Below are 53,465 nucleotides of genomic sequence, written 5' to 3' on the forward strand. Positions count from 1 at the left end.
GCAATATTATACGCCACGCATAAAGGCAGTAATCGCTGGGCCTGCGGTTCCGTTACATAGCGCGGCACAATATGGGTATGCAGCGATGGCGCCTGATTACACCATGTTTCGTAATTAATGCGCGCAGCCCCTGTCACCTCAAGCAAGGCATCCCCCACCCGCACGACATCCTGCAGGTAGTCCAGCCGCTGCTGGCCTTGCAGGTCATTCACACTGGGCACGGCGGGGTCTGCCAGCAAAATGCAGTATCCTTCCACCGGCTGCGTATCAGCCACCACCAGCCAGCCGGATGCCATACGGCCGATAACCTTGGGGTAGGCCCCTTTGCGTGCAAGCTCCACGCGCTGCTGTATGACATTCTGGGTCATTACTTTGCCTCTACGGTGTTGGTGTGGGTTAGTGTAATGTTAACAATTATATCTTATCCGAAAAATGGCACATAAATACCAATAATGACTGCATTTTCTTGACAGTAAAAGCATGTTCACGTCCTAATGCCACAACCATGCGCTACCGTCCCCTCCAGCGCGCCATACCTGCTCTGCTTCTGCCTCTGGCGGGCTGTAAGGTTGCGGGCGCCCCGTCTTTTCCACTGGCTGGGGCCTACTTCCCCAGCTGGATGCTCTGCGGCCTGCTGGGCATTCTGGTGGCAGTGGGTTTGCGCGTGCTGTTCCTTGCCACGGATATTGACGCCCTGCTCCGCCTGCGGCTGTTCACCTATGTCTCGCTTGGCACCATAACGGGCCTGCTGTTCTGGCTTTTGGCATTTGGGCCGTAACGCATGAAAAAAATATCCCTTTCCAACCGCAACCCTATTGGCCTTGCTGTAGCTGTGCTCTGCATTGCGGCGGCCTCTGCGCTTGGCTACTACGTTCTGGGGCAGGATGAATCCTACCCTTCCACCGATAGCGGAACGGTAGATGCCGAGCTGGTGCATATTGCCTCCACTGTTGGTGGGCGGTTGCAGGCTTTGAATGTGCATGTCAACCAGTCGGTCAAGAAGGGGGATGTGCTTTATCAGCTGGACCCCGAACCCTATAATCTGGCGGTGCAGCAGGCCACAGCCGGGCTGGCGCTGACACAGGCAGGGGTAGAGCAGCAGCAGCGTCTGGTGGCCGTAGAAGCCGCCAATGCCGACATTGCCAAGAATCAGGCCGCCCGGGCCAAAACCAACCATGACCTTGCCGCCCGCACCGTGGAGCGCCTGCGCCCACTGGCCAGCAAATCCTATATTCCGTGGCAGCAATATGATCAGGCTCAGGTTGCCCTGCATGATTCGGGCATTACTCTGGACCAGAGCCACCTGCAGGCCACAGCAGCACAGGTTGCTGTTGGGGACCTGAACAGCTCCATTGCCGCCCGGCAAGTAGCCGAGGCTACGCTGGCCCAAGCCCGGTATGCCCTGCGCCAGACCACCGTTACGGCCCCTGCTGATGGTTATGTGACCAGCCTGCGGGTTATTCCGGGGGAAGTGCTTATTCCCTCGCAGGTTCTGTTTACGCTCATCGCCAATGACGGCTGGTTTGTTACCGCCAACATGCGTGAAGGCACGCTCCATGCCATTCACCCGGGCGACTGCGCCACGGTTTACTCCATGATTAACAGGAACACCCCCATACGCGGCCATGTGGAAAGCATTGGCTGGGGAGTATTTTCCGCTGATTCCGCAGGTTTGAGCCGCACTTTGCCTTTTGTCCCGCGGGAGATGGACTGGGTGCATGTGGCCCAGCGTTTTCCTGTTCGGATCAGGCTGGAACAGGCCAACCCGCAACTGCTGCGGCTTGGAGCCACAGCCACAGTGGAAATACGCCATGGCGCCGCCTGCGACTGACACAGGCAAAAGTACTCTGGCCCGGATATGGTGGCTGATCCGCGCGCCCCTGCCGGGCCGTGGCGGCCACAGCCTGCGCATGGCCGCCGCCTGCACCATGGTCGTGCTGATTGGTGAGATCTGGCAGATCCCCGATGTGGCCGTACCTGCCTTGTGCACCATGGCTATCTGGCAAAAAGACCGCACGACCAACATGCTGGCAGGTGTTGCGGTCAACCTTTTGATCGTGGCCATTCTGGCACTACTTTTTGTGCTGATCCACCTGACACTGGACCATCCGTTTGGTCAGGTCGTGGCGATCATGCTGCTGTCCTTCTGCTTCTTTTTTCTGGGCTCAGCCAGCAAGCTCAAGCCTGTTGCCTATCTTCTGGGCTTGATTGTTGTCTTTGCCCTGGTTGTTGCCGACCAGGTCCCGATCGGGGAAATTGCAACCCGCGCCCTGCTTTATGCCGACCTGTTCATTCTGGTTCCCGGCGCGGTAATGATTGTGTGCGGCCCGCTCATATGCCCCTCCCCCGCAACACTGATGATGCGTGAAATTGCCGCACGCCTGCGCCTATGCGCCACATTGCTCGAACAGCCCGACAGCTACCAGTTGGACTACGCCCGCGCCACATTGCGCGAGGGGGCCAGCAGCATGCTCAAACTGCTAAAAATGGCAAAGCTGGAGAAGATTCTGCACAAGGACCCGCTTGCCCATCTGGAGCAGTCCGCCTACTCCAGTGTTGCGGCCCTTGCGTTGGCCCACACGGCCTTCCGGGATGGGGAAGAACAGCCGGAAACTCTAGAATTTTCACAAACCCTGCGCGATATGGCGGAAATTTTTTCGCATAACGGCTACCCGCAGGATATTCCTCGCCTCAACGCACCAGACCATGCGCCCGCACTGGCCCAACTGGCCAATGTGCTGCATGGTTTTACTGAGCCGGTCCTTCCCGCAACACAGAACACACCTGTGCCTGAGCCAAAATCGGGCTTTTTTACCCCAGATGCCTTCAGCAACCCCGAACACGTGCGCTTTGCGGTCAAAGGAACGGTAGCTGTGCTGATCAGCTATTTTATCTTTATCATCCTCAGCTGGCCGGGCATCCACACCTGTATCATCACCTGTTTTATTGTTGCCCTGCCAACCGTGGGGGAAATGACAACAAAGCTGCGGCTGCGTATTAGCGGGGCACTGGTTGGAGGGGCCATTGGCATTGCCTCCATTATTTTTGTTATGCCCCATCTTTATAATATTGCGGCTTTTCTACTGCTGATTTTTGTTGTGTCCCTTTTTGCCTCATGGATCAAAAACGGGGATGAGCGCATAGCCTATGCAGGCTTCCAGATTGGCCTTGCCTTTTTTCTGAGCGACCTTAAAGGCTACGGCCCCACAACAGATATGACCACGGCCCGCGACCGTATTATCGGTATTCTGCTTGGCAATTTTATAACCTACGCCGTTTTTGTCACTTTCTGGCCCTCCAGCGCATACGGCCCCATTGCCCAGCGCTTTAGCAGTTTGCTTGATGCCTTGAAAAAACAGATCACCACCCCCGATCCCGCCGAACATACCCGGCTGGCTGCCACTGTTCAGGAAGACCTGTCCAGCGCGGAGCGTGCTCTGGAACTGGCCGAGGCCGAGCCCCAACACATGCGTGCCCGCATGCCGCTTTTGCCCATTTACGCCACGTTAACACGGCAGGCCGCCATTGCAGCCGAGGATGGGCTACTGCCCTCCCGGCAACAGGCCGTTCAGCAACACATACAGGACATGGAACAGGCCCTGACATGACACACCGCGCCCCGCCCCCGGTCCTGCTTGGCCTTCCCTGCCTTCTGCTTGGCCTTTCAGGCTGTGCCACACAGGCGCTTGAGAGCGCTCCTGCCCGGCCAGACATGCCCTGGCAGCCCAACATTGCCGCCAATGGGGAGCTTCTGCCCGGCAAGGCTGGACGCCGGGGGCTTATGCTCCCCCCCGGCTACGTACTGCCCGCAAACCATGCCCTTGCCCCCCGCCCGGCAGATAGCAACATCAACACCTCGCACATCTATACGCTGCCCGAACTCATTGATATTGCCCAGTCCAACAACCCCAGCACACGCCGGGCCTGGAATGCCGCGCGCGATGCCGCATTGGCCGTAGGCATTGCCCGCACCACCTATGTGCCCCACCTTACGGCCTCCATTGTTGGGGGGTATGGCACCCGGCACAACAACAACTCCTTTAGTGTTGAAAACGGCGGACTGGCTGGCAACATTATCAACAACACCAACACTCCACGCACCCAGAATAACGGGCATGGTGAAGTGCAAACGCTGAACATGGAATGGCTGCTGTTTGACTTTGGCAAGCGCGAAGCCATGATTGATGCCGCATCCCAATTACAACTCGCCAGCAACGTGCTGTTTACCGCTGCCCACCAGAAGGTCATTTACGGTGTTACACTGGCCTTTTATACGCATGCCGCAGCCGTAGCCCGTGCAGGGCTGGTAGAGCAGGCACTGCGCAATGCCCGCAATGTGCAGGCCGCAGCCGAGGCGCGCCTGCATCAGGGCCAAGGGACAATTGTGGATGTCGCCCAGACCCAGCAGATGACCGCACAGGCCGAACTCCGTCTGGTTCAGGCCCAGAACGGGATTGAAAACACGTATCTGGAACTCATGACCTCCATGGGTATTTCCCCCTCCACCCAGCTACGCACGCAGGACGTGGCAGGGCGGCCACTTAACATTAACGACATGCGCATGACGGATGACATGATCCGCACGGCCGTTTCCCAACGGCCGGATGTACTGGCCGCCTATGCTGCGGCCAAGGCGGCACGCAGCAATGTAACGGCAGCAAAAGCCGAGTTTTTGCCAAAAGTTTTTGTTACCGGCAACGTGGCCTATACAACCGGGCATCTGGCACTTTCCTCCGTGCCCGGTGCGGGGTCGGATTCATCACCAACCCTTAACCTGTCCTCCAACAACTTCAGCAGCCTTGTGCTGGGGGGTATTTCGGTCCCCATTTTTGATGGCGGGATGCGTGCTGCCGTGCTGAAGCAGGTTCAGAACCGGGCAGACAGCACACAGGTTACTCTGGAGCAAACGCTGGACGACTCCGCCAAGCAGATTGTCGCAGCAGAAAACGGCCTGCACACAGGGTTGAGCGCTTACCGGGCCGCCACCAAGCTGGAAGCCGCAGCCCAGACCAGTTTTGACGCCGCCTTTACAGCCTACCGCAGTGGAGTTGGATCCATAACACCCGCAACACTCGCCCAAAGCGGGCTGCTGGATGCCCAGCTCGCCCAGTCGGATGCGTATTATGCCGCCCTTATTGCGGCTGCCAGCCTTGGCTTTGCAACCGGCGCCATTGGCAATGTGCCAGATCAGGGGGTGGATGAACCTGCCCGGTAACAAAAACACGTGGCCTCGTGCCCATCCAGCATACCAACCGCCTGCATCCATGCCTGCGCGGTTGTAGGGCCAACAAAGCGGAACCCTTTATGCTTAAGGGCTTTTGCAACGGTTACGGATAAAGGGGAATGTGGCTCCAGCCCGCTCCCGCGCTCATGGGCCTGTGCCGCGCGCACCATGCCCCACACAAACGCGGCAAAATCCTCCCCCCGTTCGTGCATGGCAAGCCATGCCTGCGCATTGGCTACAGTCGCGGCAATTTTGGCGCGGGAGCGGATAATGCCTGCATCCCCCATCAGCCGTGCCTGATCATCCTGTGTAAACGCGGCAACCCTGTGCGGGTCAAACCCACAAAAAGCACGCCGAAAATTCTCACGCTTTTGTAAAACAGTATTCCATGACAACCCGGCCTGAAAGGTTTCCAGCACCAGCGCCTCCCATAAAGCGCGGCTGTCGGTAACGGGTTGGCCCCATTCCTGGTCATGGTATGCGCGGAGCAGAGCATTGGATTCGGCCCACCCACAGCGCACCAGCGCACCAGAACTGCTCATCCCCTGCCCGTATTACGAACGCGGCGCATCTGGCGTGCGGATAAAGGCGAACTGCGCCCCTCCCTCCGCTTCCCGCTGGGCGGTGGTGCGGCGGGACGCGGCATACCGTTCGGATACGGCCCGCAGGGCAGGCAGAGCAGCACGGTCCCCACGAAGCAGCCCGATAAGGGCACGCACACGCAGGGATTCCTCCTCACTGGCAAGGCTGTAATGGATTGTGCGGGATTCGCGCCTTGGCACCACAATTTCTGCCCGCCGCAAAGCCCCGAGTTGCTGGCTGAGCGTAGGCTGGCCAATACCGGTGCAGGATTCCAGCTCCCCCACGGCAAGGGAGCCCTGCTCCAGCAGTGCATCCAGAATCATCAACCGCTGTGGCTGGGCAAACAGCTTCATCCGTTCCACAAGCTGCCGGGCTTCTTCCACCCCCAGAGCACTCATGCCTCGGTATCCTTGCTCATGTTCATGAACCAGTCTGGCCCCGCAGCTATGACATCTTCATGTGTCTGGCCTGTGGGGAGCACCACATCCGCCCCCGGTGTCCAGCCTTCGGGGGTCATGACATCCCCCCGCTCAACCCGTTGCAGGGCACGCAGCACCCGCAGCATTTCCGCCACGGAGCGGCCAACGGTTGCGGGGTACCATGTGATCACGCGCACAATACCGTTGGGGTCTATAAAATACGCGGCGCGCACGGTCGCGCTATTGCGCGCATCCAGATCAAGCATACCGTAGGCACGAGCAATGGCCAGCGAAGGGTCTTCAATAACAGGGAAGGAAACAGTGACGCCAAAACGCACCCGTATGGCTTCCAGCCATGCCAGATGGGCAGGCAGGCTATCCACCGACAGGCCGACCAATGCGCAGTCCATGGCCTCAAACTGGGGAACAGCCCGCGCCATGGCAATAAATTCGCTGGTGCAGACCGGCGTAAAATCCGCTGGGTGCGAAAACAGAATAACCCACCGCCCACGCAAACTGCTGAGCGTAAAATCTCCCTGCGTGGTGCGGGCCGTAAAATCAGGTGCTGCATCCCCGATCTTCAGGGACGAGGAGAGGGGCACCAAAGGGCAGGCATCTGCTATGCGATCGTTCATGGCAGTTTCCTTTACGCGAAATCCTGATCTTGACGCAAGATGGTTTCATATTTAGTGAAATCAAATATACACTGTTACAGTAAATTATAAACAGTTGGAGTCTCCCATGTCGGACACCGCCATCACAACAGCAACGGCCCAGATTCTGATGATGCTCCGCCATCCACAGACCCGCCCTGTGGTGCAGAGTTTTTTTGACCCGGCCACCTTTACCGCAAGCCATGTTGTGCATGACCCGGCAACAAAGGAGGCTGCGGTCATTGACAGCGTTCTGGATTACGACGCCGCATCTGGCCGGACCAATTACACCTCTGCCCAGCAGATTGTGGATTATGTTAAAGCGCAGGGCCTGAACGTGGTCTGGCAGCTTGAAACACACGCCCACGCCGACCACCTTTCTGCCGCGCCGTGGTTGCAGGAGCAGCTTGGCGGCAAGTTGGGCATCGGGGCGGATATTGTGCGGGTGCAGGAGGTATTTGGGAAAATATTCAACGCCGGCACGGAATTTGCGCGCGATGGCTCCCAGTTCAACCACCTGTTCAAGGATGGAGAGCAGTTCAAGCTGGGGAATCTGGACTGTATTGCCCTGCATGTTCCCGGCCACACCCCGGCGGACATGGCCTTTGTTATCGGGGATGCCGCCTTTATCGGGGACACACTGTTCATGCCCGATTACGGCACCGCCCGGGCGGACTTCCCCGGTGGGGATGCCCGCATGCTCTACCGCTCCATCCGCCGCCTGCTAACCCTGCCCCCCCAGACACGCCTGTTTTTGTGCCATGACTACAAAGCCCCCGGACGCGATACCTTTGCGTGGGAAACAACCGTAGGGGCCGAACGCGAACACAACATTCATGTGCATGATGGCGTGGACGAGGAAGCTTTTGTGGCCATGCGCACCACGCGGGATGCCACTCTGGACCTGCCAAACCTGATCATGCCCTCCGTGCAGGTCAATATTCGGGGGGGGCACATGCCCGAGCCGGAAGATAACGGGGTTAGCTATATCAAAATCCCTGTAAACCGCCTGTAAGCACCCCAGCGCCCTGACCACGCACACCCCGGAGTTCCCATGTTAACACCCCACCTTCTACACATCGCGCTGGAAATTGCTTCTGGCGCAACCGTGGGGTTCACCCTTGGGCTGGTCGGGGGGGGCGGGTCCATTCTGGCCGTGCCGCTTATGGTCTATCTGGTTGGGGTGCCCAATGCGCATGTCGCCATTGGCACCAGTGCCCTGTCTGTTTCCATCAATGCACTGGTTGGACTGGCCCAGCATGCGCGCAACAAAACCGTAAAATGGCGATGTGCGGGTATTTTTGCCCTCTGTGGTGTGGGCGGGGCCTTTTTGGGGGCGTCCCTCGGCAAGGCTGTGGATGGCAAGCACCTGCTGCTCCTGTTCGCCCTGCTCATGATCGGGGTTGGTGTGCTCATGATCCGTGGCCGCCATAATACCGGCTGCCCGGGTGCCAGCTGTAACAGGGAGAATGCGCCCAAGGTCATGGGCTGCGGGTTTGGCACGGGCCTGCTTTCAGGCTTTTTTGGTATTGGCGGCGGCTTTCTGATTGTGCCGGGCCTTATGGCTTCCACCAGCATGCCTATTCTTAATGCTGTTGGCACATCGCTGGTGGCTGTGGCGGCATTCGGGTTTAGCACCACCATCAGTTACATGCTCTCCGGTTATGTGGACTGGCAACTGGCAGGGCTGTTTATTCTGGGTGGAGCCATTGGGTGCAGCATTGGCACCAGGGCATCACGCGCGCTGGCAGGCTCTACCGGCAGGCTGACCACAGTTTTTGCCAGCCTGATCTTTGTTGTTGCCGCCTATATGATCTGGCAGAGCATCCGCCAGTTCTAGGGGCGGAGCCGTCTCTTCCTTCCCAAACATTTTGACGGCACTGGCCTGCCTGCACCCGCAGCTGATGCAAAGCGCAACCTATCAGCCTTAGAGCTGGGCCTGTGGCCGGGGTTGCTCCGCCACTGTTTGCTCTGCACTGGCCATGGCCTGATGAAGCTGGGCATAAACATTCCCCTCCCCCAGAGCACTGACAATATGGTGCCGCTCCATGTCCGCCAGTGCATAGGAAGCAACCCGGCCCAAAATAACCCGCACACCTTGCATGTGCAGCCGGAACAGCACATCGCGCACAACACTGGCGGCAGAATAATCAATATCTGTAATCGCGCTGCAATCCACAACAAGGCAGCGCACCGGCGCAGGCGCACTGGCAAGGAGCAGGTCAATATCTTCCGCAAAAAGCGAGCAGTTTGCGTAAAACAGATCCGCACAGAACCGGTAAACCACAAGCCCCGGCGCCGTCTGCTCCCCTGCACTTACGGGAACGGCCTCAAGTGCTTGTGTTGCCGGGTCTGGCTTGAGCACCATGGTATGGGGCCGGTAGCTGTGCCGCACATGCCGGAACAAGGAGAGGGCAATCGCAATAAAAATGCCCTGCTCCACGCCAATGCTCACCACTGTTGCCATGGTCACCAGCGCAAGCCGGAACTCCCCGGGGCTTTCCTTCCGGATATGGTTCAGGGCGGCGGTATCAATCATGCCCACGGCAACACAGAACACAACCGAACCCAGAATACAGCGGGGCAGATACTGGAGTGGCCCGGTAAAAAACAGCAGCACACATAACGTAACGGCGGCAAAAACAAGCTGGGCCTTCTGGCTGGTGCCCCCGGCCTGCACGGCCATGGCAGTCTGGGTTGGACTGCCATTAACCGTAAAGGTGCCACTTAGCCCGGCTGCTGCATTGGCGGCACACAGGCCAACAATATCTGCATTGGCATCAACAGTTTCATGCAACCTGTAAGCAAAGGCGTGCGATGTCGCTGCACTTTGCGCGATAATGACAAAAACGCATGATGCAGAAACCGGCAGAAGTGCCAAAAACTGATGCCAGGACACCACAGGAACCGCAAAGTGCGGCAAGCCACCCTGCATAGGCCCCAGAACCGTTACGCCATACTGCGCCAGCCCCAACAGCCAGCTTAACCCCAGCGCCCCCAGCACCACCACCAATGCCACAGGCCGACCGGGCAAAAAGCGTGTACCACACAGCAAGATCACACAGGCCACGCAGGAAATACCGACCGAGAGCAGGTGCATGTGCGCACTCACCTGCACAAGCCCCACAAACTGGGCCACGGTATTGTGCGAGCTGACATCCAGCCCCACCATGTCATACAGCATGCTCATGCTGACCTGCACACCTACGCCGGCCAGAAACCCCACCAAAACGGTGCGGGACAGAAAATCTGCTAAAAACCCAAGCCTGCACAGGCGGGCCGCCAGCAAAAACCCTGCATTAAGCAAGGCAACAGCGCTGACCAGATGGATATAGGCCGCGCTACCCACCGGCTCCATTTCCGACAGGGCGCTGGAAAAAATGGCTGCTGTGGCGGAATCTGCGGCAACTACCAGATGGCGGGATGAGCCAAAAAGCGCAAACGCCACCAGCGGGAACAGCACCGTGTACAACCCGGTAACCGTAGGCATGCCCGCAATACGCGCATAGCCCAGCACCTGCGGAATGTTCATGGATGCCAAAGACACCCCTGCCCACACATTTTTGCTGACAGAGAATGGTTTTTGCCACCAGCCGGTTAATGTACGCACGCAGTCCCCCTGCCCTACCCTGCGTTCCCTGCTGGCCTGCTCCGGGCTGGGTCGGCCCTTGCCAGCCTTGCAGAACATGCAACAATCACGCCTTTGTAAAAGAGGCATGTAACATGACTGTAACAGTTTACCACAATCCGTCCTGCGGCACGTCCCGCTCCGTGCTGGAACTTGTGCGCAACGCGGGCATAGAACCCGAGGTGGTGCTTTACCTTAAAACACCCCTCAGCCGTGACCAGCTTGAAGAGATTGCACGCCAGGATACACTTGGGGCGCGCGACCTTTTGCGTACAAAAGAAAAACTCTGTGCAGAGCTTGGTCTGGACAAACCCGGAGTCACAGACGCCCAGATTCTGGATGCCATTGCCCAGCACCTCACCCTGCTCAACCGCCCTGTTGTGGTAACACCAAAAGGGGCAAAAGCCTGCCGCCCGGCCAGTGTGGTGGAAGAACTGCTGCCATAACCACGCGCCTGCCCCGGCGTGGAGAGCATAAAAAAGGGGCCTGTCCGGCTTATGATAAAACCGGACAGGCCCCTTACTGCCTAACACATACAGTTAGTGCGTTGTGGCACCTGCACCTTCTGGCAGGGCGTAGGCGATAATATAATCCCCTACATCTGGTGAGTGACTGGCCCCGCCTGCAGAAATAACCACATATTCCCGCCCGGTTTTAGGGGAGCGGTAAATAAGGGGTGCGGCCACAGCCCCCACCGGCAGGCGCTGCTTCCACACTTCCTGCCCAGTCCGGGAGTTCAGGGCACGCAGGTAGTAGTCCTGTGTTCCGGCAAAAAAGACCAGACCAGAGGCAGTGGAGGTAGGCCCACCCAGCGTAGGCATGCCAATTGGCACCGGCAGATGGGTTTTAATGCCCAGCGGTCCAAGGTCTTCCACCGTACCCATAGGCACCTGCCAGACAATTTTTTTGGTGTGCAGGTCTATGGCTGTCATGGTGCCAAACGGCGGCGTGTTGCACGGCACAGCCAGCGGAGACTGCAGAACGTCAATTTTAACCCCGCCATACGGTCCGGCCAGCTGAGGGCGGATAGTGCCCATGAACCCCGGCACCTCATCTGTGGAGACCTTGAACTTGCGGGCATTCTCCCGCGTAACCAAGGACATCCGCAGCGGCATGCGCATGTCATTTACAAACATGAGCCCGCTGTTTTCATCCACCGAGATACCGCCCCAGTTCATGCCACCCAGCAGGCTGGGCCATTCGATGTACGGTTTTTCGCCCGGTGGGGTAAACGGCCCGGTATAAACCGAACTTTTGAACATGATCCGACAATAAAGCTGGTCAAACGTGCTCACCCCCCACATGGCGCTCTCGCTCAGCGGGTCCGCACCAATGGTGGGCATGCCAACAGAAAACGGCTGGGTGGGGGAAAGATGTTCGCCCTGCGCCGCGGGAGCTGTGGCAACCGGTGTTTCCACCACTTCGGTCACAGGCTTGCCTGTGCGCCGGTCGAGCACAAAAATATGCCCGGTCTTTGTCGTCTGGATCAGGGAGGGGATTTTCTCACCCTGTGCATTGGTCACATCATACAGCACCGGCTGTGAGGGCAGGTCATAATCCCACACATCATGGTGTATCAGCTGCGAGACCCAGCGGGTCTTCCCTGTAGCAGCATCCACGGCCACAACCGCAGCCCCGAAGCGGCCATTAGCAGCATTCCGGTCCCCACCCCAGTAATCAGGGGGGCCGTTGCCGGTTGGCAGGTAAACAAGGTTGAGTTCCTTGTCGTATGTCGGCACCGTCCAGACATTGGGGGTGGAGAGCGTGTAGGTCTGATCGGGGGCGGGAGCCTGCGTGTTATCGGGGTTCCCCACATCCCACGCCCAGGCAAGGGAGCCATCACGCACATCAAACGCTCGCACAACGCCTGAGGGTTCGCCGGGCATGATGTCACGCACCCAGCCGCCAACAACCGCCAGATGCCCCATAACCACGGGGGCGGCTGTAGGGTGGTAGCGTTTGCTGTTTTCGGTTGGACCCATCTGTTTTTTAAGGTCCACAAACCCTGCATTGCCAAAGCCCGCACACACTGCACCGCTATGGGCATCCAGTGCAAACAGGCGTGCATCAATGGAGGATACCAGAATACGCTGGCGGCAGTCTGGTGCGGTGTAGCTAGCCTTCTGCTCCTGCGTCAGGCTGGTATCTGCATCCATGTCATAATACCCAACGCCGCGGCAGCTTACATGCTCGGCCGTGACAGCATTGGGGTTGAACTTCCAGATTTTTTGCCCTGTATCGGCATCTATGGCGGTAATCAGGTTTTCTGGCGTGCAGGAATACAGCACGTTCCCGATCTGCTGGGGCGTGTTCTCATCCGTGCCAAAAGCCCCCCCGCTTATGCGACGGCCGGTGCGGTACACCCACGCAACCTTAAGCTGGTTCACATTGGCGGGGGTAATCTGGCTATATGGCGCAAAGCGTGTGCCGCCAGCGCTCCGGCCATAGAACTCCCAGTCCTGCGGGGCATCTGGCGCACCAGCCTGCACCACCTTGGCGGCATCACTCAGCGCGTCAGGGTTGCTCAGTGTTCCATGCGGGAAAAACGCCAGAACCAGCGTACCCACCAAACCCGCCATAACGGCCAGACCGCCCCATGCACTCCACCGCCGTGCATCCGCCCGAACGGTGGGGAAGAGGGCTGCGAGCCACAGACCAAGGGTCAGCAGTATGGCAGGCACAACCAGACGGGGTAGCAGCTCCCAGTAGCCAATCTGCGGGGCATCGTAAAAAGCCCACAGGCAGGTTGCCGCAAACACGGCAATGGAGGCTGGCAGCGCACTGCGCTTACGCAGGAAAAACAGGGCCGCCAGCCCCACATAAGCCAGCCCCGCCAGCAGGTAGTACGCCGAGCCACCAAGGACCAGCAATTGCCCGCCACCATAAGCCAGAACAAGCCCCACCCCTGCACTCAGCAATGCAAAGAGAACCCGGTATATATCGGCCCCTGTTATCCGGCGCTCAGTTTTGAATGGTTCATCCATTCCTTATTCTCCCAATTCCCTAAGTTCCCAAAGACCACATGACTGCAGGCCAGCTAGCGCCGCCTTAAGCTGCCCACACCCTGCCGTTCCTGAGCAAAGACGGTGGTCTGTGTTCCATGACCTTGGATGCTGTCAATAATAATTCCGTATTTTACAAATCACGACTTGCCACGCACAAGAATATGACCCGGTTTTTCATACGAATTATACTGTATAAATCCGCCCTGTATCACGTTGAGGTGAGACACAGAGCACCCCGCGCGGTGCGTAAAGCCCGCTCATTCCCATGGTCTGCCCCGCTGTGGTCCTTACATGTTTTGCAAACCTTTGAATTATCAGACTTACTTGCATACTCCCACGTTAAAATGCCTCCATATTGCCCCCAAGCCATACTGGAAACATATGGGTTATAACAGCTTCATATATTGGACATTCCCACGGCATCGCGCGTTTAAATGATGCAACACCCCTGCGCGCAGGACCATTTTTTAAGGAATTTGCATCTACCATGACCTATACAGTTGGAATGTATCTGGCCGACCGTCTGGCTCAGATTGGCCTGAAACATCATTTTGCGGTCGCCGGGGATTACAATCTGGTCCTGCTTGACCAGCTCCTGCTCAACAAGGACATGCAGCAGATCTACTGCTGTAACGAACTGAACTGTGGCTTTAGCGCAGAAGGCTACGCCCGCGCGCACGGGGCTGCCGCAGCCGTGGTAACCTTTAGCGTTGGTGCCATTTCCGCCATGAACGCCATTGGCGGTGCCTATGCGGAAAACCTGCCCGTTATCCTGATCTCCGGCTCCCCCAACAGCAATGACTACGGCAGCGGCCACGTGCTGCACCACACACTGGGCAACACGGATTACGGCTACCAGCTTGAAATGGTGCGCCACGTAACCTGCGCGGCCGAAAGCATTACAGACGCCGCCTCCGCCCCGGCCAAGATCGACCATGTCATCCGCACCGCGCTGCGTGAGCGTAAACCGGCGTATCTGGAGATCGCCTGCAACGTCTCCTCCGCGGAATGCGCACGCCCCGGCCCGGTTACGTCCCTGCTGGCAGAACTGACCCCTGACACCACAAGCCTGAACGCCGCCGTGGATGCCGCAGTCGCCCTGCTGGAAAAATCCGAACGGGCCGTCATGCTCGTTGGCACCAAGGCCCGCTCTGCCCATGCACTGAGCGAAACAGAAGCACTGGCAGACCGTATTGGCTGCGCCGTGACCATTATGGCCGCCGCCAAAGGGCTGTTCCCCGAAGATCACGCCAGCTTCCGTGGCCTGTACTGGGGCGAAGTCTCTGCCCCCGGTGCGCAGGAACTGGTGGAAAAAGCCGATGCCGTGCTGTGCATTGCCCCCGTGTTCAATGACTACTCCACCGTTGGCTGGACCGCATGGCCCAAGGGTGAGAACGTGCTGGTGGCCGACCCCAACCGCGTAACCGTTGGCGGGCAGACCTTTGAAGGCTTTACCCTGCGTGAATTCCTGACCGCTCTGGCCAAAAAAGCTCCCCATCGCCCTGCCAGCGCGCGTGACACCAAATACACGCCCACCAAAATTGCGCCCGCCGCCCCGGATGCACGCCTGACAAATGACGAAATGACCCGTCAGATCAACGGCATGCTCACATCCAAAACCACGCTGGTGGCGGAAACGGGGGATTCCTGGTTCAACGCCATGCGCATGCATCTGCCACGCCATGCCCGTGTGGAAACAGAAATGCAGTGGGGCCATATTGGCTGGTCCGTGCCCTCCTCCTTTGGCAACGCCATGGGATCGCAGGAACGCGAACACATTGTTATGGTGGGGGATGGCTCCTTCCAGCTCACCGCGCAGGAAGTCGCCCAGATGGTGCGTTACGAACTGCCGGTTATTATCTTCCTTGTGAACAACCGTGGCTACGTCATTGAAATTGCCATTCATGACGGCCCTTACAACTACATCAAGAACTGGGATTACGCCGGCCTGATGAACGTGTTCAACGCTGGCGAAGGCCATGGCCTTGGCATGACGGTTACAACCGGCGCAGAACTGGCAGAAGCCATTAAAAAGGCACAGGCCAACCACCGTGGCCCAACCATTATTGAATGCCAGATCGAACGCACGGACTGCACGGATATGCTGGTCCAGTGGGGCAAGCGCGTTGCGTCCGCCAATGCCCGCAAGCCGCACGTTTCATAACAGACAGCCTGATTTTTCCGTTCAGGAAACGCCCCGGATGCAGGTCTGGGGCGTTTTTTTTATGCCCACACCCACAGAACTCACTGAGACGTTATTTAAATCACGTTATCTTATAATAAGTTTTCAAAAAAATAATGTTACGCAAAGCCCAGTTTCACCAGACCTTAAAAGGATTACTGGCCGCGGCATGTTCCGCACCACGCAACTGGCAAGAGTAAATTGGAAAACATGTTTTTTTGAATGTGTTTTTCCAAAAAATCTTTGCATGAAAATACATTAGAAAAACACCATATGACCATAAAACCATCAGGACTGCTGGCTCTGGCCACATGGAGCTTTGCGACCTTTTGCCACGCCACGTCCGCACAGGCGCAAACACCTCCCCCCGCCCCTGCCAACTCCGCAGATCTGGTTGAGCACGCCATGCGCCAGAGCGATGAGCAATCCCTCCTGCCCGACCCCCATGTGCTGCAACGCCCGCTCAACTCCCCCCTGCCCCCCAGCGGTGTGCCTGTGGCCCCCTGGCCGGGCCTTGCAACCATGAACATTCCCAGCGTGAATGATTACGGCGCCAAAAAGCCGCACCATATCATGACCCTTGAGCCCCTGAGCCTGCATGAAGGGCCATCATGGCTCTTACCCTCCGAGGTGGACGCCCAGCGCCGCACGGACATGGAGGACCCCTACTACGTACCCACAGCTGGCAGCAGCCACCTTGTACCCCAGATCATGCCTTTCCGGACCCGCTTGCAGCAGAAGGGGTTTGCTTTTTCCTTTACCTACAAAGGGGAGGCCATGGGCAATATCAATGGCGGCATCAAACGGGGCATGGACTACGTGCATGAACTGACATTGCAGATGAATTTTGATCTGGGCAAAATGGCCGGGCTGGAAGGCTGGTCAGTGCACACGCTGCTCATGAACCGCGCAGGCCGCGAAGTCTCGCACGATATGGCGGGCGAATATTATGTTAACCTCATGGAAGTTTATGGCCTTTCCGGGCATGTGGTGGCGCATCTGGTTGATCTGTACGCCGAAAAGCAGTTTCTCAACAACCGTATGGACATAACCTTTGGCCGCATGTCGCTCACGCATGTTTTTGCGACATCTCCACTGATCTGTTCCTTCATGGTCACCTGTTCGGCTCCCGTGGCGCTAAAGCTGGACCCCGGTTTTTCCGTTTACCCCAAGGCCACATGGGGGGCGCGTGTGCGCTTCCGCCCCACGCGGGACACCATGGTGCAGCTCGGGGCGTATCAGGTCTCTCCCCTCAACGGGAATCCCAGCGGGTGGTCCTGGGGGAGTGAGGAGACAACAGGCATGATGCTGCCCATAGAATTTACCTGGCAGCCCTTCCTGACCCGCAACCGCCTGCCCGGCCACTATGTTTTTGGTTATGCCCACGATACATCGCGCTACGCTGACCAACTGGGCAACAAACCCGCCAGCCTGTTAAGCCAGCCCGGCCGCGAACGCAGTGCACCCATGGATATTTTCTGGTTTGAAGGCGACCAGATGATCTACCGTATGGGGGGCCGCAACCAGATGGCAGGCGGCTACCTGATGGCGGGGTACATCCATAATACCCCCCATGTTTCAACCATTTCGGACGAGGCCTATGGCGGCCTCTCCTTTAACGGGCTTATACCCACCCGCCTGACGGATAGGCTGGGTATCCTGTATTCATGGTACCATGTGAGCGACCGCAAGCGGCTTGGGCAGATGTATGCGCTGGATGCAGGCATGTCGCTTGGTGCGCAGGTCCGGGGGCCGCAGACGGACTCCCATGTGATTGAGGCGTATTACGCCATTGACGCCATGCCCGGCGTGACCGTCCAGCCAGAATTTGAATACATGATCCGGCCGGGGGAAACATCACACATTCCCGATGCGGCTCTGGTGGGCCTTAAGGTTATTGCCAACCTGTAAGCCCGAATCTGTGGTGGAAAAGAGCCGTCAGTTTTCTGCCTGCGCCTTCTGCTCCGCCAGAGGCCATTCCTTGTCCAGGGTCTGCGGTCGCCCGGCATCATCCACGGCAACAAACACAAAGTTCCCGGATGTGACCTTCTGCCGGATATTGGTCCGCCGGATGCGCCGCACGGATTCTGCGCAGATGGTAATGGATGTACGCCCCACCTTGACGATGCGCGTGTAAACATTCAGCTCATCCCCCACGGCCATGGGATGATGAAAAACCATACCGTTAATAGCCACGGTTACGCATTTGCAGCCTGCAAACCCTTCCGCCGCAGTGCTGGCGGCAAGGTCCATCTGTGCGGCAACCCAGCCACCAAAAATATCACCCGCGGCATTTGTATCCCTGCGCATGGCCACAACCCGCACAGCCAGATGAGCATCGGTTGCCCAGTCACTTGGTTCGGTATTCCCCACGATCGCCCCTTTTGCCTGCGCATGGTCCCTGTTTGAATGCTGGCACCATGTTTCTCCATTCCGGGCAAAACATACAGCGGAATCTGTGCGCGCCACCCATGCCTGTAGCAAACGTGAAAACCCGGGCAGCAACGCAGGCGAGAGCCTAGGGGGCGCAGGTGCCCAAAAACACACACCGTTCACGCATTTGTTATATTGACCCCCGCAATATCATGGTCACAGAAGGAAAATTATTTTACACGAATCTACAGATTCGTTCATAATTAAGTCGAGAGAGGGAGGCCTATACAATGTACAGATATGCAGTTTCCTTTACGGACCAAACACATACCAATATCCGGGACACCATACTGCAAGCAAAGAGCAACAATGCTAGCAGCAATATTCAAGTCGCAACGAATGGTTCCGGCGAAGTTTACGCAAGCGACCTGAAAGAGGCCCGTGTTAACGCCAACGAAAAATTCGTGGATAAAACCGTTGAATCTGTCCTGAAAGAGAAAAACTCGGGGGCTTTTTACGCATAATCTGCATAGCAGAACTTACCGGAAACTCAGATTTACGATTTTTTTATCATACTTTCCTAAAAATTATCATTACTTGATCAGGACATTATGGCGCTATGCCGCATACAGCGGTCATAATTGCCTTTGTGCACCCCGGCATCCCCCCTTCTCTCCACTCTACCAGCACCCAGAGCCACACCGCTAAGCCACCAGCACACCGCAGGCTTGAACGTTCTATTATCCCTTCCCCTTGAGCATGCTGAAAAACCATCATGGCCATTTAGGGCAGACAACCAAAGGAAGAGTAATCAAAAGCACTATGAATACTCCCATATAAAGACCCACTACATCGTTAAAATTCATAAGATTTTAATTTTTTCATGACCGGTTTATTCTGTGCGTATTTTTCCTCAAAATACTTCTGTCTTTTATAGATATCTGAACAGTTCTTTTGCATTGCATACGATAATTCGTTTTTTCTTTTCGGAGGCAGAGTATTATCCCACTCCCCTGCCAGATACTGACAAAGATCTGCATCATGGAAAAACCCGGCAACATCATCTGGAAAATGGTCTTCAGCTTTTGCAATGACGGGTGAAAAAATCATGCCATATAAGAGTATAAGCGACAGTCTTCTCATAATCATCCATCACCTCATTCTGGTTTATTGTCAGGCTTAAATGTAATGGCAAGTATACCCCGCAATTATGCAGCACACACCTTACCAACGATAGCGCATGGATTTTAAATAGCTTTTCCATTTCACCTAAAATCAATAAAGCACCAGACCAAGGTATATTCCCACCCCGGATCAGGACACCGAATTTTTTATGACCTCACAGCCCGTTTCCGACACACAGCGCCGTCTGGTCATGCTTTGCGCCGTCCTTGGCATTGTTCTGGGCGGACTGGATGGAGCGATTGCCAATATCGCACTCCCCACCATCGCCCATGACCTGCATTGTAGCGAGGCGCAGACGGTCTGGGTCGTCAATGTCTATCATCTGGCAGTTGCAGTCAGCCTGTTGCCCGTTGCCGCTCTGGCGGACTCACTGGGCCTGAAACGGGTTTACGGGTTCGGGATCGCTCTGTTTACAGCAGCATCCCTTGCCTGCGCCCTTGCGGGTTCGCTGGGCGCACTTATTACAGCGCGTGTCGTGCAAGGCTTAGGAACAGCCTGTATGGCCGCATTAAGCGGCGCGCTTGTACGCAGTGTGTACCCCAGAGCCATGCTGCATCAGGCTTTTGCCATTATTGCGTTAGCCGTTGCCATTTCTGCCGCTGTTGGGCCTACGCTGGCCGCAATGGTGCTGGCTGTTGCTCCCTGGCCGTGGCTGTTCCTGATCAACGTGCCGATTGGCATAATGGCAGTCGCTCTTTTTTTACGGGCGGCCCCAGCAAGCCCCCGCGCCCCGTTCTCGTTCGACTGGGTGGGCACACTGCTCAATATAGGTGCTCTGGGGTTGGGCATTCTTGGCGTTGATGCGCTGGGGCAGAAGGAAACCGGGCTGGCAACGCTTGAGATCGGGGCCGGTTTGCTTTGCGCCATGACACTGTATAGCCAGCAGAAAAAGCTGCAAACGCCTATGCTGCCACTGGACCTGCTGGCTATTCCGCTGTTCTCGCTTTCAATCCTGACATCTATCTGCGCTTATGCCGCGCAGATTCTGGCGTATGTTGCACTGCCATTCCTGTTCCAGACAGTTATGCACCTTTCCGCCGTAACCACTGGCCTGCTTGTCACGCCCTGGCCTGTGCTTGTTGCCATTGCTGCCCCTTTTGCAGGCCGACTGGCCACCCGGCATCCTGCCTCGGTTTTAAGCAGTATGGGGCTGGCACTTCTGGCAACCGGGCTGGCAACCCTAAGTCTGATGCCAACGCAACCTGCCTTTTGGGACATATGCTGGCGAATGGCGCTTTGTGGCATTGGGTTTGGCTTTTACCAGACACCCAATAATCTGACAGTCATGACCTCTGGCCCGGCAACCCGCAGTGGTGCAGCCAGCGGGATGATGGCCGTTGCCCGCACACTGGGCTGGGCACTGGGCTCCGCTCTGGTCGCCCTGATCTTCGGTTTTTCCCAAAGCAGTAGTGGCGCGGTACATTGCCTTGAACTGGCCGCAGGGTTTGCTCTTCTGGGTGCTGCATTGAGTGTCTCACGCCGGATTATTCGCCGGGAAGAAAAACCGTAAAAGACTGAAACGACAAAATGCCTATTTTGACAAATTTAATTCTACAGAACAGAGGTTCAGAATAATTTTCGCACATACCGGGTTAGGACAGATAAAAAACGCCCAATATTGCCGCAGTTCTGCTGCGGCACTGCCGGTTCGGTTTCCATATCGACCCAACGGACATTACGAAAAACCATAGATACTAGCTTATTGTCTTTATCTGCATGCACTATCAAATTATCTGACAAAGAAAATGTTTGATAGATATTTGAATTTTCTTCGAACTCGACAAAGACAACACAACCATCTCTGTCAATCTTAACCGCAACCTGCTCGTTAAAATACAAATCCTCCTGAAGTATCTCTGCATCCTGCAATGCGAGTGATACCAGAGGAGCATCCCCACAATCCGCCTGATAGACAAAATCCTCTTTTTTCAACCCAGAAAAATACAGGAATATCGAGCGAACTATATTCCCTCTACCCAGAACAAATTGAAGCGGTCCAATATTTACTGTTGGGAATATTTCTCCAACCCCAGAACGGCATTCTATAACCTTCTGTATTTCCGTTCTTTTATCCCCATAGGAAGGAAGATAAACAATTCTCGCATTAAGTTCGTACCGTGAACTTTCTATTTCCGAAAATGGAACTCTGTCACAGGGTTGAAAATGAAAAGCCACCATATTCTATCTCTTACTCTTATAGAAATGTATAAGAGTTTACTCTTTCCATATACTGCATATTCCAAGCATGAAATACTATACGTCCCACCAAAAAATTATGACGCGCTATGCGAAGAAAATGCCCGACACTTACCGGGATGAGATTCGCGCATGGTGTGCGTTTGGAAGCGGCACGGATATAGGTTCCAAATAATGGAAATTGATGCCGTGTTATTGCCTTTGGGAAACGGTAATTTTTCAGCGGGAGACATGGTTTAAACTGCAGAATACTGCGACTCAGGAATGGTGGGCGCAACAGGGATTGAACCTGTGACCCCTACCATGTCAAGAATGTTCTCTATCTTGAAAGCTGGCAGATTTTAGCGGTTTATCATCTCGTAATAAATTCAATAACCAGTTTCTAACCACATAATCAGCTACTCACTTCCGCCGCAATCCCCATGCTATAGCGACCAAGCCAACGGCTCTCCGCTGCCCATGAGCGCCGTTGGTCTAGCCTTTCCGCACATACCGCTCACAAGCCAACACCAAAGGCCGACAAGCTGAATACGGCCCCAGCAGCGTACCGCTTGGCCCGGTGTATTCCACCTGTGCCACACGCCCCTGTCGCAACCGAGCGACAAAGTGGCACGTCCCGTGGCCGGATAGGTCAAGCTCCAGCGACATTGGCCCCTTGAGCGTAAACGGCCCCTGCACCTGCTGGTCCTGCCGCCATTGCAGCACCTCACCGTCTGGGAGTGCCTCGGTATTATCTGGAACCCCGGCGCAGGCGATCAGGTCCGAGCGGCCCATGCCGACAAGATCACGCTTGGCTTGTAGTGGTACATTGGCACAGGCCGAGAGGGCGAGCAGGCAGGCCAGCGCCTTAATTCGCATCATCCTGCCCTTTCGTAAGACGAGCCCAGAAGCTGCCCGCGCTCGCCCGCCAGCGCCATATGAGCGCCAGCAGGAGCGTACCGAGGCCGACAAACGCGCCCCCGGCAATCGCGCCGCATTCAAAGTCTGGCGTCATGGCCATTGGCTATTGATGCTGGCGGCGAAGAAAAACCCGATGATCGCGCCAACGGCCAAACCTGCAATACTTGCCGCCCCAATTGCTACCCCCGTCATGCTGCCCCCAGCGTCTTGAGCGCAGTAGCCTCCTGCGTGTCCGTCACGCTGGACAGGTTGATGCCTAGAACGCCCATGAACGCATCCAGCACGGTCAGCAGGGCATTGAAAGCGGTGATAGCGGTGTTGATGATCGGGTTGGTCACGGTGGATTGTGCGGCCGTCAGGCCGGAGCGCAGGGCCGTGGCCACGCCGTTAAGGTCCACCAAAATCGTATCGACCTTGGTTTTCCAGTTCGTGTCGTCATACGTGATAGTCAGCGTGCCGTTGGTCGCGCTGGAGAACGCGGTAAGGCTGGCAGCGAGCGCCGTTCCTGCCGTCTCGATCAGAGCCACAGCGGGCGCACCCATGGCGGTTGCAATCACGGTGATGCTCAGGATCGTGGCAATGGCGTTAATGCCCGCCTGCCCGTAAGCCTTCACCTTGGCCGTATTGAGGGTGACGGTGGTGGTGCTGCCATTGGTGGCAACAGTGCAGGCGGTCAGGGCGGTGGCACCGAGCAAGGCAGAGGTCCGCAGGAAATTGCGGCGGGAGAGATCGGTCATTTGGCGGCTTCCTTGGGGATGGTGACAACAGAACCCGGGCCGACCAGAGGGGCGGCTGGGGCAGCAGGCGCGGCCTTCACAAGATGCGTGGCTGCGTAGGGAATTGCGTATTTGACGCCCAGCCCGATCACGCGCACGGCCTGATACAGAGCAATCAGGAAGCGGTTGCTGGTTGGAGCCGGGACGGACGCGGTGATGGCCGCACACGTCACCATGGTGGCGCAGATAGCCAGCGCTACATTCTGCGGTAGGGTGGAAAACAGGCTGGGGAGCAGGGCCACAATGCCCGCTACCTTGGCAGTGTTGACCACTGCCGTTTTCTTGTCTGGCGTGTCAGCCATGGGGTTATCCTTCTCCAAAAGGCCCCACGCGGTAAAACGCATGGTGACCAATCGTGCAGCGATAGAAGCGGGGAGCAGCCCATGCAGGCGCGTGCGGAAGGCGCGTGTCATAGTAGCTGTCTGCCCCGCTGGTGATGTCGGTAAGGGTGCCGCTCACAAGGCGCTGGGCCAGCGCAAGAGCAGTCTGGAACTGCGGGTCTGTACTGGTCACGGCCAGAAGCTTTTCCCGGTTGGGGTCGGTCGTGTTCCAGCAAGAGAACTGCCAAGGATCAAGGAACACACTGCAAATATCGTGCCCCCACCACGCAGGATGAGCTATCCGGTTCATGCCCGCGCACAGAACAGCCTGCATGCCGGTCGGGCCCTCCCCCCGCGCCTCGCCCCATGCGGTACGGGCCGAGACCTGCAAGGGGTCAGTGAGTAGAGAGGCTTGCGGCATTGGCCTGCCCTCCCTGCACCGCGTCCCACGGCTCGCGCAGGTGTAGCCAGTGCACCCAGATGGTGCTGGCCACCTCCTGATCGGAAAGCAGCGTGGACCCCACAGCGGCCCCGATGGTGCAGGCCAGCCCAACGACCACGGCAAGTTTGCGCCAGCGCCGCAAGCTGTCCTCGGCAAGCTGGTTCTGGCGTTTCTGTGCGCCCGTGTGTTCGGCAATCTGCTTGGTCAGGTCCGTCAGCGCCTTGCGTGTGTCCGATGCTTCAACAGCCCGGTTACGCTCGCGCTCCTGCCCTTGAGCTTCAACGGAAATAAGCTTTTCCATCATAGCAGACTGGCCGGACTTGAGTGTGTCCACATCGTCCTCCAGTCCATCAAGGCGGCGGGCGTGGCTGTCCACGATCACGCGCAGGTCATCATCAGCCGCGCATGGGCCTGCGCACTGTGGTTGGGTCATTCATTTTATCCAGGCATAAAAAAACCGCCTCACGGGGCGGCAGGTCGGTGCAGACGGGACGGTACCGGTCAGGCCGTGGCTGCTTCCATCACGTCCGCAGGCTGGGCAGGCAGCGCCGTGCTGGTGGCGTCCGTCCCGCCAGCTATGGCGGCAATGGCTTTCACATATGCCCGCATGTCTGCGGTAAAGACCTCGCCCATGGCGGCAGCCAGATTGGCCTGTTGCTGTATCCACACCTGCGCCGATGCGGCCTGCGTTTTCAGCGGGATGGCCACGGCCGGGGCTGTATAATCAACCAGCGCGCCATTCTCCACCGCCATGCTTTTGGTGCCTGTGTCGCCACCTTTTGCCTCCCACTGCTCCGCCGTCATGGCGTATAGGGTGCTGGCTGCAGGCAGCCCCTCTGCGGAAGAAAATACCCACATATCGTACCAGCCACACGGCTTGTTCATGTCCGCATAATACCGGGCCGGATATGCAGCTTTCAGGTCATCCAGAACACTCATTAGAACTCACCTATCGCGACTACGGGAATGAAGTTGTTTTCCACCAGATTGGCGAACGTACTGCCCCCACCCCAGCCAACGCCGTAGATGCTCACACCCGTATTGGTTATTGCGAGGGTGCCATTAGTCAGAATGAGGATCCCCAGAAACGACCATTTATTGGACTGCTCCTGCGTGGACGGCAGAATAACTGTCGGCACGGTCCCCGACTTAAATGCACGAGGGAATGTGATGCTGGTGGTGCCGTTCGAGAACTGAACATAGGCCGTAAATGACTGTATCTTCTGGGTCGTGTCCGAAAAGGGAAGGTCATCAAGATTGGCCAGAACGGGGCTATTTGTCCCATCCCCGAATACGGCCCGGCCATCGGAGTTTTCCACCAGAGACGTAATGCGCGTCTGGCCGGATGCGGGAACGGATGGAACATACTGCGCGGCAACCCGCGCGGCAGCTTCATCCGTGATCGCCTTGTTCAGTATCTGGTCTGCATTGCTGCGCTGCTGCGCCTCAGAAGTCAGGGCGGCTTGAGTGGCCAGCCCGTTGAACAGGGATTGCCACGTTGCCCCTCCTGCGCCGGGGGTGGACACATTGGCGTCTGCCGTGCTGACCCAGAAGGTTCCAGGGGTTGCAGGGTCAGCCACCACAGCATTGAGCGGATAGCCCCCCAGCGCTGCCGCAAGCTGCGCGTTAAAAGGCGCAACAATACGAGGTGCCACAGCAGACAGAGACGGATAAAACGGCGCCCCAGACGCTATGGCAATCATATCCGCAGTGATTGCTGTAGCTCCTGCGGGTACGGCCACCTGCCAGAGCGGATACGCACCATCCGGCACGACTGCGCCAATGCCCAGAACAGCTTCATCACGCCGCACCGTGGGGGCCGATAAGCCGCTGTTATTCTCCCCGGCGTATGTAATGCTTGGGTCGGCAGCATTGTAAAAAGGCAGAACCGTATCGTCGGTATCCACCGTCTGGGGCGAAACATGCACGATATATGTCGCGCCCGCAGCAGGCACAGCCAAGGTTACCGGGTCGCGGCTGATAAACTGCCGAACCAACGCGCTACTAACGGCTGCCAGCGTGCCATAAGCGGAAGCATCGACCACGCCGGGAGCCAAAAGCGCGCCAGGAGCAATCGTCAACGCCAGATCTTCACCCGGTGAGCACGCAAAGCCGGAAGCGGCAACCGTATTCGCGCCAAAAGCCCCCCCAGCCAAATGTCCAATACCCACCATGGCATTGCGCTGGGCATTTAGCATATCCTCAACCAGTGGGATCTGAGCCGGGTATTGTATCTGCCTATCCATCAAGGCTCTCCACATCTTGTGTCCATGCAATCGTGCCCGCAGGCATAACCGCAGCGATACGGGTTAAGGTCTGCGTTGAGGGTTGGCTCGTATCCCCAGTCGGCAGTTGAGCGAACAACTGGAACGGAACCATGCGTGACCCGTAGCGCATATCCGGCGCGCCATAGCCATATCCCCCGCCGATGGCTGGGGAGGCCGCGCTCCCCAACCCCTTGCAGTCAGCCGCATTGCGCGGCTCAATAACGCGCCCGGCCTGCCCCACCTCGTAACGGATGGTATTTTCAACGTCAGGCCGCGTGCCAAGTGATGGGAAAAGCGCTTCCTGTATGCGCTTACGGTATTCGGCGTCACTCTCTCCCTGCTTGCGGGGCAACCCCGTGCCGAAAAAATCAGCCGCAAACATATCCAGAAAAGCCCCGGTCATGGTGGCCAGGCGCGTTTGCTGGTTTGTCCACCCCAGCAGATTCCACACCCACGCAAAAACAGAGCCGAAGCCCTGCAACAGGGCGTTAAGGACCGGAGCCTTTTCCTCCTCTCCTGCCGCAGGGGCAGCGGGGAACCACCCATCGGGCAGCAACCGCCTGACCCGAAGAGCAAACCCGTTTTGTGATGCGTCAGCCAAACGTCACCGTCCCGGCCCGATAGGCGGTGCCCGTGGTAGCTGGCAGGTCAACAGTCCCGCCATCTAGCGTAACCCCGGAAACATTCGTCACCGCAGTACTGGACGCGTAAGCAATCTGAATGAGGCGGGAATAGCTGGCGCTTCCGCCAATGGTCAGGCTATTCAGATAGGCGGCAATGTTCGTGCTGATCGTTGCTTGAATGGTCGGCAGGTCGCCGGTACTGTTAACAGAAACCGTCATTGCCACAGGCGGACGCACAACCTTTGGCCGTACGACCTGAATGGACACCGCCGCCGGACGTACATCATCAATGGCGATATAAACCTGATCAATCACGGCATCCGCCACGTCGCCAGACCCGTCATCAATAAAGGCCACGACATTGCCGGGCAGGAACATGCCCGCAGCGTCTACATTCTCGATCACCTGATAAATCAGACCAGCAGATACGTCCGTAATCGCGCTTTCAATGGCCGTCAGCGTCGCCTTGGAGCGACTGTTGATGTAAGAGACAAACCGCACGCGTAATGCCGCGTCCGTCTCTCCATCGCTACCATTTGTCAAAGCCGCATCATTGGTGACGGTATCAATGCCTGAAATGGCAGAACCTAGAAGGCAGACCGCACCCGCCGCGACATTGCCCGCCGTTCCGGGGGTTTCGCACTGTACCGGCACGGTAATGGAGGCCGTTCCTGCAGGGCGGACATAAGCATTGGCGACAGCAGACCAAGCGGCATTCGTGCTATCTTCCACCACGTCATAAATGACGTTGCCGACCGTTTTTACCGGGGTTCCGACCGGAATTGTCGCAGACTGGTTGTCTGGCGTAAACGACGTGAAACGCACTACGCCAGTTGCCGCCGTCCCCGGCTCCCGCGCTAGGCCAAAATCTTCCACGAAGCTGTCCGCGTCCACTCCAATGGATGTAGACAGCCGCGTGCGTGAAAGAATTTGCAGGGCAACGAACTGGAACCACAGACCAACGCCCGTCACCCCCTCAAGCATGGCGCGGCCCGGCGAACCAACATCAAGCTCAAGCAGCGCAGGAGATGCCCCCTGCGCCGCAGCAACGGCGTTGCCCAGCATGGTTTTGAAGGATTGGAAGGTAATAGCCACAAGGGGCTCCAATTAAAGTGCGTAAGGCATGCGCCTCAACTTGTGAGCGTCAGTTCCTGCACTGCGCCGGTCTGCGCATCTGTGTAGGAAATCGCCAATAGATAAGCCCCGGTTTTGGGACTGCTTATCGTCACGGAGACGGGCTGCGTCTGGTCAACTCCCGCCTCGGCCTGCATCTGGGCAAGAACAATGGCGCGGATCGCCGCTTCATCCATCACGTCACCCACACGCGCAGGCAAACCGGCTCCGTATCCGGGCTGCCAGATATACCCGCCAGCATTCGTGCAGAGCCGCCGCAGGATGGATTGCCGTGTCAGTTCCGAGCCTGAAACCACGGCCACCCCTCCGGTTGCCGACAAATCCAGATCGCCGCCAACCGTGTGAGAAAGGGCGCTCATTGCGGTTTCCCTGTTGTGCCAGGCGCGGCGGTCACGGAATGCTCATGCCCCTTGCCAGAAATGCCAGCCGCCACAGTGTCAGTCTCCCCGGTGACAGTCCCTTTCGCCGTCACATCCTTGTCCGTACTGATCGAGCCGCCCGTAACGCTCAGCCCGCCTGTGGTCAGGTCCATACTCACGTTGCCGACCGTCCACGCCTTCCCGGCCTGCGTCAGCGTTTCCGTGGTCTGCCCTGCTCCGCTGTAAATGGCGGATTTGGTCATATGCCACCATGGCGCGCCAGCGGTAGCCGCCCCTTGCGCAGATCCTGCACTTTGCGGCGGTCCCCCATTACCTGCGACGATCAGCAACTCGCCCGGCTGCGCTACCTTCCCGGTCGCGGGCGACAACGGGGGCATGACTACCGCATCATAAATCGGACAGGCCACCACGCCATGCTCGGCGTCTCCGTCTATATGCTGGAGCACAACATGCGCTCCCACATCTGGCGGGCAGGAAATGCGCAGACTCCCCACCTGCAACGCAGCATACGGCAGCCAACCACTCTCAATGCCGGAAGGCTGCGTGACCACCTTTACGGCATGGTTCACGGGATCAACGGCGCTCACCAACGCAAAGCCGGGCTGACCCATGGCGTTCGCAGTGCCCGCCGCGACTGACCGCACATCAAGCATCGTAAGTTTCACCTTTTGTCGCGTCGCGCGTGCGGAGCGTCACACTCTGCGTGAAGCTACCACCCCACGAAAAGGAACTGGTCACGGCGTCCACATCATGCGTGCCGTCCCATGTTGTTCCGGTTCCAGAAATAGACATGAAGTGCCGGGGCTCCAGCGTGAAACGGCCCGGCATCGTGCCCGTTATCGTGCGCTCATGCGCTACAATCTGGTCATACTTGGACTTGGCGAACGACTGGACCTGCTCCAGCCTCGCCCCCGGCAACGTAAAGCTGTGCAGGTTCCCATTGGCCAGTGCCTTCTTTGTCGAACCACCTTCGGCGGACCAGTAATACTCCACCCGGTTTCGCTGCCTGCTGTCCCAACTTGTCACATGAACAATAATTCCCTTGGCAATCTGGTAATCCCGGCTGAACCGCAGGCCGGATGCACCCATAACCAGCGGGGCATCGGGACCATTATCTTTGTACGTCAGAGTGTGCACCACTCCCGAATTAGCCGAGGGGTATGGCACGCACACAATGGTTTTCCCCTCCGCATACAGGTCGCAGCCGGTCATGTTGGCAAGGTAACTTGCAAGGTCAAATGCCGTCTGAAACCGGCTGTGACTGCTGGCTGACTTGCGCCTGTGCTCAATCTGCCAGAACTGCCCCGTCATGCCGTCCGCCATACTGACCTGCGGCGTCAGTCCCGCAGCCTGTATCATGGCAGTAACAACACCCGGTCCCGTCATGTTCAGCCAACCATCAAGCACCCGCAGGTCCAGCAGCTTAGCCAGATAATCACGGCATTGAACTGACACCGCTGTTTCGGCGGGGCTAAAGTCCACATGATCAACAATGCCCTGAAACATCGTGACCCACTGCGCTCCGGCAACTGCCGCATCGCGCATTTGCAACTGAATATTTATATCCGGCAGCACAGACCCGTTGGCGGGGTCCTTCACATCAAACCAAAGCCCAGAGGTCGGGATTTTAGAGCGATCCAAGGCGAACGACAGATCCAGCGTATCCGCCCGGCTGTAACGCGTGCGGGTAAGATTGAACTGCTCCAACCCCGTTTCAGGCCGCTCGGCACCATTCACCAGTACACGCGCCTGCGGCATACGCCATGTTCTGTGCCCGGTCGCCGTAACCGTCACGCTCTCGCTCATGCTGTAACTCCCGGCACACCACTGGCCTGAGAGGCATCCTTCGCGGGAAGCGTCAGTGTAACAGGCGTCACAAATGCAGACAGGTCAGGGTCGGTCAGGCCGTTAAGCTGAGCAATCCGCCACCATTGGGTGGCATCCCCCAGATAGGATGCTGCCACATGGTAAAGCGTCCGGTCCGCTGCCGTCACTTTGATAGTGTTCGCCATGTCACCCTACCACGCTGAAACCAGCGGGCCATTCTGCGTGCCATCTGTAGCCGTTATTGTGTTGGCATAGGCTCGATTTACGAGTGCACCAGACTGCGCCGCCGTCGTGTGCAGCTCTGCGTTCTGCGTAAGCGTAGAAAGTCCTGCCGCGCCGTTCAGGCTAACGCCCTCCAGGTTTGCGCCAGTCTGGCTAAGTGCGGTTGTCAGTCCGCTCCCAGCCCCCTCAAGGCTGGAGACAAGGCTTGCCGCGCCCGTTGGCACAGATGCCAGGTTAACAGCAGCCCCAGACAGACCATTGGCAGTCGTCAGGTCGCTCTGTATCCCGGCGAACACGCCGCCAGCGCCAACCATATTTGCAATGGGCGTCACCTGCCCCACAACGCTCCCAAGTTCGCCGGTTATGTTGCCCGCAATGGTTGCCACGTCATTCAGACTATCCGTGATGCCCGATATTGCGTTGGCCGCGTCATCACCAATCAGAGAAGATAAGCTGGAAGCGCTGGTGCCAGATGCTGCAACATTCTGCGCAGGCTGCTCCAACACCAGTCGATAGGGAATAACGACGCCCTTTTGCTGATAATCGCACGAAAACTCGGCAATTTTGACCGTGAGCGTCAGGCCTGCGCCAGAAAAAGCAACGGGCCGCCCCGCAATGCGCATCTTCTTGAGCATTTGTGAACGCGCAAACGCAGTTGGGCCTAAAAACCTCCCCTCCAACTCAAGGCGTGACGGGTCATTGCCAATGGCATCCAGCACTCGGCCGCCGCCGGGCAGGCGATGCACAACAACCTGCTGCTGGCCGCCATCGCGTATGCGATCGGGCACTTCCATGCCAGTCAGCACGAGGCCGCCAATCTGCACCGGGGCAGACGCAGACAACCGCCCTATCGAACCAATCGCGGTTTCGATGTTGGTCAGCGTCAAAGACATGGAAGCTCACAGGCGCAAAGGGCGCGCGGATAATATCGGTCACATTTGTGGAAGAGTATTTAACCTGTGCCAGAAATTGCGCGCAGGTACAAGGGGGAAGATGATAAGAATGGGCGCCACCTCGCGCCATCACGAATACTAAGGAGGATAATTTGAGGTTTCCTTTTAAGGCTCTCCTCGCATTGCTGCTAGTGCTCGGCCTAATTCCCCCGGCTTACGCTCTGGACCCAACCACATACCGACCCAGGCAATATCAGCAGTTAGACGAAGGCCAGCTTCTGGAGCACAATCATTATACGAACAAAGATGGGAAATCTGTTCACGCCCCTGCGCACACACGTAATGGAGAAGCGCCCCCTGGAGCGTCAGCTAAGTGCGGAGACGGATCTTATAGTTTCAGTCTTCACCGCAGAGGAACATGCTCACACCATGGCGGTGTCGTGAATTGGTTAGGGTGATATTTCTATGGTGACGGCAATCTCCACGCCTGAGATTTGACCCGATCAGACACGCCGGGGAAAGGATCTATCCCTGTGTTTTGAATTAACGTTGCTACCGTCACCTGCGTGCAATGCGGATGCTGCTGCGCATTGCGGCAAACATATACCCCAGAACGATCTTTGCTTGGAGAATATACTGCCTTCCAAGTGCTAGAAGGTACATAAACCTGATCGCGCCCTACTTTCTCTATTGGCCTGAGGTGGAACGCCGGACCAGTCACGACGTACAGCTCGCCCTCATCGTCCGCCAAGCTTCGAACGCGGCGTTCAATCCGAGCCCATATCCCCTCATTAAGGGAGGCCGTCTGAGGAACAATATTTGTCAATGCATATGTCTCGTGCTGCGCTTCGTCTGTTGGTTGGTCGCCGCTTGGAGCCATATGGCCACGGTCATAGATTGATGCGTGATAGTCCGATAAATCAGCGCTCCCTGAGAAGCGAGAGTCTGCATAAAATAGACCTGATCTCTTGAGCCTCTCTGCCGCTTCAACGTCATCAGACCACAAATGCTCCGCCGCCCATAGAGGACCACGCGATATACTGGACGCGAGAACAGCGTAGCCACGGTTGCATAACAATTTCGTCCCGGCTTCAAGGTTGTGATTCACAACAGCGGGGAGGTGGCCATTAGCCCCGAAATCTTGGCAATTATCTTCTTCCGCAAGGGCAGACAGCGGAACGGCCAAAAAGGCGCACAACAAGAATAAAGCTCTCATGCCAATGCGGGTGCCATCATAGAGCCTCTCTGTAAAGTTTACTCAGCCCCCGGGATAACATTGGCTGTGACCGGCTGGGCCACCGTTTGCATGACCATGAATGGCTCCTGAATGGTGGGGGCAGCGTAGTACAGGTTGGGGGTTGGGTACAAGGAACGTATTGACGTTGCGCTCGGGTTGTGGAACGTTATTGGAACGATGTCGGTATTCCGTTGTTGGTCCATATTCAGGATCAAGAAGTGTAAAAAACGTTTACACACATCTCTTGCATTTCCTTCTACTCAACCGAAATCTAGTATGGTATGCGGCTATCAATGATAGCGTTGTACCTGAAAGGAAGCAGCTATGGCTAACTACGCTCGCCGTTTGGCGAATAGTGCCGCAGCAGGATTCGCTGGCCTTTTGGCGTTTGCTACGCCCGTGCAGCACCAGAAAGTTGTTAGCGCGAATGAAATTACCGCGCGGGCATGGGCAAAAACTGGCGCTTCTCTGCGCAGATCTATGAAGAGCATTGATGCAGAACTCTCCAGCGCCAGAATATCATCCAATACACCCGACTAACCAGCCGGATATGCCGCGGATTAATGTGGTTGGTGTGGCCCAAGGCCAACCACAACCAGCGCCTATTGCTCAATTCGCATTCCAAAGCCACACAGGCCCGCTTCCCCTTGCATCTGAACTGGCCGCTTATGACAAGATACAGCCAGATCTCGTTAACCGAATCGTTCGCATGGCGGAGGCTAACGGACAAAGCGAGCGGGAGCAGATTAAGGCCGCGCAAAGAAGCTATTTTTGGCTCAATCTGGTCGGAAAATTCTTTGGCTTTGTATTCGCCCTTTCCTCTCTTGCAGCCACTGTTTGGTTGTGCCTGAATGGACATGATGCAGTCGGCGGAAGCATTGGGGTGGCCGCAGTAGGCGGAACTGTAGCGGCGCTCATATCGGGGAAAGCAACAAGAGCCGAAGCTGCCAAATAACCCTCCCCACCTCCCCCAAACCCCGCTAAACTAAGAAAAATTTAACGGGAGGTTGGTTTGAAGCGGTTTATTTTAATAGTGGCTCTATCTGCAATTTCAGTTCATGGCAGCCCAAGCTATGCCGCGCCAAGCGCACAGATGGACGTTTCCCAACCAATCCCTAATGGCCCAAAATACCCAGATACTTTGACAAAACGGGACGGCGAAGCTGAGGTCACAGTCACGGCAGACATAGACACGAATGGTAGAACCGTTAACTGTCGCGTGGTCGCATCCTCAAATCCAGAAGCTAGTAAATCTAGCTTGGAGTATTGCCAGAGAGCGCGGTACAGCCCAGCAACCTTAAACGGGAAGCCTGTTGTGCAGTACGGCAAGGTGTATCATTTCAAGTTTAAGCTAGACTAGCTCGCTCCACATGCTCCGCCCCTGATACAGCGCGCGCCGCATCAGGCCCAGGGCTGTGCCGGAGGCGCGCATGCCTTGGCGGGCCTTCTGCGTCCGCGAATTTCTGCCCCCATTCCTCCATCAGTGCGCTAAAGTGGAAGAAAATTCTGGTGTTGGTCGCGGCGCTCTAACGGCCCCGCGCACGGGACGATCAATACATTGATATTGATAGATTTAATTAACTCACTCCCACTGCTCCAATATCGTTCTCTTGTAATCACAAGAGCCAGCACTCGATGCTAGATACCTTTTTGCGCAATGAGGGAATGTCGTGAAACTATTTAACCTTGCTTTGGCATGCGCCGTTTCAGTTGCATCATTGGCGCTCCCCCTTCAGGGACATGCTCAAGAACACAATGAAGCATTGCCGCAATTTGATAACACCATTTATTGCGTTGCGCCGGCCGCTGACCGGAAAGGGGTGTCTCTTTACTCTATTGGGGCTTACCGCATGTTAACCGAGCACTCCGGTCAACGTTGCAATGCTTCCACCTACCATAATGGGCCTGCGTTTTGGAGCGATCCGATCACAATCTCCTAAGCTGCGCGATACAAACCGATCTGTCCGCAAGGGGCCAAAGAAGTAAGGCGCACAACGGCTGAATGCGGTATCTGCATCACGCCGTTAGCTTAGGGGCGCTCGCTTGTGGTGCCCCCAATGCTTAAGGATAAAACCAGGCAGCGTTCAGTCTTTTTCACCAAAAACCACAGTCTGACAAAGCACAGGCGCGGGGTCGGATGATTCATCTACCGAGCCCCATGCCGAGGAAGGCTGCGCACTATCCTCCCATTCTACGAGAACAGGGCGGAATGGTGTGTTTATTTTCATTTTTCCTCCAAAGAAGGCGGGCAATGGCCAAATTTCTCGTATCTTATCAATTCAGAACAACCATTAATGATTTACATGCGGTGTTTAAAAAGAAAGCAGAAGAAAAAAAATTTTGCGAATACGTATTCGCCACTGATATAAACAACAAAAGTCAATACTGCAAACTACCCAATACAACACTATGGTGCGAAAAAAAATCCATCACATCTGTTTCTGATGCCTTATTAGACATTTCAGGGAGAGTGTTTGATGAAGCCGTGAGCGAAGGAAAGCTCAGCCGTGCAGAAATAGCAAACGCGAGAATAACAGGCGGCCTCCTTGAGAACTTCTCTGTTTCTTACATTAGCACTCTTCAGGGGGGCAATGTATCGCTTCACGTAAAAGAGGGCACCTTTGTAGGCTTGGTTGATTATAGCGCCTCAATTTATGACGCACTGGCACATCAAGCCGCCCAGAGGGAGCAACCCCCTCCCCCTTCACTGCCCCACGCTCCTCCCCGGATACTGCGCGTACTGCATCAGATCCGGGGCCGTGCCTGAGGCGCGCATGTCTTGGCGGGCGCGGCGCTCCTGTGACGCCTCGACGTGCGCCGCAATCTGCTTCCCATCCACATAGACATTTACTTGCGTTGCAGGCTGCGCTTGCCCGACCTTCATGTTCAAGCCAAACATGCCGTAGCTATGGTCGTAAAGCCATTGAGCTTGCTGCGCCTCTTTCGGGTGAGAGCGGAGTGTCTCCCTGAGTTGATTATCCCGTGCCTTCTGGTCCTCATATAGAGAATATCCCTCGTAAGCGAGGCCGGCACCAGAAAGCAGGCGACCGAAAATTGTTGAAGCTCGGGCGGCCGTAGATGCCGCAGCCGCGGGCGCAGCGCCAGAAGCGGCAGCGGTAGGAGCGCTTGGTATGGAAGCTTTCGACAGTGTTGCCAGAAAAATCCTCAGCCCTGTGTTTAACGGTCCCAGAGCAGCCCCAGCAACGGCCATGGAACCGGATAACGCCACCAACCCAGCGATACCAGCAACTCCCAACTCAATGTCAGCTACCGCTCGGGGATGCTTACGCGCAGCGTCCGTGAGCGTGGCTATAACCCCCGTCAGCTTGCTAATCGTACCCGTGGCGTCATTCACAATTGGCGCACCAAGAGCTGTAAGCAGGTTATGCCATGCCGTTGAAAACGCATTGAGCTTACTTATGGGGTCTGTCTCCGCTCCCACCTGATATTGATCAACCCTGACAGCTTGCTGAATATTGCCCGCATCACGTTGAAAAGCGGGCATATTGCGGACAACTTCACCAAGAAGGCCAATGACGGTGGATCTGAGATGGCTATTCAGGAGCGCCGCGGCTTGCTCTTCCGTGGTTGTCGCGCCGCTGCGACGAAGCGCCGGAATAAGGTTATCCCGTACCCAGCTTACCGGGTCAGATTGCAATTGCCGGGCCCCGGTTAACGCCCCAGAGTCTAGCGTCAGGTGGCCGCCGCGCCCTTCATGTACGTGCCGAGCATCCATAAGCCCCAGACGCTCAAGCCAATGCGCGCCCCCAGAGGTCATAACACCGCCGATCAACTGCTGCTGCAAAGACGACAGTTGTGTGCCAACGCTGGACGCTGACCCAGACGCGGCGATAACAGGAGCCAAATTCATTAAGCCCTGATCGGACAAAGACGCCCCGGCCAACCGCGCATACTGCTGGAATGCCAGCAACTGATCAGGGCCAGCTCTGCCACGGGTACCTGTAGCGATCCCCTCAAGCAGGCGCATTTGCTGCGCCAGATGCTCGGTGCTTATTTCGTGCGTGCGAGGGTCAACAAGCGCGCCTCGCTGGTCCAAAAACCGAATAGCTGTGAAGCCCGCTTTTTCCTGATCCTGACCGGTCAAGTTTTGCAGCACTACGCCCATTTGCGCCACCTGCGGAAGAACGGTAACTGCTTCCTGCATAGAACCAAGCTGGTTGCGTAAGTCGGCAACGAGGGCGATATTTTTTTCAGCAGATGAGCCAATCACGCTGGACGCGACTTGCCATGCGCTTGCCGTGGCCTGAGCAATGTCCCGGTTGGTTACTCCAGCCTGCGTCATTAAGCTCTGCTGATGCACAAACTCCTTGCCGGCGCCAACAAGCTTCATCATGCCGCTTATGGCAGCGCCACCAGCAACCACTCCGGTTAACCCAATGGCCGCAACTTTTGCGCGGTTCAAGCCATCGGTCAGCTTTTCTGCCCGCATGTTTACGCCGAGTATGCTGCGGGATAACGTCTGCAATACCTGAGTTGCATTATCGGTCATGCCGATAGCTACGCCAACGCGATAAACGTCTGCCATTTTGGCTTCCTTTACGGAGCATTAAGATGAAACTACTTGCAGCGACTATATTTTCCGCCGCTCTATCAATCGGCGTAACTCAGGCTGCTCCGATTACAGTCTGCGTCAAGCATTACAAAGGAAACGAGAGCGACTTTGGGGCTCTCTTCGAAAATGGCCCCATTACGGTCCCATCAGGGACTATATTTAATTACGCTGGCCACCTTTTCGGCACTGATAGTGACCCTCTTGATGAAGGCCACATGAGCCGCGCGCCTGGAAGGGGGTGGATCGGAGTGCCTGCCGGCGAAGAAAAACGACGTTTGGAAATAGCGGCCCATGACATGGCATCTGCAAAGCCAGAGCAAGCTCTTATCACAACCGAGCCGCTTACGCTTACTGCGCAGAGGTATTGCAAAACTGTAAATGGGCGGCCAGTAACATCTTCCACGTGGCAATGGAAAAATAGAACAATTACTGATACTGGCCAAACATTCTATGAGGCCTTTGGAATATCCGGACCCGTTGCAGTGGATACGTCATTCAACAACACAGGAAGTCTGGGAGAAGCGGCTCAGTCTGGGCAAATTATCGCTGTGCTGCGAGGAAAACTAAATGACCCCAAGGCCATCCCCTAACCCGCACTCCCCGCCAAGCTACCAGAACTATGCCAAAAGCTGCGCGCAGGGGCAAGGTGAGAATCGGCGCGACTGTTGCTAAAACGTTCATGACGAAAAGTGCTGTCATTGGGACTCTTAACGAAACTGTCGTTTTTCTAAAATGCAAGTATTTTTCTATATAGAAAATCAATTCTGTACCCTTGCTCAAGCAACAAAGGTACGGGCATAGGTAAACGTAGATACAGAAAGAGGGGCAGGATTAGGCCCCCGCCCCTCTTTCCACCACAAACAGAACTGCTGTGTGGTTATGCTGCTTAACGCTCGCGCGCCCTCTATGGGGATTGCAGTAGCATAGGTCAAGGCAGTTCATCCTCAAAAGGATGACTAGTTATGTCCACGCGCGCTGACAAACATGATCAAAAAAAATTCGCACCCACGCGAACCAAGAGGAGAGCAGGAAAAATCGGTGAAAAATCCCGCTCAAGCCAGATAATAAAAGCTACGCATGGCAGAGCTGATCATCCCCTCAAGATAGGCGAGCTGGAGATCCCTTGCTATGTCTTAGAGGATGGGACGCGGGTATTAACCCAAACGGGAGTGCTCAGCGCAATGTCTCTACCTGATAGGGGTAGTTCAGAAGGAAGAACCCGCTTAGCAAGATTTTTTGATGGACAAGCTTTCGCTCCGTATGTGTCCGAAGATATCGCAAATAATACAAACGCACCCATCAGATTCCGCACGACCGCCGGGGCCATAGCCTATGGCTACCCTGCTGAGATGCTAGTACATCTTTGTGAGGCCATTTTAAAGGCCAGAGATGCCGGACTATCCGGCCGATATGCAAGAATTATTGCTCAAGCCGACATTATTATGCGCGGACTTGCTACCGTTGGCATCGTCGCCCTAGTTGATGAGGCCACTGGTTATCAACGTGATCGTCCTAGAGATGCGTTGGCAAAAATTTTTGAGGCATTTGTCAACAAAGAAATACAGCGCTGGATCCGTCGATTCCCACCTGAGTTTTATGAACATCTTTTCCGTTTGCGCGGAATACCTTACTCAGTAGAGCAAGGACAAAAAAGGCCCGCATATTTTGGCCATCTCACCAATGATATTGTCTATAAAAGACTGGCGCCCAATATCCTTGAAGAGCTGCAAAGAGTAAACCCTGTTGATCCTGGAACTGGAGTAAGAAGAAGCACGCACCACCAAAGACTGACCAATGATATTGGAGTGAATGCTTTGAATTCACATATAGGCTCTACTATAGCATTAATGACCATCACTCCCGACGGGGAATACGATGAATTCATAAATCTTTTGGATCGAGTAAAGCCCCGCTTGAATGGGCATGATGCAGAAGATTTTGAAAGCAACGGATAGCTCCACCTGTACAAAGCAAGGGAATCCTACGTAATTTTCAGAAAAATTCTTTATATAAAAAGGATGTTTAAATAGTACGGGAAAAGGGCGGCCCTCCAGCCGCCCTCCCCCTAAACCAACGCCTTCTGTCCCACCTTCCTGCGCCACTCCTCCGCAGTCACATCATCCCAAAGCTGGGTGATGGCCCGCGCGCACTTCTGGAGAGAGCGCTTGCAGTTGTCGATGTTCACGTCATGCGGCTGGTTTTCCATGCGTGTCCAAACAGTGACCGCACGTGAAAGCGCATCCATCACGTCGTGGCACTCCATTCTCTCACCAGCGTTGCCCCCCCCCGAAGGGATGGCTGGCCGTTACGGCGCTTACGCTGGCGTTTGGGAGAAAGGGACAGGGGCGGCCTCCAGGCCCATTTCCTTCTGACCCTTCACAGCCTTGGGCAGAAGATGACGACCTGCGCCAACAGTGAAGTATGCGTTTGCAACGGCCTCATGAAAGCAAAGCTTCCCCTCCTCCGTTGTCTGGCTGATCACATAGCCCATCCGGAATGACAGGCTCTTAAGGGCACTCGATACCCTTTGCGACATGCCGCGCTTACGCTTCACCACGCCATAGTGCTGCAACCACCCCCGGGCCGTGCGGCTATTGGTTACGGCTACGCCAGTAGGACGTATAGCAAGCACGCCTTCTACCTTCTGTGAGAGCTGCTCAATCTTTGGCGCTATCTGTTTATTAACGATGCCTTTCACCATGCCGCCAAGGGCCTGCATCATACGGCGTTCGATTTCCGCGACTGACACAGATGGCTGGATAGAAAGCGCCTGCTGTTCTCGCCATATGAAATAGCGACGAGCCAAACGGCCCTTCTCATTGTTCTCGACCATGGACAACTCCTTGGCCATGTCGAGCGTCAGGCGATATTCTTTAGTCTTCTGAGCGCGAGATTTTGAGGCGTCCGGATTGGGACGGCTCAAGCCATCATAAGTTTCAAAGTCTTGTCCCTCAATGAAACCAAACTCGTCCACGCGTCCCGGCATCCAAGCACGAAATGCGCGCCCTACTTTTAGGCCCTCATGGAGCGAACGCCCCTCAACGCCAAGAACAACCTTGCCGCCAATAGTCATTTCTGATGCAACGCAGATAGCAGCAATATCGACAAACTCTGCGGGAATAGGGAGATTGGCGCTCATGCCGCCCCTCCTTCACGAAGGAACGGGAACGCACTTAGAACGCGCTCGTGCATCACGTAGTATTCGCAGAATTTGCTCCCACATGCCAAACGAAGAGCGTTCCCTACGCAGGCGCGAATTTTATTCACATCATCGCCGCAAAGAAGAACATCCGCGGTAAGCATCATAAATGCCTCAAGGGCAATTTGGTGCTGCGCCACAGACGCGGCTTGCGGGTCTATCCCATCTTTGAGCATACAAGCCACAGCATCAGGAGATTGATGAAGATTTTGATATTTTTCGTCCATTCTGATACGATCAGACATAGCTGTTTTTTTCCTATTCAGCGCGAGAGGCATCGGGGTTTGCTTGGCGGCTGCCCGGTGCCTTTTTTGTTTCCAAACCTTCTTGAAGAAGGCCACGAATCGCATCGGTACGAGTTTTTCCTCCTCTTGCGATACCCCACCGATCTACATCTCGAACTACATCAGGATGTAATAGTACCACAACTCGGACCAGACTCTCTCGGCTCTTAAGCGCGTCTCGATATACCTCCCTCGCCTTGAGGGAGTGATTGCGTGCTGTCATATGTGTAGCCTCCAAACTACACTCAGGACTACATCATGACGCACATATGCAGGTCAATATATTTTATGAGATAAGGGTGGAATTATTTTTTATGTGCATTGGGAGGCGCATATGGCTGACAAAGACGGCATGGAGCGCAAGGTTTATCTTTTGCCCGAAGAGCTTGTTGAGCGCATCAAGGCATACCAGTCTTCTTGCGGATTGCCCTCAGAAGTAGAAGCCGCACGCCGACTTTTGAGTGAAGCTTTGCAGGCCCGTGATTCTATTGATGAAATAATGAAGCAGGTAAGGGATCAGTTCCAAAAAGATAGAGACTTAAGGGCCTTATCTAGGGAAGTTCTCAGCTCACATATCCTCGTAACCAAAATAGAAATAGAAGATAACGAGTTAAGATTTGTAATTAGAAACCTTGATGCTGGGAAAATAACCAGAAAAGGCGTTATGTTCACCGGTTCAGCAAACGATGATGGCTGGATAAATTCTTGGGAAACTTGGCCTAAAAAAGAAAAAAAGCCATCCTCCTCGTGGAGTGCGCAGGAAGAAGAAATCCCCTTCTAACCCCGTTCCCCATCTGTGTACCTTTTGGGGATATGCGGGTACTGGCAGGCTGGGCGGGAAGGGAATCCACATGACCGACAAAAAGCCCGCGCCCAAACCTCAGCCACAACGCCCAAATCCCACGTCCATTATTCAAAACGTGAAAAGATCGCCCGGAGCGTTTGTGGGGGATTCCGCCTTAAAACGAACCCCACCCTCCACAAATAATGGACATAAGAAATGACATGACGGGCGTCAGGCTTAAAGATACCCATGCGGCCTTAAGCCAGCGCCTGTCTCTTCCTATGATTTTAGCATTTTCAATTGTGATATAGGACGCTGTGTAAGCCATCCATAACGTGGCATGCACTTCATTGCGCTCAGGCACATCGGATAGAATGGTATCTACCGTATCCGGCCCTACATTCTTGGTCACGAGGGTTGTGGAATAAAGGCCAGCCGCGCACAGGCCGCTTGTGATGCCAAACCCCAGCGCCATAAACGCACAGACAATCGAGTATTCCCTCTGGGAGAAAGCTCCCGCCAGGGATGCGGTTGTGAGGGTAACAGATAGTGGGAGAATAGCGCTCAGACGCCCCTTGATCCTATCGAACGAGGCGGCTGTTTCTTGGTATCCCGCATCGGCCAGTGTTCTTTTTTCCTTGGCCAGCCACAGAGCAAAATCTTTATCGTCGGTCATTCTTGCGTTCTCCACGCGGCGATATGCGGCTGTTCTTCATCAATTGCAATATGACGGGGCGGATGTTCCCGCCTTATTCCGGGCTCCCAGTATCCCCGCTCCCCACCTGCTCAAGTCAAATTATATATACAATATACCTTCCCCAATCTGACCTTATCGTATATACAATAACCCATGAGATACGATTGGGACGAAACAAAGCGACAGAGCAACATCGCCAAACACGGCGTTGATTTTGTCGAGGCAGAAGGCTTCGAATGGGACGTTGCTCTCATCATGGCCAGCCAGAGCGCCAACGAGCCTCGCCTTGTCGCTGTCGCCCCAATCAATCTGCGGCTTCATGTTCTGGTATTCAGCATTGAAACTCGCATTGTTCGCATAATCAGCCTGCGCAAGGCCAACAAACGGGAGGCAAAGCTCTATGCCGCGCAAACCTGAATTTATCATGCCCACGGATGATGAGGACGCCCGGATCAACCAGGGCATTGCCATGGACCCGGACAACCCGGAACTGACGAAGGCAGACTTCCTGCGGGCACAGACTGCCCAAGAGGTCGCCCCTGCCCTAGCCAACGCACGCCGGGTGCGCGGGCCGCAGAAAGCCCCCACCAAAACGCTCGTGTCCATGCGCCTGGACCCCGATCTGGTGGCGCGCCTCAAGGCCGATGGCCCCGGCTGGCAAGGCCGCGCGAATGAACTGCTGCGTCAGGCTGTGGGACTTTAAGGCGTACGACATTACAGCGGGAACAAACTCCTAGCCGCACACTGCGCCGCCATGGTACCGTGCGTGCCATGCAAAACCCCCGATGGGAAACCGACGAAGAATTTGACGATGGTGGAACGCCAATGTGGCGCGCACGTCAAGCGCACCTGCAGCAGCAGGCAAGGCACACAATCACCATCAATGCACCTCCGCCCGCCCCCAGAACCTTGCGGGAATGGTGGGATAGCCTGACTGTCGCGCAATGCGCCCTCATCGGCTATTTTGTGCCAATGTTCCTAATGGCATCACTGGTCGTGGGTGGTGTTATTTTCATTCTGGCGCTCGACTGGCTGGAGCGGCACGGGGTCATTCATCCCCAATAACGGGCACGCTGCCATTGGCAACGCCCTCACCAAACAACCGCCCAACAAAATGGCGCCCTATAACCCGCGCCACATCCTCTTCCTTGCGGATTAGCGCTCCGGCCAGCGCAGCGCGTGGCGGCTGCTTTGCGCTGCCAAGCTCAAAATACACCATTTTGTCGTCATTGGAGCCAACACGCCCGGTCCGCCCCTGCACGTTACGCTCAATGCCTTCCCGCATCTCGCCTGAACGCAGGCCCGGCTCGTTTTCCGGGTACCCCAGCCTCACGCGGTCATCTTTGGTGCTTTCCGCCAATTCGGCCCACTCGGGGAATTGCCCTGCGGCGTCTTGGTAATGCCCAAGCTCCGCCCGGGCCTCACGCTGCACAAGTTTAGTCGCGCGCTCCAACCCCTCTTGTGCGGCGTTTTCAACCTCCACGACCATGCCACCCAGAAGGGCCGCAAATTCAACCGGCGTCATGTCAGGCATTGGGTTGCTCCATGGTCATGGACTTCCAGTTAAACCGGTAGCCTTCCATTTCAGAAAAAGCGATGGAGTGCGCCATAACCTCGGCGTCACTCATCTCCTCCATCGCCACGGTGTAAGGCACCCCATTCTTTACGAGCCAGCAGCGCTGCTGGAATCCTGGGGTGCGGAAGAGTTTTTTGCTTCGGTTGCCACGGCCTCCTGCTTGGCAACGAGCCATTTCAATGCAGCCTCCGCAGCATCCGGGTCAACAATATCCCAGAGACCGTCCAGCTCCTTAATGCTTCGCGCCTCCGCCGGGGTCGGCACGCTGTTAACCGAGCGCACAGTGGCGCGGGCCAACGTGCCAGTTGTCCATGCGTTTTCACCGAACGACGCGCCGGCCAAACGGGTAAGCCGAGCAAGAGCACTCCCCACCACTTCCTGCACTTCAATTTTACGCCCTTTGGCGTCCGTAATAGTCTCTGTGCTCATTAGATTTTATTCCTGATACGCGCAGTAAACTCTATGCGCTGCGTTGTAATGTTTTCGGAGCGCCAGTTGCCAGCGTCTGACAGGCGCAAGGTAGCCCCTACATACTCGTATGTGCTTGTGGTGCCGTCAGTCTCAACAACGTACTGGTAAATATTGCCAGTAATCATGGTGCCTGCGGACCAAAAGCCACTCTCAATGGATGCAAAGAGATCATCCGCATTGTCGTTGTCGCGCTGAAAGTCAAACTGCCCACGCCAGCCATTCGGCACGTCAAAAAACATCGGCATGTCGTTCAGCGGAGCGGATGTGAGCTGATGCGTCTGCTGCTGGGACTGGAACCCAGTCACGGTAGGCAGGTCAACGCGGCTGCCGTTGTAGATCAGCACAACACGGCAGTCCCGGCCTACGTTAAACGGTTTGTTGGCCATACGGCCCTCCAATAAAAAAGCCGCCCATCATGGCGGCTGTGTGAACAGGAAAGCCTCATGCAGCGCTGGCGGCCTGCACAATAACCACGCTGGAGCCGCCTTGCAGGTTGACGATAAAGAACCGGTTAATCCCCTGGTAGCGCACCTTCACATCTGCCTGCACATAACCCAGCGCCGTACGGGCCTGCGGGTTATTGGAGGCATCGCACACCACCGCGTAGGACGCCGTGTTTTCCAAAATACCGGACGTCACCATGTTAGAGAGCGTGCCCAGCAGCACGGCCCGAATATCGCCGAACAAGGTGGCGTTAATCACATTGCCCACAAACGCCCCCATGCCGGAGTTGATTGTGTTGGCAATATAGTTTGTCATGCGGGTATAGGTGTCGTCGTTCGTGGCACCATCCGAGGATGTATTGATCCCTCCGCGCACAGCCCAGTAACTGCCGCCCGGCGCAGGGTTGCAGATCACATCAATGCCGTTTTCAAACAGCGCGCCAAGCTCGGCATCGGAATAGGTCTGAACCGTGCCGGTCGCGGCCAGGCCCGCCTTCTGGCTGCCAATCACACCCACAAGCTGCTTGTTCAGGCTGGACTGCTCGGGCGAGAGGCCACCAAACAGCCCCGCCACAAAGGCCTGAGGGGGCACCAGCATCACGCCGTTGGTATCATCATCCCACCACAGCCAATCGCCAAACATCAGCTTCACGCCGTAGCTATCCAGTCCGGCTGCATCCTTCATGCTCACGGCATTGGTAATGGTATCCCCAGCCGGTCCGCAGCACTGCATATACAGCCCTTCCTGCAACCCGAATGACGCCTGCGTGGTCCAAGTCGTATTGTCCGTCAGGCCATGCAGAACGCCAAGAGCGCAGCCCTGATTGCGCAGGGCATACATCCCCGTGCGGACTGCGCCATCGCTCCCAAGGAACTGCTCGGTGGTCGGCGCACCACCATCCTTCCCGCCACTCAGCGTAACGCCCCTTGCCGCCAGAGCCGGAACAGTCTCGGGCACAGTTGCCACAACCAATGCAGACGCATCGGCGGCAATGGAGGCTGCGATGGCGGACCATGTGGCACCGCTATAGGACCGGCTACCCAATACGGCGTGGGTAGTCGTCAGCGTATATTTGGTGGTGATAATGGCGCCTTGCGTCAGGGTCGCCGTAATCCCGTTGCCTGCGCTGCCCGTGTAACGCGCGGTCAGGCTCACGCCCGCCAGCGTTCCGGAGGCTGCAGCGTCCGTGCCATCGCTCACGCGCACGCAGCGAAAGTCAGAAGCACCTTGCAGGATGGCAATATTCACCCCAAGCCCGATGTCAGTCGCCAATGGCTGCTTGCCGCCGAATGCGGCCTGATAGTCGCCCATACTCCCCACGATAACAGGTGTATTGAGCGGCCCCCAACCTGCGGTGCCAACAAAGCCAATGCGCCCACTGGATACGCCATTGAGCGCGAGCGTGGCGGGCTTCTGCACCTGCGTGTACAGGTTTGGAACAACCAAGCTGTTGGTGTTCAAATCTCCCGCCTGATAAATCGTCGGCATGGATTATTTCTCCTGAATGGGGGCAACGCGCACGGCAAACCGCGCCAGCGTTCCGGCCTGCTTGAGTGCGGCAATCTTGGTGGCGTCGGTCAGTTTGGCCCCCGGCGCGTAGCCATAGCCGGGCTGCGTCACAACGTAGGCCTCCGCCGTTTGGGCAGCCGTAGGGGTTGCCGCCACAGGTGCCGCTGCAACCGTATTTTGATCTGGCATGTTATTTCTCGGAAATGGTGGTGGAGACAGCGAGCAAGCGACTATCTCCGGTTGTCACGGTATCGCCGCCGTGTGGCGTTAGGCTCGCACTATGGAACAGCATCTGCGCCATAACCGCCCGTGCATCGGTGTCGTATGTCGCAACATAGCGACAGGGCCGCATGTAAATGCCGTTGTTCTGCGCGGCGTCATTGTTCCAATCGCCACGGGTTTCAATCTGGAACGTCGAGCCGTTGGCGTCGGTCAAGAAGTCGATAAAGGCCATCCCGTTGTTCAGGACGGTCCCCAGAGCATCCCTTGCATCCGGCGATGCAGACCATATCGTGACCTGGAACAACTGCTGCTGCCTTCGGGCTACCCGCACGGCGTTGGAATACCCGGCAACGGCTCCCTCTATCGTGGTCGCCTCCGGCACAGCCACACTCGCGCCACTGGCTGTGGCTCCGGGTATCTGGGCCGCGAGGGCTGCGGCAATCGTCGTCTCTGTATCGGCGGCTTGCACGGCATAGGCCGCCACGGCCCTGTCCTCTATGGCGTTCTCATTGGACCGGATACGCAATCCCACAATCCCACTTGGCGCCGTGTCAGGTTGGATGCTGACAGTTGCCATAACCCCGGCAACATCAATCCCAACCGTGGCGGGCATCGCCTCGCCCTGCTTCCATGGCCTGCCAAGCGGTTCATCAATCCGCCGCCAGCCGCCTTGCAGGTCCATGACGGTCACAAAATCCACGCCCCGACGCAGGCTGCACTCAGCGCCCTCATAATCGCCTTGCGTCATCCACCCACGGAATATTTTGGTTGGCCGCCCGGTAACAGACGCCGCCCCCTTCCCGTTCGGGTAAACAATGGAGGCCATCTGCGCCACAATAGCGCGGGAGACAGATACAATATCGGCCATGTCACACCTGGTTGACGCCCATAAGGCAGCGGTTCCCGTACTGGCTCGGCTCAACAGCGCTGATCGTGTAGGTCATGCCGAGATCCGTGGTTACGGTCATGTAGGTAGCGGGCACAAAATTGGGCATCACGGGCAGGAGCATTTCGTAATCCGCGGCCTTGATTGAGCCGGGTATGCCATCCCCAGTTGCGCCGCCTTTGTTTTTAATCTGGATGAAGGCAGGCCAGCCGGATGCCAGAATGGTTTTTCCGCTACCACCCGTCCCGTAATCGTTCGAAGCACCCACATCGGTGCACACCCCACCGTCGCCGTTCGCGCTGCCCTGCCCCGGCGAGCCGGAAAGGGACACAACGCGGTTGCACAGCATGCACAGGGGCGGCCTGAATGGCTCCAGCCGGGCCACAAAGTAATTCTCACCCGAACAGGTCAGCAGATCGCCCGCCAGCACGTCTGTGGTATCCAGCAGGCCAAAAACGGCAGGCCTGTCCCATAGCGCGGGGCCATCAAAGCCAAACTTCTTGTCGTTGTTGAAGGCGGCCAAAAGCGTAGCGTAGGGCGTGCTCATGGGGGCATCGAGCGCAGTGGGACGGTATTGCGCGGTTGTCGCCCCCAGCCGGAGCGCGGCCTTAGCATAGCCCCGCGCAACCTTCTGCTGGAGAAGTGCTTGGTACATTACCGCCGCCGCCCCTTGGTGGATGTGCGGTTGAGAAGAGAGACCATCTCGCGGTCAATACGCTTGGCCTGCGGGGTCTTTTTGAAAGCTGCGGCAGTCATGCCGACCAGTGCCGCGTTCTGCCCATCTTCCTTGCGGTCTGTGTTGGAGCGCAGATACTGCTCCATGGTCATGCGTTTCGCTGGCTTGGCCATCACTTTTTCCGCCTTATGATGCTGTTCGCCTTGGCGTTAATCTTCGCCTGCGAGGACTTAGACAGACTGCCCGCCTTCACCTGCTGCGCAGCGCGCGCCTTTGCGTTTACCGCGTGGGCTTTGTCAGGCATCGGATAGCGGCGTGAGCCGGGAAGCCCGAACTCACTTTTGGGCAGAGCATTACGCCTGCGCGTTGTCAGCTTCGCCATCGGCGGCAACCTCCTGCTTCCCTGCGTTCTGCGGCCAGTTCGACGGATGGTCAGGATCTCGGCTGGGTGTAATGCCCACCGAGGTCAGGGCTACGCCAAGCGGGCCGGTAGCCGGAGCAGGAACAGGCGGACCTTCCAGATATGCGGGCCTGCCCTCTGGTATGGGGCTTTTGCGGCCCTCGCTGGGCGTCACGTTACCTTTGATGTCCACGTAATAGCCCAACTGCGCATCCGCGCCCGTCACATCAACAACGCGGCCAGCACCCTCCGCAAAGCCATGCTTCTCAGACGCCAGAATTGTGCGAACAGCAACAATAATGCCGTCCTTAACCAGCGCCCAGGACCGCATGGGCCGGGGCCGGATACTATCAACAGCGTGCATGCTGCCTCCTAAATTACAATGCGATTATCAGGCCGCAGCCCGGGGCCGGGCGGGATGCCGAAGAATGCGCACAACTGCATGCGCCACCGGTTGAACAGACCAAAGCGGTCCTGAACCTCTGCCCGGTTGTGGTGCCATACGGCGGCTTGATCGGTGTCCAGATTGTCGGACGCGCCAAGAATGGCTGTCTCCAGCGTCTGGCATTGCCCAAGGTACGTGCGGATTTGCACGTATTCCTCTGGCGCCATGTTGCGCATGCGCCACTCGTTGAAGCCGTAAACCTGAAAGAAGCGCCACGATTGCTGACCGGAATTGATGCCGCCCATGGCCGGATAACCCATATAACGGCGGCACAGCACAAGCTCTGCTTCCGTCAGGGGTGTATCCGCTATGGGTGGGTCTGCGGTTGTTCCGGACATGCTACCAGCTCCAGCTTTGCCCCCCGCTCACGCAAATGGGCAATCTCATCAGGGTTGGTAATGACCTCCCCGGCGGACCAGTGGTAACGCCCCCGGTTAAAACGGCCCTCAATGTAGCCGTGGTCATTCAACAGCCGAACGGGGGCGGCCAACTCGCCGCCCTCCGCTCCCGCCTGCTTGCGAGGCCGCGCCATCACGCGCTGGCACCAAGGCTTTCAATCACCACGCAGCGCTTGAGGTAGCTGTTGGTGGCGGTCGGGATGATCGTGGTGTTGGCCGTAAGGTCGGTCGGCAGGGCAAACCCACCGATCCAGCACCACGACTGCGCGATGATCTGCGCCAGACGATCAAGGGCCGGGCGCGTGATCATGCACACGTCGTCCACATGGACCAGTTCACCGCCATCAAGCGTATCTGTAAAGGCGTTCCCCATATTGGCGTAATCGCCCTCAATCAGCGCGCCCTGCCCACAGATAATGGCGCGGTGGATGCCGCCAGCGCCAAGGCTGGCCTGCTGCGGAGCCTCCGTAGTCGGAATGAAGCGAATGCCCAGCAGGTCAAAAATCTGACCAGTCTGGTAGGCGTCAGACCCATACTGCCCGCGATACAACAGCTTGAAGTCATCATCGCGGAACAGGCCCAGAAGCTGGCTGTTATCCAGATAGCAGTGGTAAACCCCACCATCGAGCGTGGGCACGTTGTTATCGCGCAGGGCAGACAGTGCCGCCAGCATGGCCTGAATGGTCAGGAGGTCTCCAGTCACCACCGCGCCGTTGGCGTCCTTCATGCCCCCCGCCAGCAGCCCGGCCGTGGTGGAGCGACCATTGGGGCGCAGCACAAGCGGTGCAGTCGCGGCCACAACCGCCATGCCTGCCGTCCCATCGGCGACAGACACGTTGGCGTTGAACGTGAGCGTACCGGAAATACCTTGTGGAGCTGTGGAGGTATTCTGAGCATCGGCCACGGCCCCAACAAGCGTGTAAGAGCCCGCACCCACAGTCACAAGCATGCCGCTGGACGCGCCAATGGCAATCACCTGCCCTTCATCCGAAAGAATGGTCTGGAAGCCCCGAATATCGTCCACGGCAATCGCGGTACCTGCCGCAGTCAGCGTTGCGGTTACGCGGGTATTGCCGCCCAGATAACCGCCTACGCCATTCTGGCCGCCGCCATACAGGGCATTACGAGCCAGCCGATCAAGCGTCTGTCCACGCAGACGTTCTGCGCCCGGCTCTAGCAGCATGGAGCCAGTTCATCACTTCCATACGTGAACAGGGCGCGAATATTGACACCTGCTATCTGGAACTTATCGGTGCGGCAGAGGAACTGGAGCGGAAAGGCAAGCAGGCCGCGCAACTCCTGCGCCCCGAACTGGCGAAATGCATGCTGGAAGACGGCGTGACTGGGTTCCAGTCTGAAAACTGGAAGGCCAGCCTGCGCGATAAACCACCAGAACCCTTCGTGACGGATGAAACGGCATTGAAGGCGGCACACCCGGAACTCTGGCAACCCCAGCCTGACAAGTTTCAGACCAACGAAATGAAAAAACTCGCCCGGAAGAAGAGCCTTCCCGGCGTTTCCCTAACCAATGGTGGCGCACCCGTTCTGGTTGTTAGCGCCCGCAAGGATACCTGAATTATGAGTAATGCACTGACAGCCCATTCACCTGTTTTGCAGCCAACCAACTTTCGGGAGCTGATGAGCTTCGCAGAAATGGCAGCCGGGTCCGACCTGATGCCCAAGGATTACCGCGGTAAGCCTGAAAACATCATGATTGCCGTTCAGATGGGTTCAGAACTTGGCCTGGCACCCATGCAGGCCATCCAGAACATTGCCGTCATTAACGGACGCCCGAGCATTTGGGGCGATGCCATGCTTGCGCTGGTGCGCGGGTCTGGGCTTTGCGGATCCGTCAAAGAGTTTTTCGAAGGTGAAGGTGATAACTTTCAGGCCGTCTGCATGGTCCGGCGCAAAGATGGCGATGAAGTACGCGGCGAGTTCAGCATAGCAGACGCCAAGAAAGCCTCTCTTTGGTCCAAACAAGGCCCATGGCAGCAATACCCGCGCCGGATGCTCCAGATGCGCGCCCGAGGCTTTGCCCTGCGCGATGCGTTCCCGGACGTGCTGCGCGGCCTTATCAGCGCAGATGAGGCCGCTGATATTCCAAATGAAACCATCGACATAACCCCGTCCCAAGGCCGCATTGCTAAGCCAAAGCCCATAGACCACCGCGCCATATTCCAAGAGCGTCTTGCTGGCTGCACTGATGCGACCTGCACAGATACACTCTGGCAGACATGGCAACGCACTCTGGCCCGTGCAGAAGAGGCCGGAAAGCCGATTTCCGAAGATGTGCAGTCTGACGTGCGGGATATGATCGCCGCCAAGCGCGCAGAGTTTGCGCAAGAACATGCAGCAGCTCCGGTTGATGAGGTGCCGGCATGAGAGCGAGAAAGAAAACACCACGGAAATGGCTATGTGGGGAGATAATCCCAAACAATGAGGCTGGTCTGATAGAGATCGCGACATTTAGGGGGTGGTTTTGGCACAACCGTCTGCACAAGCCAGTTCATTCAATCGCCATCTGCAATATGAGCTTGTCCACCATAATCTCCCTACTTAGGGGCGGCAGAATTCATCGCGCCACAATCAATCCAGAGTGGATCGAATTCGAGAGGATGAAATTTCTCGCTCTTCCTCAAGGTGCGCGACTGGAGATTGTCGACTTTCCCGAAGCGAGAGTGCCAGCATGATCCTCTTCTACGACACCGAAACAACCGGCCTGCCCGATCGGTTTGCGCCCCTTAACTCTGCACGCCAGCCCCACTGCGTGCAGCTTGCAGCGCTGCTGACTGATAATGCGGGCAATGAACAGTCCTGCATCAATCTGATTGTGCATCCTGACGGCTGGACTATTCCCACAGAAGCAGCCGCTGTTCACGGCATCACCACTGAAAAGGCTCTGGCCATGGGCGCAGGGAGGCGGTCGTTGCCGCTACCTTCTATGACCTGAGCCGCAAGGCTGATCTGGTGGTTGCGCACAATGAGAAGTTTGACCGCCAGATCGTCAACATCATGTTTGAGCGTCTGGGGCGCGGATGGAAGCTCGACGGCCCGGCCTTCGACACGATGGAGGAAGCCGCGCCAATCGTAAACCTTCCGCCTACGCCTCGTATGATCGCCGCAGGTATCAACAAGTCCAAAGCACCAAAGCTGGAAGAGTGCATCCAGCACTTCTTTGGCGAGAAGCTTGAAGGCGCACACGATGCCCTTGTGGATGTGCGCGCCTGCGCACGTCTGTTTTTTCACCTTCGCGCAGAAGGAGCCACCGCATGACCCAGCAAACGAAACTAGAAATCATCGGCCCGTACACGCCGGAGCATGAGGGGCCGTTTTGTAATCGGAAGAAGGTTCCCATTGAGATAGCGGTAAAGATGGATCGGAATGGGAAAATTCAGGGTTACGAGGGCGATTCAAAAGACCTAACTAAATGGGAATCTAATGGGCAGTTTGACCCAACACGCATGAGTGACACGGAATACGACATCATGAACGCCCGCGAAGTCCCTGTGGCGCGGGAATTTTGGGTTAATGAGTATCATGGCGGTGGTCGCTCGGTTTACCTAACCAAAGAAGAGGCCGAGAAATACACAGCGTGTTTACAGCGCACAATCCACGTCCGCGAAGTCCTGCCGGGAGAGGGTGCATGAGCGACAAACCTACTGGCGTGTTCGTGCGGTTGCCTTTGAGCAATGAACAGCTTGGAAAGATTCTTGCTCCTATAGGAACCCTCAATGAGCGCATGATCTCTATCGGAACGCCTGTGACGGGTGGCAACCTCCAACCTATTGGCAAAGTCGCCGGTCATTTCTCTGATGGCCAGCCTATGGTGCGAATTCTTAACCACCCGCACCTGCCATACGAAACTGAAATTGCACTTTATTCAGACGCCCAAGCCCAGATCGCGGCGCTTGAGGCTGAGGTTGTGCGGTTGCGGGAGGTTATTCATAAAATGATTGATATGAGCAGGAATGCTCAAACATGGTCTCTGAATAACAGGCCTGCGAATTGCCGAGATGAATTGTCAGCCATAGGCCGCCTCGGTGAGAAAGCCCTGAAAGGCGGTGCGGCATGACCAACCCCACAAACTGGCCCAACCCTGAGCGGCCCGGTGTTCCGATGTTTCCTGAGCGCAGCGGCAGGCATCATGTCGGCAACAATTTGTTGTTCTGGTACTCAGATATACAAAAGCGGGTTACTGCAAACCCGATACGAGGCTGTAAGGAGGCAGAGGATTTTGCAGGAGACAAATATCACGGACCTGTCTTAACCCCCACGCAAATAGACGAGTTGCTGGCGGGAGAGCGGGAAAGGTGTGCGAAAGAATGTGATGAAAAAGTTGCCTTTACAAACGATGAACTAAAGGCATCAGGTTCGCATGAAGAAACCCGATACTGGACAGGAGAGCATTGTGCCGCAACATTTTGCGCAGA

67 protein-coding genes and 2 pseudogenes (2 of these 69 running past the window's edge) are annotated in these 53,465 nt (G+C 56.5%); 28 read left to right on the forward strand and 41 right to left on the reverse strand.

Annotated features, from left to right (window positions below; genetic code table 11):
* Positions 1–368: pseudogene (locus ACSYTG_RS10575) on the reverse strand (HIT family protein) (its annotated part extends 76 nt beyond the left edge of the window); the annotation flags it as partial.
* A gap of 137 nt (positions 369–505) precedes the next feature.
* Between ACSYTG_RS10575 and ACSYTG_RS10580 the strand changes: the two are divergent.
* The 4 genes from ACSYTG_RS10580 to ACSYTG_RS10595 are packed head-to-tail and all read left to right on the forward strand — an operon-like array spanning position 506 to position 5,215.
* Complete coding sequence (locus ACSYTG_RS10580) at positions 506–778, forward strand: YtcA family lipoprotein (RefSeq protein ID WP_489783258.1); 273 nt, start codon at positions 506–508, stop codon at positions 776–778.
* A 3-nt stretch (positions 779–781) separates the two neighbouring features.
* Complete coding sequence (gene mdtN, locus ACSYTG_RS10585) at positions 782–1,831, forward strand: multidrug transporter subunit MdtN (protein WP_165925516.1); 1,050 nt, start codon at positions 782–784, stop codon at positions 1,829–1,831.
* Complete coding sequence (locus ACSYTG_RS10590) at positions 1,812–3,608, forward strand: FUSC family protein (RefSeq protein WP_489783257.1); 1,797 nt, start codon at positions 1,812–1,814, stop codon at positions 3,606–3,608. The genes mdtN and ACSYTG_RS10590 overlap by 20 nt, the downstream gene beginning before the upstream one ends.
* A complete protein-coding gene (locus ACSYTG_RS10595; protein ID WP_086646269.1) occupies positions 3,605–5,215 on the forward strand; it encodes a TolC family protein in 1,611 nt (536 codons plus the stop codon). Before ACSYTG_RS10590 ends, ACSYTG_RS10595 begins: the two co-directional genes overlap by 4 nt.
* Here ACSYTG_RS10595 and ACSYTG_RS10600 read toward each other — a convergent pair.
* Genes ACSYTG_RS10600 through ACSYTG_RS10610 form a run of 3 tightly spaced genes read right to left on the reverse strand, consistent with a single transcriptional unit; the run spans position 5,188 to position 6,860 of the window.
* Positions 5,188–5,766, reverse strand: a complete 579-nt coding sequence (locus ACSYTG_RS10600) for a DNA-3-methyladenine glycosylase I (RefSeq protein WP_489783256.1) — start codon at positions 5,764–5,766, stop codon at positions 5,188–5,190. The genes ACSYTG_RS10595 and ACSYTG_RS10600 overlap by 28 nt on opposite strands.
* Positions 5,767–5,778: 12 nt before the next feature.
* Positions 5,779–6,204 (reverse strand): ArsR/SmtB family transcription factor, encoded by a 426-nt coding sequence (locus ACSYTG_RS10605; protein WP_086646271.1) that lies wholly within the window; start codon positions 6,202–6,204, stop codon positions 5,779–5,781.
* On the reverse strand, positions 6,201–6,860 hold the full coding sequence (locus ACSYTG_RS10610; protein WP_086646272.1) for a peroxiredoxin: 660 nt from the start codon (positions 6,858–6,860) through the stop codon (positions 6,201–6,203). Before ACSYTG_RS10610 ends, ACSYTG_RS10605 begins: the two co-directional genes overlap by 4 nt.
* Positions 6,861–6,966: 106 nt before the next feature.
* Between ACSYTG_RS10610 and ACSYTG_RS10615 the strand changes: the two genes are divergently transcribed.
* Positions 6,967–7,893: an MBL fold metallo-hydrolase gene (locus tag ACSYTG_RS10615; RefSeq protein ID WP_086646273.1), complete on the forward strand. Its 927-nt coding sequence runs from the start codon at positions 6,967–6,969 to the stop codon at positions 7,891–7,893.
* Between the two features lie 39 nt (positions 7,894–7,932).
* Positions 7,933–8,718 (forward strand): sulfite exporter TauE/SafE family protein, encoded by a 786-nt coding sequence (locus tag ACSYTG_RS10620; RefSeq protein WP_165925521.1) that lies wholly within the window; start codon positions 7,933–7,935, stop codon positions 8,716–8,718.
* 87 nt (positions 8,719–8,805) lie between these two features.
* Here ACSYTG_RS10620 and ACSYTG_RS10625 read toward each other — a convergent pair whose 3' ends face one another.
* Positions 8,806–10,410 carry a SulP family inorganic anion transporter gene (locus ACSYTG_RS10625; protein WP_491706465.1) on the reverse strand — a complete coding sequence of 535 codons (1,605 nt, stop codon included), beginning with the start codon at positions 10,408–10,410 and terminating at the stop codon, positions 8,806–8,808.
* Between the two features lie 191 nt (positions 10,411–10,601).
* Here ACSYTG_RS10625 and arsC point away from each other — a divergent pair, with 191 nt between their 5' ends.
* Complete coding sequence (gene arsC, locus ACSYTG_RS10630) at positions 10,602–10,952, forward strand: arsenate reductase (glutaredoxin) (RefSeq protein ID WP_489783255.1); 351 nt, start codon at positions 10,602–10,604, stop codon at positions 10,950–10,952.
* 93 nt (positions 10,953–11,045) lie between these two features.
* Here the strand turns inward: arsC and ACSYTG_RS10635 are convergent, their stop codons facing one another.
* Positions 11,046–13,490: a membrane-bound PQQ-dependent dehydrogenase, glucose/quinate/shikimate family gene (locus tag ACSYTG_RS10635; protein WP_253528294.1), complete on the reverse strand. Its 2,445-nt coding sequence runs from the start codon at positions 13,488–13,490 to the stop codon at positions 11,046–11,048.
* 508 nt (positions 13,491–13,998) lie between these two features.
* On the opposite strand from ACSYTG_RS10635, the gene ACSYTG_RS10640 reads away from it, so the two are divergent.
* Together ACSYTG_RS10640 and ACSYTG_RS10645 are read left to right on the forward strand one after the other, a co-directional pair.
* Positions 13,999–15,675: an alpha-keto acid decarboxylase family protein gene (locus ACSYTG_RS10640; RefSeq protein ID WP_489783254.1), complete on the forward strand. Its 1,677-nt coding sequence runs from the start codon at positions 13,999–14,001 to the stop codon at positions 15,673–15,675.
* A gap of 291 nt (positions 15,676–15,966) precedes the next feature.
* Positions 15,967–17,604, forward strand: coding sequence for a carbohydrate porin (locus tag ACSYTG_RS10645; protein ID WP_489783253.1), 1,638 nt, complete (start codon positions 15,967–15,969; stop codon positions 17,602–17,604).
* A gap of 27 nt (positions 17,605–17,631) precedes the next feature.
* On the opposite strand, the gene ACSYTG_RS10650 is transcribed toward ACSYTG_RS10645, so the two are convergent.
* The gene (locus ACSYTG_RS10650; protein ID WP_086646398.1) at positions 17,632–18,003 is read right to left on the reverse strand and encodes an acyl-CoA thioesterase; all 372 of its coding nucleotides are present in this window, start codon (positions 18,001–18,003) and stop codon (positions 17,632–17,634) included.
* Between the two features lie 353 nt (positions 18,004–18,356).
* On the opposite strand from ACSYTG_RS10650, the gene ACSYTG_RS10655 reads away from it, so the two are divergent.
* Positions 18,357–18,590 carry a hypothetical protein gene (locus ACSYTG_RS10655; protein WP_086646279.1) on the forward strand — a complete coding sequence of 78 codons (234 nt, stop codon included), beginning with the start codon at positions 18,357–18,359 and terminating at the stop codon, positions 18,588–18,590.
* A 331-nt stretch (positions 18,591–18,921) separates the two neighbouring features.
* Here the strand turns inward: ACSYTG_RS10655 and ACSYTG_RS10660 are convergent, their stop codons facing one another.
* Entirely contained in the window at positions 18,922–19,215 is a 294-nt protein-coding gene (locus ACSYTG_RS10660) for a hypothetical protein (RefSeq protein WP_491706415.1), read from the reverse strand.
* A gap of 184 nt (positions 19,216–19,399) precedes the next feature.
* Between ACSYTG_RS10660 and ACSYTG_RS10665 the strand changes: the two genes are divergently transcribed.
* Complete coding sequence (locus tag ACSYTG_RS10665; RefSeq protein ID WP_489783251.1) at positions 19,400–20,761, forward strand: MFS transporter; 1,362 nt, start codon at positions 19,400–19,402, stop codon at positions 20,759–20,761.
* A 56-nt stretch (positions 20,762–20,817) separates the two neighbouring features.
* On the opposite strand, the gene ACSYTG_RS10670 is transcribed toward ACSYTG_RS10665, so the two are convergent.
* From ACSYTG_RS10670 to ACSYTG_RS10740, 15 genes are all read right to left on the reverse strand, one after another.
* Entirely contained in the window at positions 20,818–21,429 is a 612-nt protein-coding gene (locus ACSYTG_RS10670) for a hypothetical protein (protein WP_489783250.1), read from the reverse strand.
* 492 nt (positions 21,430–21,921) lie between these two features.
* On the reverse strand, positions 21,922–22,308 hold the full coding sequence (locus ACSYTG_RS10675; protein ID WP_489783249.1) for a hypothetical protein: 387 nt from the start codon (positions 22,306–22,308) through the stop codon (positions 21,922–21,924).
* Positions 22,309–22,535: 227 nt separating this feature from the next.
* The gene (locus tag ACSYTG_RS10680; protein WP_489783248.1) at positions 22,536–23,084 is read right to left on the reverse strand and encodes a twin-arginine translocation signal domain-containing protein; all 549 of its coding nucleotides are present in this window, start codon (positions 23,082–23,084) and stop codon (positions 22,536–22,538) included.
* The gene (locus tag ACSYTG_RS10685) at positions 23,081–23,425 is read right to left on the reverse strand and encodes a hypothetical protein (protein WP_489783247.1); all 345 of its coding nucleotides are present in this window, start codon (positions 23,423–23,425) and stop codon (positions 23,081–23,083) included. The genes ACSYTG_RS10680 and ACSYTG_RS10685 overlap by 4 nt, the downstream gene beginning before the upstream one ends.
* A 4-nt stretch (positions 23,426–23,429) precedes the next feature.
* The gene (locus ACSYTG_RS10690; protein ID WP_489783246.1) at positions 23,430–23,864 is read right to left on the reverse strand and encodes a cell wall hydrolase; all 435 of its coding nucleotides are present in this window, start codon (positions 23,862–23,864) and stop codon (positions 23,430–23,432) included.
* Positions 23,839–24,318, reverse strand: a complete 480-nt coding sequence (locus ACSYTG_RS10695) for a hypothetical protein (protein WP_489783245.1) — start codon at positions 24,316–24,318, stop codon at positions 23,839–23,841. Before ACSYTG_RS10695 ends, ACSYTG_RS10690 begins: the two co-directional genes overlap by 26 nt.
* Before the next feature lie 68 nt (positions 24,319–24,386).
* Positions 24,387–24,824, reverse strand: coding sequence for a hypothetical protein (locus tag ACSYTG_RS10700; RefSeq protein ID WP_489783244.1), 438 nt, complete (start codon positions 24,822–24,824; stop codon positions 24,387–24,389).
* Complete coding sequence (locus ACSYTG_RS10705) at positions 24,824–26,083, reverse strand: hypothetical protein (protein WP_491706416.1); 1,260 nt, start codon at positions 26,081–26,083, stop codon at positions 24,824–24,826. The genes ACSYTG_RS10700 and ACSYTG_RS10705 overlap by 1 nt, the downstream gene beginning before the upstream one ends.
* Before the next feature lie 40 nt (positions 26,084–26,123).
* Positions 26,124–26,753 (reverse strand): UCP028438 family phage-derived protein, encoded by a 630-nt coding sequence (locus ACSYTG_RS10710; protein ID WP_354857329.1) that lies wholly within the window; start codon positions 26,751–26,753, stop codon positions 26,124–26,126.
* Positions 26,746–27,870 carry a baseplate J/gp47 family protein gene (locus ACSYTG_RS10715; protein WP_489783242.1) on the reverse strand — a complete coding sequence of 375 codons (1,125 nt, stop codon included), beginning with the start codon at positions 27,868–27,870 and terminating at the stop codon, positions 26,746–26,748. The genes ACSYTG_RS10710 and ACSYTG_RS10715 overlap by 8 nt, the downstream gene beginning before the upstream one ends.
* A 35-nt stretch (positions 27,871–27,905) precedes the next feature.
* Positions 27,906–28,268, reverse strand: a complete 363-nt coding sequence (locus ACSYTG_RS10720) for a phage tail protein (protein ID WP_415421667.1) — start codon at positions 28,266–28,268, stop codon at positions 27,906–27,908.
* Complete coding sequence (locus tag ACSYTG_RS10725; protein ID WP_489783241.1) at positions 28,265–28,942, reverse strand: phage baseplate assembly protein V; 678 nt, start codon at positions 28,940–28,942, stop codon at positions 28,265–28,267. Before ACSYTG_RS10725 ends, ACSYTG_RS10720 begins: the two co-directional genes overlap by 4 nt.
* A complete protein-coding gene (locus ACSYTG_RS10730; RefSeq protein WP_489783240.1) occupies positions 28,935–30,095 on the reverse strand; it encodes a hypothetical protein in 1,161 nt (386 codons plus the stop codon). Before ACSYTG_RS10730 ends, ACSYTG_RS10725 begins: the two co-directional genes overlap by 8 nt.
* Positions 30,092–30,301 (reverse strand): LysM peptidoglycan-binding domain-containing protein, encoded by a 210-nt coding sequence (locus tag ACSYTG_RS10735; RefSeq protein WP_212347341.1) that lies wholly within the window; start codon positions 30,299–30,301, stop codon positions 30,092–30,094. Before ACSYTG_RS10735 ends, ACSYTG_RS10730 begins: the two co-directional genes overlap by 4 nt.
* Before the next feature lie 6 nt (positions 30,302–30,307).
* Positions 30,308–31,231, reverse strand: coding sequence for a hypothetical protein (locus ACSYTG_RS10740; RefSeq protein ID WP_489783239.1), 924 nt, complete (start codon positions 31,229–31,231; stop codon positions 30,308–30,310).
* Positions 31,232–31,422: 191 nt separating this feature from the next.
* Between ACSYTG_RS10740 and ACSYTG_RS10745 the strand changes: the two genes are divergently transcribed.
* Positions 31,423–31,689, forward strand: a complete 267-nt coding sequence (locus tag ACSYTG_RS10745) for a DUF3761 domain-containing protein (protein WP_489783324.1) — start codon at positions 31,423–31,425, stop codon at positions 31,687–31,689.
* A 5-nt stretch (positions 31,690–31,694) separates the two neighbouring features.
* On the opposite strand, the gene ACSYTG_RS10750 is transcribed toward ACSYTG_RS10745, so the two are convergent.
* Complete coding sequence (locus ACSYTG_RS10750; protein ID WP_489783238.1) at positions 31,695–32,447, reverse strand: DNA/RNA non-specific endonuclease; 753 nt, start codon at positions 32,445–32,447, stop codon at positions 31,695–31,697.
* A 514-nt stretch (positions 32,448–32,961) separates the two neighbouring features.
* Between ACSYTG_RS10750 and ACSYTG_RS10755 the strand changes: the two genes are divergently transcribed.
* From ACSYTG_RS10755 to ACSYTG_RS10765, 3 genes are all read left to right on the forward strand, one after another.
* On the forward strand, positions 32,962–33,423 hold the full coding sequence (locus ACSYTG_RS10755) for a DUF2335 domain-containing protein (RefSeq protein ID WP_489783237.1): 462 nt from the start codon (positions 32,962–32,964) through the stop codon (positions 33,421–33,423).
* A 138-nt stretch (positions 33,424–33,561) separates the two neighbouring features.
* The gene (locus ACSYTG_RS10760; protein ID WP_415424212.1) at positions 33,562–33,828 is read left to right on the forward strand and encodes an energy transducer TonB; all 267 of its coding nucleotides are present in this window, start codon (positions 33,562–33,564) and stop codon (positions 33,826–33,828) included.
* An 891-nt stretch (positions 33,829–34,719) separates the two neighbouring features.
* Positions 34,720–35,235 (forward strand): hypothetical protein, encoded by a 516-nt coding sequence (locus tag ACSYTG_RS10765; RefSeq protein WP_165926500.1) that lies wholly within the window; start codon positions 34,720–34,722, stop codon positions 35,233–35,235.
* On the opposite strand, the gene ACSYTG_RS10770 is transcribed toward ACSYTG_RS10765, so the two are convergent.
* A complete protein-coding gene (locus ACSYTG_RS10770; RefSeq protein ID WP_489783236.1) occupies positions 35,173–37,014 on the reverse strand; it encodes a hypothetical protein in 1,842 nt (613 codons plus the stop codon). The two genes, ACSYTG_RS10765 and ACSYTG_RS10770, sit on opposite strands and share 63 nt — an antisense overlap.
* A 26-nt stretch (positions 37,015–37,040) precedes the next feature.
* Here ACSYTG_RS10770 and ACSYTG_RS10775 point away from each other — a divergent pair, with 26 nt between their 5' ends.
* Positions 37,041–37,631 (forward strand): hypothetical protein, encoded by a 591-nt coding sequence (locus ACSYTG_RS10775; protein WP_489783235.1) that lies wholly within the window; start codon positions 37,041–37,043, stop codon positions 37,629–37,631.
* Between the two features lie 372 nt (positions 37,632–38,003).
* The gene (locus ACSYTG_RS10780) at positions 38,004–38,996 is read left to right on the forward strand and encodes a P63C domain-containing protein (RefSeq protein ID WP_489783234.1); all 993 of its coding nucleotides are present in this window, start codon (positions 38,004–38,006) and stop codon (positions 38,994–38,996) included.
* A gap of 110 nt (positions 38,997–39,106) precedes the next feature.
* On the opposite strand, the gene ACSYTG_RS10785 is transcribed toward ACSYTG_RS10780, so the two are convergent.
* The 3 genes from ACSYTG_RS10785 to ACSYTG_RS10795 all read right to left on the reverse strand — a co-directional run bounded on the left by ACSYTG_RS10785 (position 39,107) and on the right by ACSYTG_RS10795 (position 40,485).
* Positions 39,107–39,289 (reverse strand): hypothetical protein, encoded by a 183-nt coding sequence (locus tag ACSYTG_RS10785; protein ID WP_489783233.1) that lies wholly within the window; start codon positions 39,287–39,289, stop codon positions 39,107–39,109.
* Positions 39,290–39,355: 66 nt separating this feature from the next.
* Positions 39,356–40,180: an antA/AntB antirepressor family protein gene (locus ACSYTG_RS10790; RefSeq protein ID WP_489783232.1), complete on the reverse strand. Its 825-nt coding sequence runs from the start codon at positions 40,178–40,180 to the stop codon at positions 39,356–39,358.
* The gene (locus ACSYTG_RS10795) at positions 40,177–40,485 is read right to left on the reverse strand and encodes a hypothetical protein (protein WP_491706417.1); all 309 of its coding nucleotides are present in this window, start codon (positions 40,483–40,485) and stop codon (positions 40,177–40,179) included. The genes ACSYTG_RS10790 and ACSYTG_RS10795 overlap by 4 nt, the downstream gene beginning before the upstream one ends.
* A gap of 373 nt (positions 40,486–40,858) precedes the next feature.
* On the opposite strand from ACSYTG_RS10795, the gene ACSYTG_RS10800 reads away from it, so the two are divergent.
* Positions 40,859–41,305, forward strand: a complete 447-nt coding sequence (locus ACSYTG_RS10800) for a hypothetical protein (RefSeq protein ID WP_165926503.1) — start codon at positions 40,859–40,861, stop codon at positions 41,303–41,305.
* 178 nt (positions 41,306–41,483) lie between these two features.
* Here the strand turns inward: ACSYTG_RS10800 and ACSYTG_RS10805 are convergent, their stop codons facing one another.
* Complete coding sequence (locus tag ACSYTG_RS10805; protein WP_165926504.1) at positions 41,484–41,984, reverse strand: hypothetical protein; 501 nt, start codon at positions 41,982–41,984, stop codon at positions 41,484–41,486.
* 174 nt (positions 41,985–42,158) lie between these two features.
* Between ACSYTG_RS10805 and ACSYTG_RS10810 the strand changes: the two genes are divergently transcribed.
* The 3 genes from ACSYTG_RS10810 to ACSYTG_RS10820 all read left to right on the forward strand — a co-directional run bounded on the left by ACSYTG_RS10810 (position 42,159) and on the right by ACSYTG_RS10820 (position 43,070).
* Positions 42,159–42,422, forward strand: a complete 264-nt coding sequence (locus ACSYTG_RS10810; RefSeq protein WP_489783230.1) for a BrnT family toxin — start codon at positions 42,159–42,161, stop codon at positions 42,420–42,422.
* Entirely contained in the window at positions 42,406–42,708 is a 303-nt protein-coding gene (locus tag ACSYTG_RS10815) for a BrnA antitoxin family protein (protein WP_489783229.1), read from the forward strand. Before ACSYTG_RS10810 ends, ACSYTG_RS10815 begins: the two co-directional genes overlap by 17 nt.
* A gap of 68 nt (positions 42,709–42,776) precedes the next feature.
* Positions 42,777–43,070, forward strand: coding sequence for a hypothetical protein (locus ACSYTG_RS10820; RefSeq protein ID WP_489783228.1), 294 nt, complete (start codon positions 42,777–42,779; stop codon positions 43,068–43,070).
* Here the strand turns inward: ACSYTG_RS10820 and ACSYTG_RS10825 are convergent.
* The 12 genes and pseudogenes from ACSYTG_RS10825 to ACSYTG_RS10880 all read right to left on the reverse strand — a co-directional run.
* Positions 43,054–43,539 carry a hypothetical protein gene (locus ACSYTG_RS10825; RefSeq protein WP_489783227.1) on the reverse strand — a complete coding sequence of 162 codons (486 nt, stop codon included), beginning with the start codon at positions 43,537–43,539 and terminating at the stop codon, positions 43,054–43,056. The genes ACSYTG_RS10820 and ACSYTG_RS10825 overlap by 17 nt on opposite strands.
* A 129-nt stretch (positions 43,540–43,668) precedes the next feature.
* Positions 43,669–44,010 carry a hypothetical protein gene (locus ACSYTG_RS10830; RefSeq protein ID WP_489783226.1) on the reverse strand — a complete coding sequence of 114 codons (342 nt, stop codon included), beginning with the start codon at positions 44,008–44,010 and terminating at the stop codon, positions 43,669–43,671.
* Positions 44,010–44,438, reverse strand: coding sequence for a hypothetical protein (locus ACSYTG_RS10835; protein ID WP_489783225.1), 429 nt, complete (start codon positions 44,436–44,438; stop codon positions 44,010–44,012). Before ACSYTG_RS10835 ends, ACSYTG_RS10830 begins: the two co-directional genes overlap by 1 nt.
* Before the next feature lie 55 nt (positions 44,439–44,493).
* On the reverse strand, positions 44,494–45,984 hold the full coding sequence (locus ACSYTG_RS10840) for a phage tail protein (RefSeq protein ID WP_489783224.1): 1,491 nt from the start codon (positions 45,982–45,984) through the stop codon (positions 44,494–44,496).
* Between the two features lie 3 nt (positions 45,985–45,987).
* On the reverse strand, positions 45,988–46,194 hold the full coding sequence (locus tag ACSYTG_RS10845) for a hypothetical protein (protein WP_489783223.1): 207 nt from the start codon (positions 46,192–46,194) through the stop codon (positions 45,988–45,990).
* 1 nt (position 46,195) lies between these two features.
* Positions 46,196–47,095, reverse strand: a complete 900-nt coding sequence (locus ACSYTG_RS10850) for a hypothetical protein (RefSeq protein ID WP_489783222.1) — start codon at positions 47,093–47,095, stop codon at positions 46,196–46,198.
* Between the two features lies 1 nt (position 47,096).
* Positions 47,097–47,768, reverse strand: a complete 672-nt coding sequence (locus tag ACSYTG_RS10855; RefSeq protein ID WP_489783221.1) for a hypothetical protein — start codon at positions 47,766–47,768, stop codon at positions 47,097–47,099.
* Positions 47,768–47,962 carry a hypothetical protein gene (locus ACSYTG_RS10860; RefSeq protein ID WP_212347267.1) on the reverse strand — a complete coding sequence of 65 codons (195 nt, stop codon included), beginning with the start codon at positions 47,960–47,962 and terminating at the stop codon, positions 47,768–47,770. The genes ACSYTG_RS10855 and ACSYTG_RS10860 overlap by 1 nt, the downstream gene beginning before the upstream one ends.
* A gap of 180 nt (positions 47,963–48,142) precedes the next feature.
* Entirely contained in the window at positions 48,143–48,553 is a 411-nt protein-coding gene (locus ACSYTG_RS10865; protein ID WP_489783220.1) for a hypothetical protein, read from the reverse strand.
* Positions 48,554–48,561: 8 nt separating this feature from the next.
* The gene (locus tag ACSYTG_RS10870; RefSeq protein WP_489783219.1) at positions 48,562–48,972 is read right to left on the reverse strand and encodes a hypothetical protein; all 411 of its coding nucleotides are present in this window, start codon (positions 48,970–48,972) and stop codon (positions 48,562–48,564) included.
* Complete coding sequence (locus tag ACSYTG_RS10875) at positions 48,942–49,166, reverse strand: hypothetical protein (protein WP_489783323.1); 225 nt, start codon at positions 49,164–49,166, stop codon at positions 48,942–48,944. The genes ACSYTG_RS10870 and ACSYTG_RS10875 overlap by 31 nt, the downstream gene beginning before the upstream one ends.
* Positions 49,166–50,179: pseudogene (locus ACSYTG_RS10880) on the reverse strand (DUF4043 domain-containing protein); the annotation flags it as partial. The gene ACSYTG_RS10875 and the pseudogene ACSYTG_RS10880, both read right to left, overlap by 1 nt.
* A gap of 176 nt (positions 50,180–50,355) precedes the next feature.
* Here ACSYTG_RS10880 and ACSYTG_RS10885 point away from each other — a divergent pair.
* The 7 genes from ACSYTG_RS10885 to ACSYTG_RS10915 form a co-directional block, all read left to right on the forward strand.
* On the forward strand, positions 50,356–50,607 hold the full coding sequence (locus tag ACSYTG_RS10885; protein WP_489783218.1) for a hypothetical protein: 252 nt from the start codon (positions 50,356–50,358) through the stop codon (positions 50,605–50,607).
* Positions 50,608–50,742: 135 nt separating this feature from the next.
* The gene (locus tag ACSYTG_RS10890; protein ID WP_491706418.1) at positions 50,743–51,417 is read left to right on the forward strand and encodes a recombinase RecT; all 675 of its coding nucleotides are present in this window, start codon (positions 50,743–50,745) and stop codon (positions 51,415–51,417) included.
* A gap of 304 nt (positions 51,418–51,721) precedes the next feature.
* Positions 51,722–51,985 carry a 3'-5' exonuclease family protein gene (locus ACSYTG_RS10895; protein ID WP_489783216.1) on the forward strand — a complete coding sequence of 88 codons (264 nt, stop codon included), beginning with the start codon at positions 51,722–51,724 and terminating at the stop codon, positions 51,983–51,985.
* A gap of 17 nt (positions 51,986–52,002) precedes the next feature.
* Entirely contained in the window at positions 52,003–52,308 is a 306-nt protein-coding gene (locus ACSYTG_RS10900; protein WP_489783215.1) for a 3'-5' exonuclease, read from the forward strand.
* Entirely contained in the window at positions 52,305–52,682 is a 378-nt protein-coding gene (locus tag ACSYTG_RS10905; RefSeq protein ID WP_489783214.1) for a hypothetical protein, read from the forward strand. Before ACSYTG_RS10900 ends, ACSYTG_RS10905 begins: the two co-directional genes overlap by 4 nt.
* Entirely contained in the window at positions 52,679–53,107 is a 429-nt protein-coding gene (locus tag ACSYTG_RS10910) for a hypothetical protein (protein ID WP_489783213.1), read from the forward strand. The genes ACSYTG_RS10905 and ACSYTG_RS10910 overlap by 4 nt, the downstream gene beginning before the upstream one ends.
* Positions 53,104–53,465, forward strand: the 5' portion of a protein-coding gene (locus tag ACSYTG_RS10915; RefSeq protein WP_489783212.1) for a hypothetical protein. It continues 31 nt past the right edge of the window; only the first 362 of its 393 coding nucleotides appear in the window; the start codon lies at positions 53,104–53,106; its stop codon lies beyond the right edge, outside the window. Before ACSYTG_RS10910 ends, ACSYTG_RS10915 begins: the two co-directional genes overlap by 4 nt.

The organism is Acetobacter sp. ESL1128 (genome assembly GCF_058505085.1).

Coding starts and splice junctions, on each gene's coding strand:
- ACSYTG_RS10580 (WP_489783258.1), top strand. CDS start 506: ATGCGCTACCGTCCCCTCCAGCGCGCCATACCTGCTCTGCTTCTGCCT.
- mdtN (WP_165925516.1), top strand. CDS start 782: ATGAAAAAAATATCCCTTTCCAACCGCAACCCTATTGGCCTTGCTGTA.
- ACSYTG_RS10590 (WP_489783257.1), top strand. CDS start 1,812: ATGGCGCCGCCTGCGACTGACACAGGCAAAAGTACTCTGGCCCGGATA.
- ACSYTG_RS10595 (WP_086646269.1), top strand. CDS start 3,605: ATGACACACCGCGCCCCGCCCCCGGTCCTGCTTGGCCTTCCCTGCCTT.
- ACSYTG_RS10600 (WP_489783256.1), bottom strand. CDS start 5,766: ATGAGCAGTTCTGGTGCGCTGGTGCGCTGTGGGTGGGCCGAATCCAAT.
- ACSYTG_RS10605 (WP_086646271.1), bottom strand. CDS start 6,204: ATGAGTGCTCTGGGGGTGGAAGAAGCCCGGCAGCTTGTGGAACGGATG.
- ACSYTG_RS10610 (WP_086646272.1), bottom strand. CDS start 6,860: ATGAACGATCGCATAGCAGATGCCTGCCCTTTGGTGCCCCTCTCCTCG.
- ACSYTG_RS10615 (WP_086646273.1), top strand. CDS start 6,967: ATGTCGGACACCGCCATCACAACAGCAACGGCCCAGATTCTGATGATG.
- ACSYTG_RS10620 (WP_165925521.1), top strand. CDS start 7,933: ATGTTAACACCCCACCTTCTACACATCGCGCTGGAAATTGCTTCTGGC.
- ACSYTG_RS10625 (WP_491706465.1), bottom strand. CDS start 10,410: ATGAACATTCCGCAGGTGCTGGGCTATGCGCGTATTGCGGGCATGCCT.
- arsC (WP_489783255.1), top strand. CDS start 10,602: ATGACTGTAACAGTTTACCACAATCCGTCCTGCGGCACGTCCCGCTCC.
- ACSYTG_RS10635 (WP_253528294.1), bottom strand. CDS start 13,490: ATGGATGAACCATTCAAAACTGAGCGCCGGATAACAGGGGCCGATATA.
- ACSYTG_RS10640 (WP_489783254.1), top strand. CDS start 13,999: ATGACCTATACAGTTGGAATGTATCTGGCCGACCGTCTGGCTCAGATT.
- ACSYTG_RS10645 (WP_489783253.1), top strand. CDS start 15,967: ATGACCATAAAACCATCAGGACTGCTGGCTCTGGCCACATGGAGCTTT.
- ACSYTG_RS10650 (WP_086646398.1), bottom strand. CDS start 18,003: ATGCGCAGGGATACAAATGCCGCGGGTGATATTTTTGGTGGCTGGGTT.
- ACSYTG_RS10655 (WP_086646279.1), top strand. CDS start 18,357: ATGTACAGATATGCAGTTTCCTTTACGGACCAAACACATACCAATATC.
- ACSYTG_RS10660 (WP_491706415.1), bottom strand. CDS start 19,215: ATGATTATGAGAAGACTGTCGCTTATACTCTTATATGGCATGATTTTT.
- ACSYTG_RS10665 (WP_489783251.1), top strand. CDS start 19,400: ATGACCTCACAGCCCGTTTCCGACACACAGCGCCGTCTGGTCATGCTT.
- ACSYTG_RS10670 (WP_489783250.1), bottom strand. CDS start 21,429: ATGGTGGCTTTTCATTTTCAACCCTGTGACAGAGTTCCATTTTCGGAA.
- ACSYTG_RS10675 (WP_489783249.1), bottom strand. CDS start 22,308: ATGATGCGAATTAAGGCGCTGGCCTGCCTGCTCGCCCTCTCGGCCTGT.
- ACSYTG_RS10680 (WP_489783248.1), bottom strand. CDS start 23,084: ATGACCGATCTCTCCCGCCGCAATTTCCTGCGGACCTCTGCCTTGCTC.
- ACSYTG_RS10685 (WP_489783247.1), bottom strand. CDS start 23,425: ATGGCTGACACGCCAGACAAGAAAACGGCAGTGGTCAACACTGCCAAG.
- ACSYTG_RS10690 (WP_489783246.1), bottom strand. CDS start 23,864: ATGCCGCAAGCCTCTCTACTCACTGACCCCTTGCAGGTCTCGGCCCGT.
- ACSYTG_RS10695 (WP_489783245.1), bottom strand. CDS start 24,318: ATGACCCAACCACAGTGCGCAGGCCCATGCGCGGCTGATGATGACCTG.
- ACSYTG_RS10700 (WP_489783244.1), bottom strand. CDS start 24,824: ATGAGTGTTCTGGATGACCTGAAAGCTGCATATCCGGCCCGGTATTAT.
- ACSYTG_RS10705 (WP_491706416.1), bottom strand. CDS start 26,083: ATGCTAAATGCCCAGCGCAATGCCATGGTGGGTATTGGACATTTGGCT.
- ACSYTG_RS10720 (WP_415421667.1), bottom strand. CDS start 28,268: ATGAGCGCCCTTTCTCACACGGTTGGCGGCGATCTGGATTTGTCGGCA.
- ACSYTG_RS10725 (WP_489783241.1), bottom strand. CDS start 28,942: ATGCTTGATGTGCGGTCAGTCGCGGCGGGCACTGCGAACGCCATGGGT.
- ACSYTG_RS10730 (WP_489783240.1), bottom strand. CDS start 30,095: ATGAGCGAGAGCGTGACGGTTACGGCGACCGGGCACAGAACATGGCGT.
- ACSYTG_RS10735 (WP_212347341.1), bottom strand. CDS start 30,301: ATGGCGAACACTATCAAAGTGACGGCAGCGGACCGGACGCTTTACCAT.
- ACSYTG_RS10740 (WP_489783239.1), bottom strand. CDS start 31,231: ATGTCTTTGACGCTGACCAACATCGAAACCGCGATTGGTTCGATAGGG.
- ACSYTG_RS10750 (WP_489783238.1), bottom strand. CDS start 32,447: ATGAGAGCTTTATTCTTGTTGTGCGCCTTTTTGGCCGTTCCGCTGTCT.
- ACSYTG_RS10755 (WP_489783237.1), top strand. CDS start 32,962: ATGCAGAACTCTCCAGCGCCAGAATATCATCCAATACACCCGACTAAC.
- ACSYTG_RS10760 (WP_415424212.1), top strand. CDS start 33,562: ATGGACGTTTCCCAACCAATCCCTAATGGCCCAAAATACCCAGATACT.
- ACSYTG_RS10765 (WP_165926500.1), top strand. CDS start 34,720: ATGGCCAAATTTCTCGTATCTTATCAATTCAGAACAACCATTAATGAT.
- ACSYTG_RS10770 (WP_489783236.1), bottom strand. CDS start 37,014: ATGGCAGACGTTTATCGCGTTGGCGTAGCTATCGGCATGACCGATAAT.
- ACSYTG_RS10775 (WP_489783235.1), top strand. CDS start 37,041: ATGAAACTACTTGCAGCGACTATATTTTCCGCCGCTCTATCAATCGGC.
- ACSYTG_RS10780 (WP_489783234.1), top strand. CDS start 38,004: ATGTCCACGCGCGCTGACAAACATGATCAAAAAAAATTCGCACCCACG.
- ACSYTG_RS10790 (WP_489783232.1), bottom strand. CDS start 40,180: ATGAGCGCCAATCTCCCTATTCCCGCAGAGTTTGTCGATATTGCTGCT.
- ACSYTG_RS10795 (WP_491706417.1), bottom strand. CDS start 40,485: ATGTCTGATCGTATCAGAATGGACGAAAAATATCAAAATCTTCATCAA.
- ACSYTG_RS10800 (WP_165926503.1), top strand. CDS start 40,859: ATGGCTGACAAAGACGGCATGGAGCGCAAGGTTTATCTTTTGCCCGAA.
- ACSYTG_RS10805 (WP_165926504.1), bottom strand. CDS start 41,984: ATGACCGACGATAAAGATTTTGCTCTGTGGCTGGCCAAGGAAAAAAGA.
- ACSYTG_RS10810 (WP_489783230.1), top strand. CDS start 42,159: ATGAGATACGATTGGGACGAAACAAAGCGACAGAGCAACATCGCCAAA.
- ACSYTG_RS10815 (WP_489783229.1), top strand. CDS start 42,406: ATGCCGCGCAAACCTGAATTTATCATGCCCACGGATGATGAGGACGCC.
- ACSYTG_RS10820 (WP_489783228.1), top strand. CDS start 42,777: ATGCAAAACCCCCGATGGGAAACCGACGAAGAATTTGACGATGGTGGA.
- ACSYTG_RS10825 (WP_489783227.1), bottom strand. CDS start 43,539: ATGCCTGACATGACGCCGGTTGAATTTGCGGCCCTTCTGGGTGGCATG.
- ACSYTG_RS10830 (WP_489783226.1), bottom strand. CDS start 44,010: ATGAGCACAGAGACTATTACGGACGCCAAAGGGCGTAAAATTGAAGTG.
- ACSYTG_RS10835 (WP_489783225.1), bottom strand. CDS start 44,438: ATGGCCAACAAACCGTTTAACGTAGGCCGGGACTGCCGTGTTGTGCTG.
- ACSYTG_RS10840 (WP_489783224.1), bottom strand. CDS start 45,984: ATGCCGACGATTTATCAGGCGGGAGATTTGAACACCAACAGCTTGGTT.
- ACSYTG_RS10845 (WP_489783223.1), bottom strand. CDS start 46,194: ATGCCAGATCAAAATACGGTTGCAGCGGCACCTGTGGCGGCAACCCCT.
- ACSYTG_RS10850 (WP_489783222.1), bottom strand. CDS start 47,095: ATGGCCGATATTGTATCTGTCTCCCGCGCTATTGTGGCGCAGATGGCC.
- ACSYTG_RS10855 (WP_489783221.1), bottom strand. CDS start 47,768: ATGTACCAAGCACTTCTCCAGCAGAAGGTTGCGCGGGGCTATGCTAAG.
- ACSYTG_RS10860 (WP_212347267.1), bottom strand. CDS start 47,962: ATGGCCAAGCCAGCGAAACGCATGACCATGGAGCAGTATCTGCGCTCC.
- ACSYTG_RS10865 (WP_489783220.1), bottom strand. CDS start 48,553: ATGCACGCTGTTGATAGTATCCGGCCCCGGCCCATGCGGTCCTGGGCG.
- ACSYTG_RS10870 (WP_489783219.1), bottom strand. CDS start 48,972: ATGTCCGGAACAACCGCAGACCCACCCATAGCGGATACACCCCTGACG.
- ACSYTG_RS10875 (WP_489783323.1), bottom strand. CDS start 49,166: ATGGCGCGGCCTCGCAAGCAGGCGGGAGCGGAGGGCGGCGAGTTGGCC.
- ACSYTG_RS10885 (WP_489783218.1), top strand. CDS start 50,356: ATGCTGGAAGACGGCGTGACTGGGTTCCAGTCTGAAAACTGGAAGGCC.
- ACSYTG_RS10890 (WP_491706418.1), top strand. CDS start 50,743: ATGATTGCCGTTCAGATGGGTTCAGAACTTGGCCTGGCACCCATGCAG.
- ACSYTG_RS10895 (WP_489783216.1), top strand. CDS start 51,722: ATGATCCTCTTCTACGACACCGAAACAACCGGCCTGCCCGATCGGTTT.
- ACSYTG_RS10905 (WP_489783214.1), top strand. CDS start 52,305: ATGACCCAGCAAACGAAACTAGAAATCATCGGCCCGTACACGCCGGAG.
- ACSYTG_RS10910 (WP_489783213.1), top strand. CDS start 52,679: ATGAGCGACAAACCTACTGGCGTGTTCGTGCGGTTGCCTTTGAGCAAT.